The sequence below is a fragment of the Franzmannia pantelleriensis genome (assembly GCF_900102875.1).
Classification (GTDB): domain Bacteria; phylum Pseudomonadota; class Gammaproteobacteria; order Pseudomonadales; family Halomonadaceae; genus Franzmannia; species Franzmannia pantelleriensis.
In genome coordinates this window covers 1-54,411 of sequence record NZ_FNGH01000013.1, presented here as the reverse complement: position 1 = coordinate 54,411, position 54,411 = coordinate 1, and the positions used below count along the sequence as shown (strand labels likewise).

At 64.8% G+C, this 54,411-nt stretch carries 61 protein-coding genes (1 of these 61 only partly in view); 33 read left to right on the top strand and 28 right to left on the bottom strand.

Features of this window, described 5'->3' with window-relative positions; all coding sequences use genetic code 11:
- The 5 genes in view from lysA to BLT16_RS16085 are tightly spaced (at most 38 nt apart) and all read left to right on the top strand, a layout consistent with a single transcriptional unit that may run on beyond the window.
- Positions 1-1,099: the 3' portion of a diaminopimelate decarboxylase gene (gene lysA / locus BLT16_RS16105; protein WP_089659535.1), read on the top strand. 179 nt of this gene lie to the left of the window's left edge; the window shows 1,099 of its 1,278 coding nt (coding positions 180-1,278); its start codon lies beyond the left edge, outside the window; its stop codon occupies positions 1,097-1,099.
- The gene (gene dapF, locus BLT16_RS16100; RefSeq protein ID WP_089659534.1) at positions 1,099-1,932 is read left to right on the top strand and encodes a diaminopimelate epimerase; all 834 of its coding nucleotides are present in this window, start codon (positions 1,099-1,101) and stop codon (positions 1,930-1,932) included. The genes lysA and dapF overlap by 1 nt, the downstream gene beginning before the upstream one ends.
- 38 nt (positions 1,933-1,970) lie before the next feature.
- Complete coding sequence (locus BLT16_RS16095) at positions 1,971-2,687, top strand: DUF484 family protein (RefSeq protein ID WP_089659533.1); 717 nt, start codon at positions 1,971-1,973, stop codon at positions 2,685-2,687.
- Positions 2,684-3,601 carry a tyrosine recombinase XerC gene (locus BLT16_RS16090; protein ID WP_089659532.1) on the top strand — a complete coding sequence of 306 codons (918 nt, stop codon included), beginning with the start codon at positions 2,684-2,686 and terminating at the stop codon, positions 3,599-3,601. The genes BLT16_RS16095 and BLT16_RS16090 overlap by 4 nt, the downstream gene beginning before the upstream one ends.
- A 10-nt stretch (positions 3,602-3,611) precedes the next feature.
- Positions 3,612-4,349: an HAD family hydrolase gene (locus tag BLT16_RS16085; protein WP_089659531.1), complete on the top strand. Its 738-nt coding sequence runs from the start codon at positions 3,612-3,614 to the stop codon at positions 4,347-4,349.
- Here BLT16_RS16085 and yihA read toward each other — a convergent pair.
- Complete coding sequence (yihA, locus tag BLT16_RS16080; RefSeq protein ID WP_089659530.1) at positions 4,346-4,954, bottom strand: ribosome biogenesis GTP-binding protein YihA/YsxC; 609 nt, start codon at positions 4,952-4,954, stop codon at positions 4,346-4,348. The two genes, BLT16_RS16085 and yihA, sit on opposite strands and share 4 nt — an antisense overlap.
- Before the next feature lie 277 nt (positions 4,955-5,231).
- Between yihA and BLT16_RS16070 the strand changes: the two genes are divergently transcribed.
- The 5 genes from BLT16_RS16070 (at position 5,232) to BLT16_RS16050 (ending at position 9,591) form a co-directional block, all read left to right on the top strand.
- Positions 5,232-5,852: a c-type cytochrome gene (locus tag BLT16_RS16070; protein ID WP_089659528.1), complete on the top strand. Its 621-nt coding sequence runs from the start codon at positions 5,232-5,234 to the stop codon at positions 5,850-5,852.
- Between the two features lie 189 nt (positions 5,853-6,041).
- The gene (locus tag BLT16_RS16065) at positions 6,042-6,674 is read left to right on the top strand and encodes a thiol:disulfide interchange protein DsbA/DsbL (protein WP_089659527.1); all 633 of its coding nucleotides are present in this window, start codon (positions 6,042-6,044) and stop codon (positions 6,672-6,674) included.
- A 2-nt stretch (positions 6,675-6,676) separates the two neighbouring features.
- Complete coding sequence (locus BLT16_RS16060) at positions 6,677-7,492, top strand: endonuclease/exonuclease/phosphatase family protein (protein WP_089659526.1); 816 nt, start codon at positions 6,677-6,679, stop codon at positions 7,490-7,492.
- A gap of 134 nt (positions 7,493-7,626) precedes the next feature.
- Positions 7,627-8,178 (top strand): TRAP transporter small permease subunit, encoded by a 552-nt coding sequence (locus tag BLT16_RS16055; RefSeq protein WP_089659525.1) that lies wholly within the window; start codon positions 7,627-7,629, stop codon positions 8,176-8,178.
- Between the two features lie 9 nt (positions 8,179-8,187).
- Entirely contained in the window at positions 8,188-9,591 is a 1,404-nt protein-coding gene (locus tag BLT16_RS16050) for a TRAP transporter large permease (protein WP_245701726.1), read from the top strand.
- Positions 9,592-9,597: 6 nt separating this feature from the next.
- On the opposite strand, the gene BLT16_RS16045 is transcribed toward BLT16_RS16050, so the two are convergent.
- Complete coding sequence (locus BLT16_RS16045; protein WP_089659524.1) at positions 9,598-10,029, bottom strand: YqaA family protein; 432 nt, start codon at positions 10,027-10,029, stop codon at positions 9,598-9,600.
- A gap of 62 nt (positions 10,030-10,091) precedes the next feature.
- Between BLT16_RS16045 and thiD the strand changes: the two genes are divergently transcribed.
- The 4 genes from thiD (at position 10,092) to dtd (ending at position 13,000) form a co-directional block, all read left to right on the top strand.
- Positions 10,092-10,904 carry a bifunctional hydroxymethylpyrimidine kinase/phosphomethylpyrimidine kinase gene (gene thiD / locus BLT16_RS16040; protein WP_089659523.1) on the top strand — a complete coding sequence of 271 codons (813 nt, stop codon included), beginning with the start codon at positions 10,092-10,094 and terminating at the stop codon, positions 10,902-10,904.
- 101 nt (positions 10,905-11,005) lie between these two features.
- Complete coding sequence (locus tag BLT16_RS16035; RefSeq protein ID WP_089659522.1) at positions 11,006-11,851, top strand: universal stress protein; 846 nt, start codon at positions 11,006-11,008, stop codon at positions 11,849-11,851.
- A gap of 85 nt (positions 11,852-11,936) precedes the next feature.
- Entirely contained in the window at positions 11,937-12,521 is a 585-nt protein-coding gene (locus BLT16_RS16030; RefSeq protein WP_089659521.1) for a chalcone isomerase family protein, read from the top strand.
- Between the two features lie 41 nt (positions 12,522-12,562).
- Positions 12,563-13,000: a D-aminoacyl-tRNA deacylase gene (dtd, locus tag BLT16_RS16025; RefSeq protein WP_089659520.1), complete on the top strand. Its 438-nt coding sequence runs from the start codon at positions 12,563-12,565 to the stop codon at positions 12,998-13,000.
- Between the two features lie 84 nt (positions 13,001-13,084).
- Here dtd and BLT16_RS16020 read toward each other — a convergent pair whose 3' ends face one another.
- Positions 13,085-15,019, bottom strand: coding sequence for an ATP-binding cassette domain-containing protein (locus BLT16_RS16020; protein ID WP_089659519.1), 1,935 nt, complete (start codon positions 15,017-15,019; stop codon positions 13,085-13,087).
- Between the two features lie 53 nt (positions 15,020-15,072).
- On the opposite strand from BLT16_RS16020, the gene BLT16_RS16015 reads away from it, so the two are divergent.
- The 7 genes from BLT16_RS16015 (at position 15,073) to BLT16_RS15985 (ending at position 21,126) form a co-directional block, all read left to right on the top strand.
- Positions 15,073-15,618, top strand: a complete 546-nt coding sequence (locus tag BLT16_RS16015) for a TIGR02444 family protein (RefSeq protein ID WP_089659518.1) — start codon at positions 15,073-15,075, stop codon at positions 15,616-15,618.
- Positions 15,619-15,707: 89 nt separating this feature from the next.
- Positions 15,708-16,724, top strand: coding sequence for a TRAP transporter substrate-binding protein (locus BLT16_RS16010; protein ID WP_089659517.1), 1,017 nt, complete (start codon positions 15,708-15,710; stop codon positions 16,722-16,724).
- A gap of 202 nt (positions 16,725-16,926) precedes the next feature.
- Complete coding sequence (locus tag BLT16_RS16005; RefSeq protein ID WP_089659516.1) at positions 16,927-17,514, top strand: TRAP transporter small permease; 588 nt, start codon at positions 16,927-16,929, stop codon at positions 17,512-17,514.
- 15 nt (positions 17,515-17,529) lie between these two features.
- Positions 17,530-18,813 carry a TRAP transporter large permease gene (locus BLT16_RS16000; protein WP_089659515.1) on the top strand — a complete coding sequence of 428 codons (1,284 nt, stop codon included), beginning with the start codon at positions 17,530-17,532 and terminating at the stop codon, positions 18,811-18,813.
- 29 nt (positions 18,814-18,842) lie between these two features.
- Positions 18,843-19,277, top strand: a complete 435-nt coding sequence (locus BLT16_RS15995) for a universal stress protein (protein WP_089659514.1) — start codon at positions 18,843-18,845, stop codon at positions 19,275-19,277.
- 92 nt (positions 19,278-19,369) lie between these two features.
- On the top strand, positions 19,370-20,056 hold the full coding sequence (locus BLT16_RS15990) for a BamJ family beta-barrel-assembly machinery protein (RefSeq protein ID WP_089659513.1): 687 nt from the start codon (positions 19,370-19,372) through the stop codon (positions 20,054-20,056).
- A 5-nt stretch (positions 20,057-20,061) separates the two neighbouring features.
- Complete coding sequence (locus BLT16_RS15985) at positions 20,062-21,126, top strand: extracellular catalytic domain type 2 short-chain-length polyhydroxyalkanoate depolymerase (protein WP_089659512.1); 1,065 nt, start codon at positions 20,062-20,064, stop codon at positions 21,124-21,126.
- A gap of 11 nt (positions 21,127-21,137) precedes the next feature.
- Here the strand turns inward: BLT16_RS15985 and BLT16_RS15980 are convergent, their stop codons facing one another.
- Both BLT16_RS15980 and BLT16_RS15975 read right to left on the bottom strand, forming a co-directional pair.
- A complete protein-coding gene (locus BLT16_RS15980) occupies positions 21,138-21,728 on the bottom strand; it encodes an SCO family protein (RefSeq protein ID WP_089659511.1) in 591 nt (196 codons plus the stop codon).
- Positions 21,725-22,237 (bottom strand): hypothetical protein, encoded by a 513-nt coding sequence (locus BLT16_RS15975; protein WP_089659510.1) that lies wholly within the window; start codon positions 22,235-22,237, stop codon positions 21,725-21,727. The genes BLT16_RS15980 and BLT16_RS15975 overlap by 4 nt, the downstream gene beginning before the upstream one ends.
- Positions 22,238-22,352: 115 nt before the next feature.
- Here BLT16_RS15975 and BLT16_RS15970 point away from each other — a divergent pair, with 115 nt between their 5' ends.
- Positions 22,353-23,270 carry an AEC family transporter gene (locus tag BLT16_RS15970; RefSeq protein WP_089659509.1) on the top strand — a complete coding sequence of 306 codons (918 nt, stop codon included), beginning with the start codon at positions 22,353-22,355 and terminating at the stop codon, positions 23,268-23,270.
- 476 nt (positions 23,271-23,746) lie between these two features.
- Here BLT16_RS15970 and trmB read toward each other — a convergent pair whose 3' ends face one another.
- The 3 genes from trmB to thiS are packed head-to-tail and all read right to left on the bottom strand — an operon-like array spanning position 23,747 to position 25,535.
- Complete coding sequence (gene trmB, locus BLT16_RS15965; protein WP_089659508.1) at positions 23,747-24,496, bottom strand: tRNA (guanosine(46)-N7)-methyltransferase TrmB; 750 nt, start codon at positions 24,494-24,496, stop codon at positions 23,747-23,749.
- Between the two features lie 30 nt (positions 24,497-24,526).
- Positions 24,527-25,324 (bottom strand): thiazole synthase, encoded by a 798-nt coding sequence (locus BLT16_RS15960; RefSeq protein WP_089659507.1) that lies wholly within the window; start codon positions 25,322-25,324, stop codon positions 24,527-24,529.
- A 10-nt stretch (positions 25,325-25,334) separates the two neighbouring features.
- The gene (gene thiS / locus BLT16_RS15955; RefSeq protein WP_089659506.1) at positions 25,335-25,535 is read right to left on the bottom strand and encodes a sulfur carrier protein ThiS; all 201 of its coding nucleotides are present in this window, start codon (positions 25,533-25,535) and stop codon (positions 25,335-25,337) included.
- Positions 25,536-25,637: 102 nt separating this feature from the next.
- Between thiS and BLT16_RS15950 the strand changes: the two genes are divergently transcribed.
- Positions 25,638-26,030, top strand: coding sequence for a DUF423 domain-containing protein (locus tag BLT16_RS15950; protein ID WP_089659505.1), 393 nt, complete (start codon positions 25,638-25,640; stop codon positions 26,028-26,030).
- Here BLT16_RS15950 and BLT16_RS15945 read toward each other — a convergent pair.
- Together BLT16_RS15945 and BLT16_RS15940 are read right to left on the bottom strand one after the other, a co-directional pair.
- Positions 26,006-26,419 carry a PaaI family thioesterase gene (locus BLT16_RS15945; RefSeq protein WP_089659504.1) on the bottom strand — a complete coding sequence of 138 codons (414 nt, stop codon included), beginning with the start codon at positions 26,417-26,419 and terminating at the stop codon, positions 26,006-26,008. The two genes, BLT16_RS15950 and BLT16_RS15945, sit on opposite strands and share 25 nt — an antisense overlap.
- A 150-nt stretch (positions 26,420-26,569) precedes the next feature.
- The gene (locus BLT16_RS15940; RefSeq protein ID WP_089659503.1) at positions 26,570-28,744 is read right to left on the bottom strand and encodes a malate synthase G; all 2,175 of its coding nucleotides are present in this window, start codon (positions 28,742-28,744) and stop codon (positions 26,570-26,572) included.
- 217 nt (positions 28,745-28,961) lie between these two features.
- Here BLT16_RS15940 and BLT16_RS15935 point away from each other — a divergent pair, with 217 nt between their 5' ends.
- Positions 28,962-29,942, top strand: a complete 981-nt coding sequence (locus BLT16_RS15935) for an alpha/beta hydrolase (RefSeq protein ID WP_089659502.1) — start codon at positions 28,962-28,964, stop codon at positions 29,940-29,942.
- The gene (locus tag BLT16_RS15930; protein WP_089659501.1) at positions 29,939-30,430 is read left to right on the top strand and encodes a hypothetical protein; all 492 of its coding nucleotides are present in this window, start codon (positions 29,939-29,941) and stop codon (positions 30,428-30,430) included. The genes BLT16_RS15935 and BLT16_RS15930 overlap by 4 nt, the downstream gene beginning before the upstream one ends.
- A gap of 156 nt (positions 30,431-30,586) precedes the next feature.
- Here BLT16_RS15930 and BLT16_RS15925 read toward each other — a convergent pair whose 3' ends face one another.
- Positions 30,587-32,098, bottom strand: coding sequence for a YifB family Mg chelatase-like AAA ATPase (locus BLT16_RS15925; RefSeq protein ID WP_089659500.1), 1,512 nt, complete (start codon positions 32,096-32,098; stop codon positions 30,587-30,589).
- Between the two features lie 31 nt (positions 32,099-32,129).
- Positions 32,130-32,462, bottom strand: coding sequence for an accessory factor UbiK family protein (locus tag BLT16_RS15920; protein WP_089659499.1), 333 nt, complete (start codon positions 32,460-32,462; stop codon positions 32,130-32,132).
- Between the two features lie 291 nt (positions 32,463-32,753).
- Between BLT16_RS15920 and BLT16_RS15915 the strand changes: the two genes are divergently transcribed.
- The 3 genes from BLT16_RS15915 to glnK all read left to right on the top strand — a co-directional run bounded on the left by BLT16_RS15915 (position 32,754) and on the right by glnK (position 34,931).
- The gene (locus BLT16_RS15915; RefSeq protein WP_076746022.1) at positions 32,754-33,092 is read left to right on the top strand and encodes a P-II family nitrogen regulator; all 339 of its coding nucleotides are present in this window, start codon (positions 32,754-32,756) and stop codon (positions 33,090-33,092) included.
- A gap of 104 nt (positions 33,093-33,196) precedes the next feature.
- A complete protein-coding gene (locus tag BLT16_RS15910) occupies positions 33,197-34,447 on the top strand; it encodes an ammonium transporter (protein ID WP_089659498.1) in 1,251 nt (416 codons plus the stop codon).
- 145 nt (positions 34,448-34,592) lie between these two features.
- Positions 34,593-34,931, top strand: coding sequence for a P-II family nitrogen regulator (gene glnK / locus BLT16_RS15905; RefSeq protein ID WP_076746020.1), 339 nt, complete (start codon positions 34,593-34,595; stop codon positions 34,929-34,931).
- Between the two features lie 128 nt (positions 34,932-35,059).
- Here glnK and BLT16_RS15900 read toward each other — a convergent pair whose 3' ends face one another.
- Positions 35,060-35,836 carry a ferredoxin--NADP reductase gene (locus tag BLT16_RS15900; protein WP_089659497.1) on the bottom strand — a complete coding sequence of 259 codons (777 nt, stop codon included), beginning with the start codon at positions 35,834-35,836 and terminating at the stop codon, positions 35,060-35,062.
- 168 nt (positions 35,837-36,004) lie between these two features.
- On the opposite strand from BLT16_RS15900, the gene BLT16_RS15895 reads away from it, so the two are divergent.
- Positions 36,005-36,931 (top strand): LysR family transcriptional regulator, encoded by a 927-nt coding sequence (locus BLT16_RS15895; protein WP_089659496.1) that lies wholly within the window; start codon positions 36,005-36,007, stop codon positions 36,929-36,931.
- Between the two features lie 33 nt (positions 36,932-36,964).
- Here the strand turns inward: BLT16_RS15895 and BLT16_RS15890 are convergent, their stop codons facing one another.
- Together BLT16_RS15890 and BLT16_RS15885 are read right to left on the bottom strand one after the other, a co-directional pair.
- Positions 36,965-38,809 carry a methyl-accepting chemotaxis protein gene (locus BLT16_RS15890; RefSeq protein WP_089659495.1) on the bottom strand — a complete coding sequence of 615 codons (1,845 nt, stop codon included), beginning with the start codon at positions 38,807-38,809 and terminating at the stop codon, positions 36,965-36,967.
- Between the two features lie 117 nt (positions 38,810-38,926).
- Positions 38,927-39,355, bottom strand: a complete 429-nt coding sequence (locus BLT16_RS15885; protein WP_089659609.1) for a host attachment protein — start codon at positions 39,353-39,355, stop codon at positions 38,927-38,929.
- 206 nt (positions 39,356-39,561) lie between these two features.
- Here BLT16_RS15885 and BLT16_RS15880 point away from each other — a divergent pair, with 206 nt between their 5' ends.
- Positions 39,562-40,050 carry a hypothetical protein gene (locus tag BLT16_RS15880; protein ID WP_089659494.1) on the top strand — a complete coding sequence of 163 codons (489 nt, stop codon included), beginning with the start codon at positions 39,562-39,564 and terminating at the stop codon, positions 40,048-40,050.
- A gap of 2 nt (positions 40,051-40,052) precedes the next feature.
- Here the strand turns inward: BLT16_RS15880 and phnE (BLT16_RS15875) are convergent, their stop codons facing one another.
- From phnE (BLT16_RS15875) to phnD, 4 genes are all read right to left on the bottom strand, one after another.
- A complete protein-coding gene (gene phnE / locus BLT16_RS15875) occupies positions 40,053-40,862 on the bottom strand; it encodes a phosphonate ABC transporter, permease protein PhnE (RefSeq protein ID WP_089659493.1) in 810 nt (269 codons plus the stop codon).
- A complete protein-coding gene (gene phnE, locus BLT16_RS15870) occupies positions 40,856-41,671 on the bottom strand; it encodes a phosphonate ABC transporter, permease protein PhnE (protein WP_089659492.1) in 816 nt (271 codons plus the stop codon). The genes phnE (BLT16_RS15875) and phnE (BLT16_RS15870) overlap by 7 nt, the downstream gene beginning before the upstream one ends.
- Complete coding sequence (phnC, locus tag BLT16_RS15865; protein ID WP_089659491.1) at positions 41,658-42,464, bottom strand: phosphonate ABC transporter ATP-binding protein; 807 nt, start codon at positions 42,462-42,464, stop codon at positions 41,658-41,660. Before phnC ends, phnE (BLT16_RS15870) begins: the two co-directional genes overlap by 14 nt.
- A 61-nt stretch (positions 42,465-42,525) precedes the next feature.
- Positions 42,526-43,449, bottom strand: a complete 924-nt coding sequence (gene phnD / locus BLT16_RS15860) for a phosphate/phosphite/phosphonate ABC transporter substrate-binding protein (RefSeq protein WP_422717934.1) — start codon at positions 43,447-43,449, stop codon at positions 42,526-42,528.
- Between the two features lie 241 nt (positions 43,450-43,690).
- Here phnD and BLT16_RS15855 point away from each other — a divergent pair, with 241 nt between their 5' ends.
- Together BLT16_RS15855 and BLT16_RS15850 are read left to right on the top strand one after the other, a co-directional pair.
- Positions 43,691-44,281 (top strand): histidine phosphatase family protein, encoded by a 591-nt coding sequence (locus BLT16_RS15855; RefSeq protein ID WP_089659489.1) that lies wholly within the window; start codon positions 43,691-43,693, stop codon positions 44,279-44,281.
- Positions 44,282-44,332: 51 nt separating this feature from the next.
- A complete protein-coding gene (locus BLT16_RS15850; protein WP_089659488.1) occupies positions 44,333-45,820 on the top strand; it encodes a sensor domain-containing diguanylate cyclase in 1,488 nt (495 codons plus the stop codon).
- On the opposite strand, the gene BLT16_RS15845 is transcribed toward BLT16_RS15850, so the two are convergent.
- From BLT16_RS15845 to hemE, 6 genes are all read right to left on the bottom strand, one after another.
- A complete protein-coding gene (locus BLT16_RS15845) occupies positions 45,791-46,519 on the bottom strand; it encodes an amino acid ABC transporter ATP-binding protein (RefSeq protein ID WP_089659608.1) in 729 nt (242 codons plus the stop codon). The genes BLT16_RS15850 and BLT16_RS15845 overlap by 30 nt on opposite strands.
- A gap of 90 nt (positions 46,520-46,609) precedes the next feature.
- Positions 46,610-47,710: an amino acid ABC transporter permease gene (locus tag BLT16_RS15840; protein ID WP_089659487.1), complete on the bottom strand. Its 1,101-nt coding sequence runs from the start codon at positions 47,708-47,710 to the stop codon at positions 46,610-46,612.
- 9 nt (positions 47,711-47,719) lie between these two features.
- Positions 47,720-48,910: an amino acid ABC transporter permease gene (locus tag BLT16_RS15835; protein ID WP_089659486.1), complete on the bottom strand. Its 1,191-nt coding sequence runs from the start codon at positions 48,908-48,910 to the stop codon at positions 47,720-47,722.
- A gap of 118 nt (positions 48,911-49,028) precedes the next feature.
- The gene (locus tag BLT16_RS15830; RefSeq protein ID WP_089659607.1) at positions 49,029-50,054 is read right to left on the bottom strand and encodes an amino acid ABC transporter substrate-binding protein; all 1,026 of its coding nucleotides are present in this window, start codon (positions 50,052-50,054) and stop codon (positions 49,029-49,031) included.
- Positions 50,055-50,361: 307 nt separating this feature from the next.
- A complete protein-coding gene (locus tag BLT16_RS15825) occupies positions 50,362-50,739 on the bottom strand; it encodes a VanZ family protein (RefSeq protein ID WP_089659485.1) in 378 nt (125 codons plus the stop codon).
- Position 50,740: 1 nt separating this feature from the next.
- Positions 50,741-51,808 carry a uroporphyrinogen decarboxylase gene (gene hemE, locus BLT16_RS15820; protein WP_089659484.1) on the bottom strand — a complete coding sequence of 356 codons (1,068 nt, stop codon included), beginning with the start codon at positions 51,806-51,808 and terminating at the stop codon, positions 50,741-50,743.
- Between the two features lie 183 nt (positions 51,809-51,991).
- Between hemE and ribA the strand changes: the two genes are divergently transcribed.
- Positions 51,992-52,627, top strand: a complete 636-nt coding sequence (ribA, locus tag BLT16_RS15815) for a GTP cyclohydrolase II (protein WP_089659483.1) — start codon at positions 51,992-51,994, stop codon at positions 52,625-52,627.
- 3 nt (positions 52,628-52,630) lie between these two features.
- Here ribA and BLT16_RS15810 read toward each other — a convergent pair whose 3' ends face one another.
- The 3 genes from BLT16_RS15810 to BLT16_RS15800 all read right to left on the bottom strand — a co-directional run.
- On the bottom strand, positions 52,631-53,254 hold the full coding sequence (locus tag BLT16_RS15810) for a glutathione S-transferase family protein (protein ID WP_089659482.1): 624 nt from the start codon (positions 53,252-53,254) through the stop codon (positions 52,631-52,633).
- 77 nt (positions 53,255-53,331) lie between these two features.
- Complete coding sequence (djlA, locus tag BLT16_RS15805) at positions 53,332-54,090, bottom strand: co-chaperone DjlA (protein ID WP_089659481.1); 759 nt, start codon at positions 54,088-54,090, stop codon at positions 53,332-53,334.
- Between the two features lie 198 nt (positions 54,091-54,288).
- Positions 54,289-54,411: transposase (locus BLT16_RS15800; RefSeq protein ID WP_143025086.1), on the bottom strand; the 123-nt coding region annotated here is incomplete at its 5' end.

The window sequence follows — 54,411 nt, the reverse complement described above, 5'->3', positions numbered from 1 at the left end:
GGCCAACTCCAACCTGGCGGTGCTGGGCCTGCTGGCGCGCCTCGGCGCCGGCTTCGACATCGTGTCGGTAGGCGAGCTGGAGCGCGTACTGGCGGCCGGTGGCGACCCCGCCAAGGTGGTGTTCTCCGGCGTCGCCAAGCAGGAGAACGAGCTGGCCCGCGCGCTGGAAGTCGACATCAAGTGCTTCAACGTCGAGTCGCTGCCGGAGCTGGAGCGCCTCGACGCCGTGGCCGGCGGCCTGGGCAAGATCGCGCCGGTGTCGCTGCGGGTCAATCCCGATGTCGACGCCAAGACGCACCCCTATATTTCCACCGGCCTCAAGGCCAACAAGTTCGGCATTCCGGTGGACGAAGCGCTGACGGTCTACGAGCGCGCCGCGGCACTGCCCAACGTCAAGGTGGTCGGCCTCGACTGCCATATCGGCTCGCAGCTCACCGAGCTGTCCCCCTTCCTCGACGCTCTCGACCGGCTGCTGCTGCTGCTCGACACGCTCAAGACGCGTGGCATCGAGGTCGAGCACCTCGACCTGGGGGGCGGCCTCGGCGTGCCCTATCGCGATGAGCGCCCCCCGGCACCGTTCGACTATGCCGCCTCGCTGCTCGAACGGCTATCCCAGTGGCAGGGCGGCGAGCAGCTGACGCTGCTGTTCGAGCCGGGTCGCTCCATCGCCGCCAACGCCGGCGTGCTGCTGACGCGGGTCGAGTTTCTCAAGCCCGGCGAAGAGAAGAGCTTCGCCATCGTCGACGCCGGCATGAACGATCTGATTCGTCCCTCCCTTTACCAGGCATGGCAGGCGATCCTGCCGGTCGATACCCGCCAGCCCCGCGACACCGGCACTTATGACGTGGTGGGTCCAGTCTGTGAAACCGGCGATTTCCTCGGCAAGGAGCGCGAACTGGCGATCGCCGACGGCGACCTCCTGGCGGTACGCTCGGCGGGGGCCTACGGCTTCGTGATGGCCTCCAACTACAATAGCCGTCCGCGCCCCGCCGAAGTGATGGTCGACGGTGACAAGCTTCATCTGGTGCGCCGCCGCGAGCGCCTGAGTGATCTGTGGGCAGGTGAATCACTGCTGCCCGAGACCGAGGAGGGGCGCTGATGCTGCTGCACTTCACCAAGATGCACGGACTGGGCAACGACTTCATGGTCGTCGACCTGGTCACCCAACGTGCGCGGTTGCGCGACGAGCAGATTCGTCAGCTCGGCGACCGCCACCTCGGCATCGGTTTCGACCAGCTGCTGATCGTCGAGCCGCCCAACGACCCGGACATGGACTTCCGCTATCGGATCTTCAACGCCGACGGCAGCGAAGTGGAAAACTGCGGCAATGGCGCACGCTGTTTTGCGCGCTTCGTACGCGACCAGCGTCTGACCCACAAGCACGAGATCCACGTCGAGACTCAGGGCGGCCCGCTGACCCTGGTCGTGGAAAACGACGGTCGGGTCAGCGTCGACATGGGCGCCCCCCGCTTCGCGCCGGCAGCGATTCCCTTCGATGCCGCCGAGGAGCGCCTTCACTACCCGCTGGAGGTCGAGGGCGAGCAGCTGCAGATCGGCGCGGTGTCGATGGGCAACCCCCATGCAGTCGTGCGCGTCGACAGCGTCGATGCCGCCCCGGTGGCACGCCTTGGCCCAGCCATCGAGCGCCACCCGCGCTTCCCACAGCGGGTCAACGCCGGCTTCATGCAGGTCGTATCGCCGCATGAAATCCGCCTACGGGTCTTCGAGCGCGGCAGCGGCGAGACCCTGGCCTGCGGTACCGGCGCCTGCGCGGCGGTAGCCTGCGGCATCCGCCAGGGCATCCTCGAAAGCCCAGTGACCGTGCACCTGCCGGGGGGCACCCTTAGCATCGAATGGCCCGGCAACGAGGCCAGCCTGATCATGACCGGCCCCGCGACCCGGGTCTTCGACGGCCGGGTAGCGCTGACCTGAGCGCCGCGTCCATCCTGCAGCGATAGAAGGAGTCCCGTATGGCTCGAGCCCCGGCCCCCGAACCGCGCCAGACGCTGGCCCCCGAGCGCGTCGCCGAGTGGTTGGCGCGGCACCCCGACTTCTTCGTGGGTCGTGAAGGCCTGCTACAGCAGCTCAAGGTACCGCACCCCGAGGCACGGGGGGCCACCTCGCTGCTCGAACGGCTGGTGCACGACCTACGCGAGCGCGCCGAAAGCGCCGAATGGCGGCTGGAGCAGCTGCTCGAGTCGGCGCGGCACAACGAGGCCCAGTACCGACGCATCCGCGAAATGGTGCTGGCGCTGCTCGAGGCCGAGGACAACGACGCCATGGGCCAGGCGCTGGCTACCCAGTTGGCCGAGCGCTTTCGTACCCCAGCGGTGGCGCTGTGGTGCCCAGCTAGCCTCACCGATCGTGAGCCGCATCCGCCGCAGCCACCGCGTCACGTTCTCGACGACGCCGCTGGCACTCGTCTGGCGGCACTGCTCGATGGCCGCACCAGCCGCTGCACGCGACTCACGGTGACCGACTGGAAGCGGCTTCTGCCGCACCTGCCGCCCCCGGAACAGCCCGGCTCCTGCGCCATCTCGCGACTCTCACTGGGCGAACCGCTCGGCTATCTGGTGCTCGCCAGCAGCGACCCGGAGCACTTCCGCGCCAGCCTCGACACCCTGTTCACCGAGTACCTCGGTGACGTAGTCGCACGGTTGCTGGTACGTCATGGACCGGCAGCGTGAGCAATAGCGACCTGCAGGATGACGTCGCGGCCTTCCTGGCTGAACTGGCCACCCACGCCAGCCCGGCCACCGTCGACGCCTATCGTCGCGATCTGGCCGCGCTGACGGAGTTTGCCGAGGCAGAAGGCCTGGCCGGCTGGGGGGCCCTCGAGCTAGCCCTGGTACGCCGCTTCCTCGGCGCCGAGCGCAGCCGTGGCCTGGCCGCCCGCAGTCTGGCCCGGCGCCGGGCAGCGCTGTCGCGCTTTGCCGATCACCTGGTGCATCGCAGCGTGCTGGCCCACAATCCGGTGAGCCTGACCCAGGCGCCGCGCCAACCCCGTCACCTGCCGCGCCCGGTCGACGTCGACCTGCTCAGCCGCTTCCTCGACACGCCCCACGATGGCTCGCCGCTGGCACACCGCGACCAGGCCATGCTCGAGCTGCTCTACTCCAGCGGCCTGCGCCTGGCCGAACTCGCGGCGCTGGATATCGACCAGCTACAGGCCCAGCGGGTGCGGGTCGTCGGCAAGGGCGGCAAACCACGCCAGGTGCCGGTCGGCCAGCGCGCGCGCCAGGCACTCGACGCTTGGCTGGCGGTGCGCAGCCAGTTGGCCGGCGACGCTGAAGCCGCGCTGTTCGTCGGCCAGCGTGGGGCGCGACTCGGGCATCGGGCGATCCAACTGCGCCTTGCTGCCCTGGCCCGCCAGCGCGGCCTGCCGGAGCACCTGCACCCCCACCGCCTGCGTCACTCCTTCGCCAGCCACCTGCTGGAGTCGAGCCAGGACCTGCGCGCGGTACAGGAACTGCTGGGCCACGCCAACCTCTCCACCACCCAGGTCTATACGCGGCTCGACTGGCAGCACCTGGCTGCCAGCTATGACGCCGCCCACCCCCGCGCCAAGCGCCGCCATGACACGCCTGACGCCAGCTCCTGAGACACCTGCCATGCCGACCATCGATGCGCTGACCTTCGACCTCGACGATACCCTGTGGGACAACCGCAGCGTGATGCAGCGCACCGAGAGCGGGCACTACGCCTGGCTCGACGAAGCCCTGGCCGCATGGCTGACCCAGCGTAGCGAAACGCCCCGCGCCGGTTTCACCCAGCGCTTCCCGCTGGAGAGCTTCGTCGCCCGACGTCAGCAGCTGGCTCGCGCGCACCCGCTGCGGCGTGGCGACTTCACCTGGATTCGCCAGCGCGCGCTTACCGAGCTATTAATGGAGTACGGGCTGGGGCAGGAGGACGCCGGCCACTGGGCGGCACGCGCCATGGAGCGCTTCATGGCGCTGCGCCACCAGGTGGAGCCCTATGCGGAGGTCGACGCCCTGCTTACGGCCCTGAGCCAGCGCTACCGGCTGGCCAGTATCACTAACGGTAACGTGGACATCGCCCGCCTGCCGCTGGGGCACCACTTCCCGGTAGCCATTCTCGCCGGCGAAATGCTCGCGCCCAAGCCCGATGCACGCCCCTTCCTGGCGGCGCTGGCACGTCTCGGCAGTCGCCCGTCGCGGGCGCTACACGTCGGCGACTCCTGGCGCGAGGATGTTCTGCCGGCTCAGCGGCTGGGCATGCGGGTGGCGTGGATCGATGCCCGCGACGAGGGCGCCACCCGGTTACCGCCGGGGGTCCATCGCCTAGGCCACGTCAGCGAGCTGCCAGCGCTGCTGGCTCGGCTGGATTAGTCACCCAGCAGCCACTCATCGAGCCGCGCCTGGGCCTCGGCGACGCCTTCGCGCTTGAGCGACGAGAACAGCTGTACGCTGACCAGGTCTTCCCATTCGCGCAGTCGCCCGCGCACCTTTTGCAGCTCGTTCTTGGCCGCGCCGCTCTTGAGCTTGTCGGCCTTGGTCAACAGGATGTGCACCGCCATGTCCTGCTCGTCGGCCCAGCCGAGCATCATCTCGTCGAACTCACTGAGCGGATGGCGCACGTCCATCACCAGCACCAGGCCGCGCAGCGACTGGCGATTACGCAGGTAGTCGGCGAGGTGACGCTGCCACTCGAGCTTGACCTTCTCCGGCACCTTGGCGTAGCCGTAGCCGGGCAGGTCGACCAACCGCTGGGATTCGCCGCCGGCCAGCGAAAAGAAGTTGATCAGTTGGGTGCGACCGGGGGTCTTGGAGGTCCGCGCCAGCGCTTTCTGCTGGGTCATGGCATTGATGGCACTCGACTTGCCGGCGTTGGAACGGCCGGCGAAGGCGACCTCCGCACCGGCGTCGAGGGGGCACTGCGCCAGGGTCGGGGCACTGGTAAGGAAGCGGGCAGTCTGGTAATTGAGGCGCGACATGGGGCAGCGAGATCCTGTCTGGGGCCGGTATACGACGATTGATGGCGCACGCCGCAGTGCAGCCGCATTCACGTTATCGGGCGGATTCGTTATAATGCGGTGTCTTTTGTCTGCGACCTGGGGCACGCTAGTGTACCACCGTGCTCTCGTCGACAGCGACCTGCCCACTTTCGGCATGGCTGTCGTGCGACTGGCGGGCTCGGCTGCGGTCACCGCGGGCCCGGGCGGCACCCAGGGTGCGTACCGGTAAACAACGAAACGGCATAGTGGATTAGCGATGAGAAAGTTACTGGCAAGCCTGGCAATTACCATGGGCGCCGTTGGCGTGGCCCACGCAGAAGAAATCGAAGGCGATCCGGCCGCAGGCCAGGAGCTGGCCGGCACCTGTGCCGCCTGTCATGGCCAGGAGGGCATCAGCCCGTCGGCCTCCTTCCCGCATCTGGCCGGCCAGCAGGCCTCCTACCTCGCCAAGCAGATCATGGATATCCGTGACGGCAATCGTGAGGTCGCTCAGATGGTCGGCCAGGTCGACGACTACTCCGACCAGGACGCCTGGGACGTAGCGGCGTTCTACGCCGAGCAGGACGCCAATATCGGCCAAGCCGATGACGACGCCGAGCTGCTGGCCCGCGGTGAAGAGCTCTACCGCGGCGGCGACATGGCCAAGGGCATTCCCAGCTGTGCCGCCTGCCACACGCCTACCGGCGAGGGCATCGGCAGCGCCGTCTACCCGGGTCTCGCGGGCCAGTTCCCCGACTACACCGTGTCGACACTACAGGACTTCGCTGCCGGCGAGCGTGCCAACGACCCCAACAACATGATGCGTGACATCGCCGCCAAGATGAGCGATGCCGACATGGAAGCGGTCGCCAACTACCTTTACGGCCTGCACGACTGAGCCACCTGCGGCACGGTGTCACGTCTCGCCCTGGCGAGACCCTTGAAGGCGGCCTGCGGCCGCCTTCAGCGTTTTACCGCATGACGATTTGCTGCATCATGGCTCGGGAACCCTGCCCGGGCGAGTCGCTCAAAGGGTGGCGCCCAACCTGACGGGCCCTACGCGCTGTATGCCAAGGAGAAACTACGCATGTTCAAGACGTTGATGGTAGCCGTCGCCGGTCTCGGTCTGTCTGGCCTGGTCGCGGCCCAGGAACTGGTCGAAGGCCAGCATTACGAGGTGCTCGACGAAGCGGTGGACACCCGCGTTGACGAGGACATGATCGAGGTCACCGAAGTATTCTGGTACGGCTGCCCACACTGCAACCGCCTGCAGGCCAGCCTCAATGCCTGGCTCGATGAACTCGAAGACGACGTCGCAGTGATCCACATGCCGGCCACCATGGGCGGCGACTGGAACAAACATGCGGCCGTCTACTACGCTGCCGAGGAGCTGAGCATCATCGACGAGATCCATGCCGACATCTTCGATGCCATCCACGAGCAGGGCCGCGCGCTTACCGAGGATGACGACATTGCCGCCTTCTTCAGCGACTACGGCGTCAGCGAAGACGAGGCGCGCCAGGCGCTGACCTCCTTCGGCGTGCGCAGTCAGGTCAACCAGGCCCACTCACGGATGCGCGCCATGGAGCTGATGGGCGTCCCCGCGCTGGTCATCGATGGCCGCTACGTGGTGAGCCCCTCGAGCGCCGGCAGTCTGGAAAACATGCCCCAGGTCGCCGATGCATTGGTCGCGATGGTGCGCGAAGAGCGGAGCCAGTAACCGTGAGCCAGGCCGATGTCCTGCATCGTCCCCACGATGCCAGCCACCTGCGGTTGCTGACCTTCAATCTTCAGGTCGGCATCCACACCTCGGCCTATCACCACTACCTGACCCGCAGCTGGCAGCACTTCCTGCCTCACCCCAAGCGCGCCGGGCGCCTCGACCTGATGAGCGAGGTGCTCGGCAAGTTCGATATCGTTGGCCTGCAGGAAGTCGACGGCGGCAGCTTCCGCTCCGGCAACGTCAATCAGGTCGAGTATCTGGCCGGGCGCGCCGGCTTCCCGCATCACTTTCAGCAGCTCAACCGCAACCTGGGGCGCTTCGCCCAGCACAGCAACGGGCTGCTGTCACGGCTGCCGCCGGCGCGTATCGAGGAGCATCGCCTGCCCGGTCCTCTGCCCGGCCGCGGCGCTATCCACGCCAGCTATGGTGAAGGCCCCGACGCCCTGCACCTGTTCGTCGCTCACCTGGCGCTGAGCCACCGCGCTCGGGTGCGCCAGCTCGACTACCTCAGCGAGATCATCTCACCGCTGCGCCATGTGGTGGTGATGGGCGATCTCAACTGCACCCCCGAGCAGTTGCACACTCACGACCGCTTCTGCCGCTCGCTGCCGCTGCATCCGGTGCTACCGCTGCCCAGCTATCCCTCGTGGCAGCCGCGCCGAGCGCTGGACCACATCCTGCTCTCGTCGTCGCTGGCCACCACCGAGGTTCGCGTCCTCGACCAGCTGTTCTCCGACCACCTGCCGATCGCCGTCGATCTGACCCTGCCGCTGGCCTGCCAGCAGGCCCTGGGGCGTATCAAGTCAACGGGGTGAGCCGCCCCAAGCGAGGGACGCCGGGGCAGGTCGTCGAGGAGGACGGCGTCCGCGGCGATGGTAGGTGATTTTGTCGCCATAATCGGCGATCATGCGCGCCACGCTAGAACAACCGTTTACCGTTGAGAGGTCCCATGAGCCGCGCGACTCGCGAGCCGGTGCTGCTGTCCCGACTCGATGCCTTCACCGAGGTGATTGGCCGCAGCATTGCCTGGCTGGTACTGGTCATGATGCTGGTGCAATTCGCCATCGTGGTGATGCGCTACCTGTTCAACGTGCACAGCATCGTCATGCAGGAGTCGGTGATGTACATGCACGCCATGGTGTTCATGCTCGCCGCCGCCTACACCCTCAAGCACGACGGCCATGTGCGCGTCGACGTCTTCAATCGCCGCATGTCGCCCCGTGGCCGTGCCTGGATCGAATTGTTCGGCACCCTGCTACTGCTGATTCCGGTGGTGCTGTTCCTGGGCCTCGGCAGCCTGCGCTACGTGGCCAGCAGCTGGGCGATCCTCGAGCGCTCCTCCGACGGCGGCCTGCCGGCGGTGTTCCTGCTCAAGACGCTGATCCCGCTGATGTGCCTGCTGCTGCTGCTGCAGGGCATCGCCCAGGCCTGGCGCCAGATCCTGATCCTGCGCGGGCGCCTGCCCAGCGAAGAAACCCACGAGCACGAGGAGGTGCTGTAAGTGGAAGCCGTGCTCGTGTATATGCCGTTCCTGCTGTTCTTCGCCGTGTGTGGCGTGCTGATGCTGGGCTACCCGGTGGCGCTGTCGCTGGCCGGCACCGCGCTGGCCTTCGCCGGCCTCGGCTTCGCATTACAGAGCCTGGGCGTGGCGGTGCCCTTCGAGGGCCGCTTCATGTCGGCCATGCCCAACCGCCTCTATGGCATCATGACCAACCAGACCTTGCTGGCAGTGCCGCTGTTCGTGCTGATGGGGGTACTGCTGGAGAAGTCACGGGTGGCCGAGACGCTGCTCGACGCCATGGCGCTGCTGTTCGGCGCGCTTCGCGGCGGGCTGGGCATCTCGGTGGTACTGGTCGGCATGCTGCTGGCCGCCTCCACCGGCATCGTCGGGGCCACCGTGGTCACCATGGGGCTGCTGTCACTGCCGACCATGCTCAAGCGCGGCTACTCGCCGGCACTGGCCACCGGCACCATCTGCGCTACCGGCACCCTGGGCCAGATCATCCCGCCGTCGATCGCCCTAGTGCTACTCGGCGACGTGCTCTCCAACGCCTATCAGCAGGCCCAGCTGGCGATGGGCGTGTGGAGCCCCCGCACTCTCTCGGTGGGCGACCTGTTCATTGGCGCGCTGATTCCCGGCTTGATCCTGGTGGTGGCCTACATTCTCTACATCAGTGCAGTGGCCTGGCTCAAGCCCGAAACCGCGCCGCCCGCCGACCGCGAGGCATTGATGAACGAGCTCGACCACCGCGGCAGTATCTGGCCGCTGCTGCTCAAGGGACTGGTGCCGCCGGTGCTGCTGATCGTCGCGGTGCTGGGCTCGATCCTCGGCGGTTTCGCCACACCCACCGAGGCCTCGGCGGTGGGGGCCTTCGGTGCCTTGGTGCTGGCGCTGGCCAAACGTCGCCTGTCGCTGCCCGTGCTCAAGGACGTGGCACGCACCACCACCCATGTCACCAGCATGGTATTCCTGATCCTGATCGGTGCAGCGCTATTCTCACTTGTGTTCCGCGCCTACGGCGGGGAGCACCTGGTCACCGAACTGTTCGAGGCGCTGCCCGGCGGGGTCATCGGCGCCACCCTGGTGGTGATGCTGGTGATCTTCCTGCTCGGCTTCATCCTCGACTTCATCGAGATCACCTTCGTGGTGGTGCCCATCGTCGGGCCGGTGCTGCTGGCCATGGGGGTCGATCCGATCTGGCTGGGGATCATGATTGCCATCAACCTGCAGACCTCGTTCTTGACGCCGCCGTTCGGCTTTGCACTGTTCTATCTGCGCGGCGTAACCCCGGACTCGGTGCCGACCACCGCCATCTACCGCGGCGTAATCCCGTTTATCCTGCTGCAGCTGACGATGCTGGGGGCACTGGCGCTGTTCCCGGCACTGGCCACCTGGCTACCGTCGGTGCTGTAGCGGGCGTCACTGGCACAGCGGCGCCAGCCAGGCGTGGGCCAGGTAGAGCACCACCGCGTAGCGGGTGCCCTTGGCGATCGTGATCAGCAGGACCGCCCGCCACCACGGCAGCCGGAATACCCCGGCCAGCACGGTGAGCGGGTCGCCGATCAGCGGAGCCCAGGAGAGCAGCAGGCTCCACTCGCCGAAGCGGTGGTACCAGCGCTCGGCGCGGGCCAGCCCGGCGGGGCTGGCCGGAAACCAACGGCGATCTTGGAAGCGCCGCGCATAGCGGCCCATCCACACATTGATCAGGCTGCCCAGGGTGTTGCCGCTGGTGGCTACCAGCCACAGCGCCAGCGCTGGCTGGCCGAGGCACCACTGGCGCGCCAGCCATACCTCGGAGCCGCCGGGCAGCAGAGTCGCGCTGACCAGCGCCACCACGAACAGGCTCAGCATGGCGCATACCCCGCCTGCTGAAGTAGCCTAACGCTCATCGACACCACTCTGATGCCCTTGCCATGACAGCTCCCATTGCGATTCCTAATGCCTTGACGATTGCCGGCTCCGACCCCAGCGGCGGCGCCGGCATCCAGGCCGACCTCAAGACCTTCTCGGCGCTGGGCGCCTATGGTACCAGCGTGGTCACCGCGCTAACCGCTCAGAACACTCAGGGCGTGCGTGGCGTTCACCCGGTGCCCGCTGACTTTATCGCCACCCAGCTCAGCACCCTGTTCGACGATGTCGAGATCGATGCGGTGAAGATCGGCATGGTGGCAAGCAAGGAGGTCGCCGAGGTGATCCGTGAGGCGCTGACGCGCCAGCGCCCGCGCTGGGTGGTGCTCGATCCCGTGATGGTGGCCAAGAGCGGCGACGTGCTGGTCGACGACGCCGGTATCGCCGCGGTGCGCGACATCCTGGTGCCACTGGCTGACCTGATCACGCCCAATCTGCCAGAGGCCGCCGTGCTCCTGGAGCGCAGCACACCCAGCACGCCCGACGAGATGGAGGCGTTGCTGCCGGCGCTGAGCGCATTGGGCTCGCCCTACGTGCTGCTCAAAGGCGGCCACCTGCGCGGTGAGCGCTGCCCGGACCTGCTTGCCGACGCCGATGGTGCGCGCTGGCTCGATGGACCGCGCATCGCCACCGACAACCTGCACGGCACCGGCTGCTCGCTGTCGTCGGCGGTGACCGCCTGCCTGGCCCGCGGCGACGCCCTGCCCGACGCGGTCAGTGCCGCCAAGCAGTGGCTGAGCGAGGCGCTCACTGCCAGCGTGAGGCTACGGGTCGGCCGTGGCCACGGCCCGGTGCACCACTTCCACGCTTGGTGGTAATGCGCCGCCTTGCAGGCTTCGCCAACTGGCACCATGCTAAGGCGTGACGGCGCCGCGGCCACGCGCGGCGCCGCAAGCCCTGCATCGAGGGAGGGAAGCTCATGGCCCACACTCTGCTGTTTGCCTGCGACCTGTCTGCCGAGAACCGTGCCGCCTTCGCCCGCGCCTTGCGCATGGCCAACGAGAGCGGCGCGCGCCTCGATGTCATTCACGTGCTCGATCCGCACCTGCCGCACCAAGCACTGCGCGATCTCGAACCACTGGTGATCGAAGAGATGCAGCGCATCCTGACCGACCTGCGCGAGGACTACGCCCTCGACGAGCCGGCCACGCTGCTGCAGACCGTGGCCGGCGCACCCTATGCCGAAATCATCCGCGAGGCCCACGAGCGCGAGGTCGACATGATCGTGCTGGGTGCCCACCGCAAGCGCGGCCAGCTTGATCTGGTCGGCGGCACCACTCTGGCCCGGGTACTGCGCGGCGCGCCCTGTCCGGTGCTCTCGGTGAGCCACTTGGCCACCCAGGCCTGGCAGGACATCCTGGTGCCGGTCAACTTTTCGCTGACCTGTCGCCACACCCTCCGCGAAACCCTCAAGCGTTTTCCCGAGGCCAACGTCACGCTGCTCCACGCCTGGAATATTCCCGGCGAGCGTGAACTCGGTTCGGATAGCCACTATGCCCAGTGGCGAGATAACGAGGTGGCACGACTGCGCCAGCAGCTGGAGCGCGAAATCGACCAGATGATGGGGGAGTTCGACGCCGTTCCCGAAGTCCACCTGGAACTCGAACAGGGCGATCCGCTGGAGGTGCTGATGAACCGCCTGCGCCGCCAGCCGCCGGACCTGCTGGCCCTGGGGAGTCGCGGTCCGCTGGGCCGCCAGGGTCACCTCACCGAGCAGCTGCTGGCAGAGCCGCACTGCGATGTGATGGTGTGCCGGGCCTGGTAACACACCAGGCCGATAGATCCAATACAGAACCTATACAAAGAAACGAGGTCCGTAAGGGGTGATCGCTCACCTACGGAGGCCCCCCATGCGACCCGTCCACCCGTTTCGCCGTCTCACTCATGCGGCAACGCTGTGCCTGCTCGTCGGTCTGGCAAGCTTGGTCCAGGCCAACGACGCGCGGGTCGAGGTGCGCGGCGTCGAGTTCGAGACCCGCTTCGACGACAACGGCATCCGTTACGCGCTGTTGGGCAGCGGCGTGTTTCGCTATATGATCTGGAACGCCTACGCTGGCGCCTACTATCAGGATGAAACCGCCAGCGCACCGGCACCGCAATCCAATGTTCCCAAGCGCCTTGAGCTGGAGTACTTCCACGCCATCGAGGCCGATGACTTCGCCCAGGCAACCCGCGAGACGCTTCGCGACACCCTGGATGCCGAGGCGTTTGCCCGGCTCAGTGACGAGCTGGAGGCCTTCAATCGGGCCTATCGCGACGTCGTCCCCGGCGATCGCTACGCGCTGAGCTGGGACGGTGGCGAGTTGCGCCTGGCGCTCAACGCCGAGACGCTTTATCGCAGCGATGACCTGGCGCTGGCCAACGCGCTGTTCGGCATCTGGTTGGGCAGTAACCCGCTGCGTCGAGACTTCCGCGACGCCCTGCTGGGGCGCTGAGACGCTATACTGGCGGGCCGACCATAGCCAGAGGAGCCCGCATGCGAGCACTGATTCAGCGCGTACGCCGCGCCAGCGTCGAGGTCGACGGCCACACGGTCGGCGCCATCGACAGTGGCCTGCTGGCCCTGATCGGCGTCGAGAAGGGTGACGACGAGGCGCGCGCCGACAAGCTGCTGCACAAGCTACTGCACTATCGGGTGTTCGGCGACGCCGAGGGCAAGATGAATCTCAATCTGCAGCAGGCCGAAGGCGGACTGCTGCTGGTCTCGCAGTTCACCCTGGCCGCCGACACACACAAGGGGCTGCGCCCGAGCTTCTCCAGCGCCGCGCCGCCCGCCGAGGGTGAGCGACTGTTCACTTACCTGCTGACCCGCGCCCAGGCGAGCTGGCCACGGGTCGCCTGCGGCGAGTTCGGCGCCGATATGCAGGTATCACTGATCAACGACGGGCCGGTGACCTTTCTGCTGGAGAGTTGAGAGGGAAGCCAATTCTTAGCTCTAGCTTTTCATCTTCAAGGCGCGAAGCGCCGGTCTTCCCTCTTCGAGCGGCGTAGCCGCGTCTTATGTCTCCGAGCTTAGCTCGGCCTCCATGGCCTCCAGCGCCTCTTCGGCGGCCAGCCAGTCGGCTTCGAGGTCGTCGAGCTGCGATTTGAGCTCGCCCTGGCGGGCCAGCGCCGTGGTCAGCTCCTCCTTGCGCGCGGGGTCGGTGTAAAGCTCGGCGTCGCCCAGCGTCGCTTCCACCTCTGTCAGTTTCGCCTGGACCTTCTCCATCGCCTGTTCGGCGCGGTCGCGCTGCTTCTTGAGCGGACGCAATTTCTCGCGCAGCTCGGCCGCGGCGCGGCGAGCCGCCTTGCGATCCTCGCGGGGCGCCTCTTCGGCCTTGTCGGCGCGCGCTTCGCGGCGCTCGCCCTCGAGGCGCGCCTTGAGCCAGGCGCGGTAGTCCTCGAGGTCGCCGTCAAACGGCTCGACCCGGTGGTCGGCCACGCGCCAGAACTCATCGACGGTGGCCCGCAGCAGGTGGCGGTCGTGGGAGACGATGATCACCGTTCCCTCGAAGCTGGCCAGTGCCTCGGTAAGCGCCTCACGCATCTCCAGGTCGAGGTGGTTAGTGGGCTCGTCGAGCAGCAGCAGGTTGGGTTTCTGCCACGCCACCAGGGCCAGCGCCAGGCGCGCCTTCTCACCCCCGGAGAAGCTGCCGGCCACCTCGAAGGCGTCGTCGCCCTTGAAGCCGAAGCCGCCCAGGAAGTTGCGGATCTCCTGGTCGCTGGCAGTCGGCGAGAGCCTCTGTACGTGCATGAACGGGGTAGCCGCGAGATCGAGCCCCTCGAGCTGATGCTGGGCGAAATAGCCGATCGCCAGGTGCTCGCCAGGCACCCGCTTGCCGGCCAGCGGCGCCAGTTCACCGGTCAGCGACTTGATCAGCGTCGATTTGCCGGCGCCGTTGGGGCCCAGCAGGCCGATGCGGCTGCCGGGCAGCAAGGTGACCTTGACGTCGTCGAGCTGCACGCTCTCGTGGCCGGTATCATCGCGATAGCCGAGCCGTGCCTCGTCCAGTACCAGCAGTGGGTGCGAGGTCTTGTCCGCCGCAGGAATCGAGAAGTGGAACGGCGAATCGGCGTGAGCCAGGGCGATGTCACCCATGCGCTCGAGCATCTTGAGGCGACTCTGGGCCTGACGCGCCTTGGTGGCCTTGGCGCGAAAGCGCGCCACGAAGCGCTCGATCTCCTCCTTGCGTGCTTGCTGCTTGGCGGCTTCGGCCTGCTGCAGCGCCAGTTTCTCGGCGCGGGTACGCTCGAAGGTCGAGTAGTTGCCGCGATAGAGCACCAACCGGCCACGGTCGAAGTGCACGATGTGGTCGCACACCGCGTCGAGAAAGTCACGGTCGTGGGAGATCAGCAGCAGGGTGCCCGGATAGCGCGTCAGCCACTGCTCGAGCCACAGCAGGGCGTCGAGGTCGAGGTGGTTGGTGGGCTCGTCGAGCAGCAGCAGGTCGGAGGGCATGAACAGCGTACGCGCCAGATTGACGCGCATCCGCCAGCCGCCGGAGAAGTCGGAAAGCGGCCGCGTCAGGTCACGCTGCGCAAAGCCCAAGCCCACCAGCAGTTGGGCGGCACGCGCCGGGGCGCTGTAGCCATCCAGGGCCTCGATCTTGCCGTGCAGTTCGGCCTCGCGGTGGGCGTCACCGCTGGCTTGGGCTGCAGCCAGCGCAGCCTCGGTGTCACGCAGCTCGCGGTCACCGTCGAGCACATAGTCGACGATGGCGCGATCCAGTGCCGCGATCTCCTGATCCATGTGGGCGATTCGCTGGCCGCCGGACATCTCGACCTGCCCCTTGTCGGGCGCCAGTTCCCCCAGCAGCAGCTTGAACAGGCTCGACTTGCCGGCCCCGTTGGGGCCGACGATGCCCGCCTTGTGGCCGCCGTGCAGGGTCAGCTCGGCGCCTTCGATCAGCGTCTGGGTACCACGTTGCAGCGAGAGTTGGCGCAGTGCGATCATGCTGGCTCCGGTAGATCGGCAGGGTGGCTCACCACCCCGTAGGAACGAATGGCATGGATTCTACCCAATTGTTGGCGCGCTTGCGGGCCTGTCTCGGTGACGCACCGCTATGGGACTTCGCACTTGCCTTTTACGGCCGCGAGGAGATTGCGGCCACCTGCCTGCAGCTGCAGGACGAGGCCGGCGCCGATGTCTGCGAATTGCTGTGGCACTGCTGGCTGGATAGCCTCGGCCTGGTTGCACAAGGCAGTCTCGACGACGAACTCGGCCCACTGCGCCGCTGGCAGGCAGAGATAACTCAGCCGCTGCGGCAGCAGCGTCGCGCGCTTAAAAAGCAAGCGCTCACCAACCCCGAGATCACCGAGCTGCGTAACACCATCAAACAGGCCGAGCTGCTGGCCGAGCGCGAAGCGCTGCGAATGCTGCAACGCATTAGCGAGGAGGCGCTAGGCTCGGCGGACTGGATACGCCCCCTTACCGAGGCCGATGCAGCACTTGGCCAACGCCTCTACGCCCGGCTACCCGAACAGAAAAAACACCATCTCTACGCCCTGCAAACCCTGGAAAGCCGCCTTGACCCCTTTCGGGGGGCGCGCTAGCCTGAAATCACAACTGCATGTTTTTAAACCTGCACTTCAGCCAGTCGGGATGCATCAATACTGGCTCAACCTTGTGAGGGAAGACAAAAATGATGGTTCGCAACCTACTCACCGCCGCCAGTGTCGGCGCTTTGCTGTTTGGCCTTTCCACCGCTGCCAGTGCCGATAATTGGCGCTACGCCCACGAGGAATTCGAAGGCGACGTCCAGGATGTCTTCGCAGTCGCCTTCAAGGAGTATGTCGAGGAAAATTCCGACCACACCGTGCAAATCTATCGCTTCGGTGAGCTCGGCGAGTCCGACGACATCATGGAGCAGACACAGGCCGGCATCCTGCAATTCGTCAACCAGTCACCGGGCTTTACCGGTTCGCTGATTCCCGAAGCGCAGATCTTCTTCATCCCCTACCTGCTGCCCACCGATGAAGAGACAGTGATCGAGTTCTTCAACACCTCCACGGCGATCAATGAGACCTTCCCCGAGCTCTATGCCGAACAGGGCCTCGAGCTTCTCAAGATGTACCCGGAAGGCGAGATGGTCGTCACCCTGGACGAACCGTTCACCAGCCCGGAGGATCTGCGCGGCAAGAACATCCGCACCATGACCAACCCGCTGCTCTCGGAAACCTACCGCGCCTTCGGCGCAACGCCGACCCCGCTGCCATGGGGCGAGGTCTATGGTGGCCTGCAGACCAACATCATCCAGGGCCAGGAAAACCCGATCTTCTGGATCGAGTCCGGCGGCCTGTATGAGGTCTCTCCCAATCTGGTATTCACCGGCCACGGCTGGTTCACCACGGCGATGATGGCCAACCAGGACTTCTATGACGGTCTCTCGGAAGAGGACCAGCAGCTGGTGCGCGATGCCACCGAGGCCGCCTACGAGCACATCATCGAGCACATCTCCGGGCTTGCGGATGAGTCGCTGGCAGCCATCCAGGAAGCATCCGACGATGTCACCGTGACACGCCTCGACGAGGACCAGATCCAAGCGTTCCGCGAGCGTGCCCCGCAGGTCGAGGAGCGCTTCGTCGAGATGACCGGCGACCGCGGCGCCGAGCTGCTCGAGCAGTTCAAGGCCGACCTCGAGGCCGTCACCAACGAGTGATGCCGCGCCACGCACGTCTGGCGTGCGTCGCAGCTAACCGCATAGGGGGCAGCCGCAAGGCTGCCCCCTTGTCGTTGGCGCCCGGCCAATCAGCGTTGATACTCCGCCTGCAAGCGCCGGCGCGACGGCATAGGCTGGGAACGTCACCGTTTGTATGCACGCACCCATGCATCGCTATTCAGACCGCGAGGAGTCGTTCGACATGGACATGAACGAAGAAGACGTCGCCGAACAACAGTACCGCTCCACCCTGCCCGGCCCGCTGGGCGTGATCGATACCTGGATCAGCAAGGCCGAAGCCGTGATCCTGGCCATGGGGGTGATCCTGATGGCGATCAACACCGTGGCCAACGTCATCGGCCGCTTCGTGTTCGGCGAGAGCCTGCACTTTTCTGAAGAGGTCAACCGCATCCTGATCGTGATGATCACCTTTGCCGGTATCGGCTATGCCGCTCGCCACGGCCGGCATATCCGCATGTCAGCGATCTACGATGCCCTGCCCACCGGCGGGCGCCGCTGGTTGATGATCTTCATTTGCCTATTCACCGCGCTGGTCATGTTCACGCTCTGCTACTACTCGATCGGCTATATCCAGACCACCTACAGCCGCGGCCGGGTGCTGCCCTCGCTGAGCATTCCGGTATGGCTGATGTACCTCTGGGTACCGGTGGGCTTCACCATCACCGGGATCCAGTACCTGCTGACCGCCATCAAGAATATGACCTCTCGTGACGTCTATCTCTCGACCCATGTAGTCGACGGGTACAAGGACACGGAAACCGAAGTCTGACGCGGGGAACGCACAATGACGACAATCATTATCTCCATCATGATCGTGCTGCTGCTGCTCGGCTTCCCGATGATGATACCGCTGGTCACCGCCGCCTTCGTGGGTTTCTACATGACCTTCGGCGGTACCGGCCAGATGGAAACCCTGATCCAACAGTTGATGGGTGGCATACGCCCCACCGCGTTGATCGCCGTGCCGATGTTCATTCTGGCTGCCGATATCATGACCCGCGGTCAGTCCGCGAGCCGTCTGATCAACATGGTGATGAGCTTCGTCGGTCACGTGAAAGGCGGCCTGGCAGTAAGCACCGCCGCCTCCTGTACGCTATTCGGCGCCGTTTCGGGCTCGACCCAGGCCACCGTAGTGGCGGTAGGCTCGCCGCTGCGTCCGCGCATGCTCAAGGCCGGCTACAAAGACCCGTTCACCCTGGCGCTGATCATCAATTCCAGTGACATCGCCTTCCTGATCCCGCCGAGCATCGGCATGATCATCTACGGGGTCATCTCCGGCACCTCGATCGGCGAACTGTTCATCGCCGGTATCGGCCCAGGGCTGCTGATCCTGTTCATGTTCTCGATCTACTGCGTCATCTATGCAGTGGTCAGGGACGTGCCCACCGAGCCCAAGTCCAGCTGGCGCGAACGCCTCACCGCGGTGCAACGCGCGCTGTGGCCGCTGGGCTTTCCGGTACTGATCGTCGGCGGCATCTACGGTGGCATCTTCAGCCCCACCGAGGCCGCGGCCGCCTGCGTGCTGTATGCGGTGCTGCTGGAGTTCGTGGTATTCCGCTCGCTCAAGCTGCAGCATATCTACACCATCGCCAAGTCCACCGGGCTGATCACCGCCGTGGTGTTTATCCTGGTGGCGGTGGGCAACGGCTTCTCGTGGGTGATCTCGTTTGCCCAGATTCCCCAGGAGATCCTCGCCGCCGTAGGCATCAACGAGGCCGGGCCAGTGGGCGTGCTGATCGCCATCTCGGTGGCCTTCTTCGTGGCATGCATGTTCGTCGACCCGATCGTGGTGATCCTGGTGCTGACGCCGATCTTCGCCCCGGCCATCGCCGCCTCGGGACTCGATCCGGTACACGTCGGCGTACTGATCACCCTGCAGGTAGCGATCGGCTCGGCCACACCGCCGTTCGGCTGCGATATCTTTACCGCCATCGCCATCTTCAAGCGCCCCTACTGGGAGGTGATCCGCGGCACGCCACCGTTCATCTTCATGCTGGTACTGGCGGCCGCGCTGGTAATCATGTTCCCGCAGATCGCGCTGTTCCTGCGTGATCTGGCGTTCCGGTGAGCCACTCGCTCTATAAGGAGAAGGTGACGATGTTCAAGCGAATCCTGGTCCCGGTCGACGGCTCCAAGCGCGCCCTGCGGGCACTGGACAAGGCCATCGAGCTGCAGCGGCTGACCGACGCCGAGCTCTACGTGCTGTGCGTGTTCAAGCACCACAGCCTGCTGGAAGCGTCGCTGTCGATGGTGCGTCCGGAAAAGCTAGACATTCCCGACGATGCCCTCAAGGAGTACGCCACCGAAATCGCCCTCAATGCCAAGCACCGCGCCATCGAACTCGGGGTCGAAGGGGTGCGGGCCTTCGTCAAGGGCGGCCGGCCGTCGAGCACCATCGTACGCTTCGCCCGCAAGCGCGAGTGCGACCTGATCGTGCTCGGCTCCAAGGGCACCAACGGCGAATCGAGCATTCTCGGCAGTGTCTCACAGCGGGTCGCCAGTATGGCCAAGTGCCCGGTGCTGGTTGTCTGACACGACGATTGCACCGCAATGGCGCGGGTGCGGAAACTCATGGCGCCTGATAGAGTCCGAGACACGACGCCTTACTGAATCGAGGACTCTGCATGAAGACACTGGTTTCCGCTGCGGCATTCGGCACCCTGCTGGCTGCCGCACCGCTGGCCCTGGCCGCCCCCGAAACGGAGCAAGAACAGCTCAGCTACAGCCTCGGCGTGACCCTTGGCCAGAGCCTGGTTCAGGACGTCGAGGAGCTGGACCTCGACGCCTTCACCCAGGCTATCGAGGATGTCTATGCCGGCGGCGAGCTGGCCATGAGCGAGGAGCAGATGGCCGAGGCCCTGACGCGCTTCCAGGAGAGCGCCATGGCCAGCCGCGAGGCCCAGGCGTCTCAAGCCGCTGAGGCCAATCGCGAAGCCGGCGAGGCCTTCCTGGCCGAAAACGCCGAAGAAGAAGGTGTCGAAGTCACCGACTCCGGCCTGCAGTATCAGGTAGTAGAGTCTGGTGATGGCCCGTCGCCGGGCGCGTCAGACAGCGTCGAGGTGCACTATGAAGGCACCCTGATCGACGGGACCGTGTTCGATAGCTCCTACCAGCGCGGCGAGCCGGTCAGCTTTCGCGTCGATCAAGTCATCGAAGGCTGGCAGGAAGCCCTGCAGCTGATGAGCGTCGGCGATACCTGGATGATCTATCTGCCCTCCGAGCTGGCCTACGGCGAAGCCGGCACTGGCGGCCCGATCGGTCCTAACGAAACGCTGATCTTCAAGGTCGAGCTGCTCGGCATCGACGATTGATCGCCATGAGACCCGCTCTGATAGTGTGCGGTCTGGCGCTGGGCCTGACGGGCCCGGCGCTGGCCGACAGCGATGCTCTTCCCTCCCTGCCCGTACTCGACATCGCCCCCGACCGCGTCAGCGTGGTGGGCGTCTCGTCCGGCGGCTACATGGCCACCCAGCTGGCCGTGGCCTTTCCCGAGACCTATCGCGGCCTGGGCGTCTTCGCTGCCGGTCCCTGGGGGTGCGCTCAAGGCAGCCTGCGTCTGGCGTTGGGGCAGTGCATGACCCAGCGACACGGCTCACCCAGCCTGGCCGAGCTGGAGGGCCGCCTGACCGCCTACCGCGCCGACGGACGCCTCGGCGCCGCCGAGGCGCTGGCCCGACAGCGGGTCTTCGTGTGGCACGGCGAAGAGGACGAGGTGGTCGACCCAGCACTTGGTGAGCTGCTGGCGGCCCAGTACCGCCAGTGGCTGGAACACGCCGAGCAGCTCAAGTTCATCAGCGCCGATAACGTCGGCCACGGCTGGCCGGTGGGCGGTACCGGCCTCGCGCACATTACCGAGCTGGCCGACTGCCGCCTCGGCGGCAGCCCACACCTGCTGGCCTGCGACCGCGATGCGGCGGGTGAGCTCCTGAACTGGCTGTACGGTGAGCTGACCGCTCCCGACAACGGGGACCGCGGTACGCTGCTGCCGTTCGACCAGCGCGAGTTCTATCGCGGCTCAGGGCTCGCCGATCAGGGTCAACTCTACCTGCCCAAGGCCTGTGAAGAGGGGGCGCCCTGCGGCCTGGTGGTGGCACTGCACGGCTGCAACATGAGCCAGACGCAGATCGAGGACGCCTTTGTCCGGCATACCGGGCTCAACGACTGGGCCGCAGCCAATCAGCTGGCCGTGCTCTACCCGCAGGCCGATACCAGCATGGCCAACCCCCAGGGCTGCTGGGACTGGTGGGGCTTCGATGAAAGCAGTTGGGAGCCTTCTGCCGGGCACGAGACACGCGACGGCCATCAGGTGCAGGCACTGCACGCCATGGTCAAGCGGCTCAGCGGTGACGACGACGCACAGGAGGACGCGCCCGCCCGCTAAGGGCGGTGCGCTCAGCCGCCGCTGAACTCGTGCCGTACGGCCGAGATCAGCGAGTGCGGCGTCGGCGCGTAAAGCACTCGCTGGCGGATCTCGCCGTGGCGGTCGACCAGGTACATCGAAGAGCTATGGTCGACGGTGTACTCCATCGCCGAGTCCTCCATGTCCTGCTTGCGCCAGAACAGGTTGTAGCGTTCGGCGATATCGTCGAGCTGCTCTTCGCTGCCGCGGGCACCGATGAACTGCTCGCCGAAGTAGCCGACATACTCCTCGAGCCGCTCGAGGGTGTCACGGGCAGGGTCAACGGTAATGAGTACCGGCACGAGACGCTGCGCGTGCTGTTCATCGAGCTGCTGCAGGGCCTGGCGAATCACCGCCAGGGTCATCGGACAGATGTCCGGGCAGTAGGTATAACCGAAAAACAGCACCGCCAGCTCGTCATCGTCCATGCCTGCCAGCGAGAACTCGCCCTGGGTCGAGGGTAGCGCCACCTCGCCACCGCGCGGCTCGCCGTCATCGCCCTGCTGCTGCACCCACCAGATCGTGCCCAGCGCCACTACCAGCACCAGCGAGGCGAGGCCCGCCCACCGCATCTTGCGCGTCATACCGCACTCCTCTTGATATCGAAGTCGAACCAGCTGCCCTTGCGTCCCTGTGGCGTTTCAACGACTACCTGGGCGCGCCACGGCATCACCGCCTCCGTACAGACGCCGATCTGGCCGTCGCCGCGAAACACGCCGTTGCCCTGCGCCTCGAGGATAAAGCGATTGACCCCCATATGCATATTGCGCCCCACCAGCTCGACCGTCACCGCCCGCGCCTCGACGCCCTCCAGGCGCACTTCGATGGGCAGGATCTCGAGCTCGCGCAGTTCGCCATCGACATCCAACGACAGCCGCGACGCCATGCCCAGACTCGCGTGACAGGCCCCCTGGTGCAGGTCGCAGGGCGGGCTTGGCGGGTACCAGGTGACATCGTCACTGCTGCCGCGAAAATAGTAGTTGCCGAGATACCACAGCGCCACGACTACCGTCACCAGGGTGACCAGGATCAGCAGGTTGAGCAGCGGTGAACGCGGGGTTGTCTCGTCCGGGGATGGGGGCAGCGTGGTCATGGTATCACCAGGACCCTCCAATGCAGTGGCAATTGCCGGTAAGCTTATCAGCGTTTGTCTCATGGCGACCTGTGAAAGGTTGTCGCATCCCAAGGTCGATGACAAGGAGCGCCCCATGGGTGATGTGGCCGGTGCGCTGGGCCCGCTGTTTCTGTTGATCCTGCTGGGGGCCGGGTTGGGCTGGAAACGCTTACCGGCGGGGGATTTCTGGCCCCAATTGGAGAAGCTGATCTACTTCCTGCTATTCCCCGCGATGCTGGTGGCCACGCTCGCCACCGCGGATGTCAGCCAGGTACCAGTGGCGCGGGTCGCACTGGTACTGCTTGGGGTGATGACCGCGCTAGGCGCCCTGCTGTGGCGGCTGCGCCAGCAGCTGGGCCTGGATCCGGCGGCTTTTACCTCGGTCTTCCAGGGCGCGCTGCGTTTCAATACCTATGTCGGCGTGGCCGGCGCCAGCGCGCTGCACGGCAGCGCCGGGGCCACCGTCGCTGCGGTGGCCGTGGCGCTGATGGTCCCGGTGGTGAATGTGCTGTGCGTGGCGAGCTTCATCGCCGCCGGCACCCTCGGGCCAGCCAGCCTCGGCAAGAGCCTGCTGGCGCTGGTACGCAACCCGCTGATCCTTGCCTGCCTGGTGGGGATTGCCCTCAACCTGAGCGGCATCGGCCTGCCGGGCTGGAGCGCCCAGACCGTCGGCCTGCTGGGCAGCGCGGCGCTGCCGCTAGGCCTGGTGGCAGTCGGCGTGGCACTGCGTCCGCGGGCACTGGTGCGCCTCGATCGCGGCGTCTGGGCCGCCAATCTGCTCAAGCTGGTGATCATGCCAGCGCTGGTACTGGTGTTGGCCCTGCTGCTGGGCCTCGACCCGGTGAGCCGGGATGTGGCGCTGCTGTTTGCCGCCCTGCCCACCGCCACCTCGGCCTATATCCTGGCCCGCCAACTGGGCGGCGACGCCGAGCTGATGGCCGCGCTGATCACCGGCCAGACGCTGCTGGCGATGCTGACGCTGCCGCTGTGGCTGAGGCTGGTAGGCGGCTAAACGCAAATTAAATAAAAAATATTCTCGTTACGCTTGACGAAGTAAATGCGAACGATTATCTTAACAACCGTGGCGCTTGCCAGGCGCCACACGCCATAGCAGAGAATGTCAGGTTTTCTGCCATGGTTTCTCCTCATCAAGCTAGTCACGGTCTTTCGCCGCTCCTCCCGGAGCGGCTTTTTCTTTTCTATCCAGACAACGAGTTCGGCCAAGGCTTTGCGGCGAGGGACGCCGACGGCAGGTCGAAGAGGAGGTTCAACGCCATGGGTGAGGAGCACTGCTCCGAACGGACTGGCCATGGATGGCCAGCCAGCACCGGTCCTGCAAGCGGAGCAGGATGCGAGAGCGTAGCAGGGCGTTGGTAGCGCCCAGCGACGGGTTTACAGCGCCTCCTCATAGGCCTGCCGCCGGATCAGTCCCGAGCGATACTGCTACATGCATAGGCCAGAGCAAGATGATACGAGCGGCGTTCCCGCCTATGCATCGCGGGCGTAGATCAGATCCCATACACCGTGGCCGAGGCGCTCGCCGCGGGCCTCGAACTTGGTCAACGGGCGGAACGCCGGGCGTGGCACATAGGGCGCCATGTCCGCCGCTGCAGTATTGCGGTAGCCCGGCGCGGCTTCCATGACCTCGGCCATCCACTCAGCGTAGGCCGCCCAGTCGGTGGCCAGGTGGAAGGTGCCGCCCGGCTTGAGGCGGGTTCGCACCAGCTCGACGAAGGCCGGCTGTACGATGCGCCGCTTATGGTGCTTCTTCTTCGGCCAGGGGTCGGGGAAAAACAGCTGCAGGGTATCGAGGCTGGCCGGCGGCAGGCACTCCTCGAGCACCCGCAGGGCGTCCTCGCGGTAGACCCGCAGGTTGGTCAGGCCACGTTTGTCGGCTTCGTCAAGCAGCTTGCCAACCCCGGGCGCATGCACCTCGATGCCGATGAAGTCGGTATCCGGATGGCTAGCAGCCTGCTCGATCAGCGAAGTGCCCATGCCAAAGCCGATCTCCACCACCCGTGGGGCATCGCGTCCGAACAGCGCATCGAGGTCCTGGCGGCCCTCGGCAAGGGTCAGCCCCAGCCGCGGCCAGACCTCCTCGAGGCCGCGGGTCTGGGCGACGGTCATGCGACCGGCGCGCAGCACATAGCTCTTGATGCCGCGGCGATGCAGCGGCGCCTCGGGGCTCTCAGGCCCGCTGGTGGTGGCGTCGGAACGCTGGTCGGGGGTATCACTCATGCGCGGTGCGATTCTCGTCGGTGGCGGCGTTCAGCCGTTGATACGGCCGGCGAAGGGCGAGGAGGGCTCGGCGCTCTGGCGGCGCGGCATGCGCCCGGCCAGGAAGGCAGCGCGCCCGGCCTCGACGGCCTGCTTCATGGCAGCCGCCATCAACACCGGCTGGCGCGCATGCGCGATGGCTGAATTCATCAGCACCCCGTCGCAGCCCAGCTCCATGGCCATGGCAGCATCCGAGGCCGTGCCGATGCCGGCATCCACCAGCACCGGCACCTCGGCCTGCTCGATGATCAGGCGCAGGTTGTGCGGGTTCTGAATGCCGTGGCCGGAGCCGATCAGCGACCCCAGCGGCATCACCGCGCAGCAACCCAGTCGCTCGAGCTCCTTGGCCACGATGGGGTCGTCGCTGGTGTAGACCATGACGTCAAAGCCGTCCTTGATCAGCTCCTCGGCGGCCTTGAGGGTCTCTACCACATTGGGATAGAGGGTGGCATCGTCGCCGAGCACCTCGAGCTTGACCAGCGTGTGGCCGTCGAGAAGCTCGCGGGCCAGCTTGCAGGTGCGCACCGCATCCTTGGCGGTATAGCAGCCCGCGGTATTAGGCAGTAGGGTGAAGCGCTCCGGCGGCACCACGTCGAGCAGGTTGGGCGCGCCGGCCTCCTGCCCCAGGTTGGTGCGACGCACGGCGAAGGTCACCACCTCGGCGCCAGAGGCCTGGATCGCGGCGCTGGCCTCGTCGAAATCGCGGTACTTGCCAGTGCCGACCAGCAGGCGTGAAGCAAAGCGATGCCCGGCCACCTGCAGTGGCTGGTCCTGGATAGGGTCTGTCATGATGGCTCCTCTAGCCCCCGCCAATGGCGTGGACGATTTCGACGCGGTCGCCGTCGGCCAGCCCCTGCTGGGCATGCTGGCTACGCGGTACGATCTCTTCGTTGACCTCGACGGCGATGCGCCGGCCGGTCAGGTCGAGGGCGGCGATCAGGTCGCTGACCGTGGCCTCGGCCTCTAGGGTTCTGGCTTCGCCGTTGAGCAGGATCTGCATGTTGGTCCTCCAGCGAATCGCAGCGGTTCGGGGGGCACTATTGTAGCTCATACCTTACCCCGCGGGGTACGGTATGAGCGCCTTAGACAAGGAGATTTCCCCATGCGAGACACCCCCTGGTGGCTGGCGATAGCGCTTAGCGGCGGCCTAGCCGTGGCACTCGGCGCCTTCGCCGCCCACGGCCTGCAGGGCCAGCTGCCGGCGCGGCTGCTGGCGGCCTTCGAGACCGGCGTGCGCTACCAGATGTGGCATACCCTGGCGATGCTCGGGGTGCTGGCCTGGCGGGCCGGCCAACCGCTGCGCGGTCAGCGGCTGACGCTGGGCCTCTGGGCGCTGGGTATCCTGCTATTCTCGGGGTCGCTCTACGCCCTGGCGCTGAGCGGCATCGGCCGCTTGGGCATGATCACCCCGCTGGGCGGCGTCGCCTTTATCGCTGGCTGGATCGCGCTGGCGGTCAGCGCAGTGCGAGCTCAATCGGCGTCAGGCAGGACATAGGTGGCAGTGACGATTGCCACCGGCTCCTCGTCACCGGCAGAGAACAGCTGTACCTCGCCCACCGCCAGGCGGCGGCCGAGCTTGACGATGCGCGCGTTGGCGATAAGGTCGCGGTCACCGCGGGCGCGACGCAGGAAGTGGCAGTTCATGTCGCTGGTCACGGCCATCGGCTCGGGACCGATCTGCGCCAGGATCGCCACGTAGAGACATACGTCGGCCAACCCCATCATGCTCGGGCCCGAGACGCAGGCGCCGGGACGCAGGTGTTCATCCTCGATGGCCAGACTCATGGTCGCGCGCATCTCGTCGACGCCCTCGATGGTGCCCTCTCGATGCGGGAACACCTCGTCGAGAAATTCCTCGATGGCGGCTGCGGTCATAACGGTCATGGCGCCCTCCTGGCGGCTTGGCGGCGAGTCTGCTGCGCCCAAGATAGCGCAAGGCACGCGTCGCGGCGATATCTTCGCTCCCCCCCACAGCCCAAACGCGACGGGCCCCGACGCGGATACGCCGGGGCCCGTCATCTCACGCAGCCAGGGTTACTTGGCCTTGTGAACCTGACGCCACTCGTGGAGCAGCGGTTCGGTGTAACCCGCCGGCTGCACGCGACCCTTGAACACCAAGTCGCTGGCAGCCTTGAACGCAGTAGAGGCTGAGAAGTCGGCGCTCATCGCAGTGTAGCTGGGGTCACCGGCGTTCTGCTCATCGACCACCTTGGCCATGCGCTCCAGGGTCTTCTGCACGCGCTCGGCGTCGACGACCCCGTGGTGCAGCCAGTTGGCCAGGTGCTGGCTGGAGATGCGCAGCGTGGCGCGGTCTTCCATCAGGCCGACGTTGTGGATGTCCGGGACCTTGGAGCAGCCCACGCCGTGCTCGACCCAGCGCACTACGTAGCCGAGAATGCCCTGACAGTTATTGTCGAGCTCCTGCTGGATTTCCTCGTCGGACCAGTTGGCGCTCTCGGCGACCGGTACCGTCAGCAGGTCGTCGAGCAGATCGATGTCGCCCTGGCCTTCCAGCTCGCGCTGCACCGCGCCAACATCGACCTGATGATAGTGCAGGGCGTGCAGCGCGGCGGCAGTGGGCGACGGTACCCAGGCGGTGTTGGCACCGGCCTTGGGATGACCAATCTTCTGCTCGAGCATGGCCGCCATCAGGTCGGGCATGGCCCACATGCCCTTGCCGATCTGGGCGCGACCACGCAGCCCGCAGGCCAGGCCAACCAACACGTTGTTGCGCTCATAGGCGCCGATCCACTTGGCGCCCTTCATGTCGCCCTTGCGAATCATGGGACCGGCTTCCATGGCGGTGTGCATCTCGTCGCCGGTACGGTCGAGGAAACCGGTATTGATGAACACCACCCGCGAGGCGGCCGCGTTGATGCAGGCCTTGAGGTTGACGGTGGTACGCCGCTCCTCGTCCATGATGCCCATCTTGAGGGTGTCGCGAGCCATGCCCAGGATGTCTTCCACCCGGCCGAACAGTTCGTTGGCAAAGGCGACTTCCTTGGGGCCGTGCATCTTGGGCTTGACGATATACACCGAGCCGGCGCGGGAGTTGCGCGGCTGATCGTCGCCCTTGTTGAGATCGTGGAGCGCCAGCAGACCGGTCACTGCGGCATCGAGGATACCCTCCGGCAGCTCATTGCCGTCGGCGTCGAGCACCGCCGGATTGGTCATCAGATGGCCGACGTTACGCACGAACATCAGCGCGCGACCGGGCAGGGTCAGGCTACCGCCGTCGGGGGTCTGGTACTGGCGGTCAGGATTGAGGCGCCGGGTGATGGTCTTGCCACCCTTCTCCAGCTGCTCTTCCAGGTCGCCCTTCATCAAGCCCAGCCAGTTGCGATAGACCACCACCTTGTCTTCGGCGTCGACCGCCGCCACCGAGTCTTCACAGTCCATGATGCTGGTCAGTGCGGCCTCGACCAGCAGGTCCTTGACGCCGGCCGGGTCGGTCTTGCCGATCGGGTGGCTGGTATCGAACTGGATTTCCAGATGCAGGCCGTGATTGGCGAGCAGGATACCCTCGGGCTTGGCGGCATCACCCTGGAAGCCGACCAGCTTGCCGGGATCCTTGAGGCCGGTCTCGCGGCCACCGTCGAGGGTCACCACCAGGTGGCCGTCGCGCAGTGCATAGTTGACGGCGTCACGGTGCGAGCCGGTGGCCAGCGGCGCGGCGCGGTCGAGCACGCCGCGGGCGTAGGCAATGACCTTGTCGCCGCGCTTGGGGTTGTAGCTCGCGCCTTTCTCGGCGCCGTCGTCTTCGCTGATGGCATCGGTGCCGTAGAGGGCATCGTAGAGGCTGCCCCAGCGGGCATTGGCGGCGTTGAGCGCATAGCGGGCGTTGTTCACCGGCACCACCAGCTGCGGGCCGGCCTGGGTGGCGACCTCGGCATCGACGTTTGCGGTGGTCGCGGTTACCTTGGCCGGAGTATCCGCGAGGTAGCCGATGCGCTTGAGAAAGTCACGATAAGCGGGCATGTCGCTAACCGGACCGGGGTTCTCGCGGTGCCAGGCGTCGAGTTCGCCCTGCAGGCGCTCGCGCTCGGCGAGCAATTCACGGTTCTTCGGGGTCAAATCGTGAAACAGCGCATCGACACCGGACCAGAAGGTCTCTGCATCGACGCCGGTGCCAGGCAGGGCCTGATCGTTGATGAAACGGTCTAGCTCGGAGGCCACCTGAAGACGATGGCGGGTGACGCGGTCAGTCATGAGAGTCTCCTGATGCGCTGTGACCGGTACCACTGACCGGCCGTGGGTCGTTATAGGTGTTCCTAAAAGTAACATTTTTTTGTGGAAATGACTTCCATATGCTACCTGAAAATGTCACTGCGGTCTGCCAGGGCTCGACCAAATGATGAAATGCCGCTGTCGCAATATGGCTTGCCGAGCCAGCCGGCGCTAGCATGAGCGTACTAGGGAGGGTTCGATGACCGACTTTGCACCGCTGCAGGCCCTTGGGCCCATCGCGCCGGCCCGCGTGCCCGGCAATACGCCATGGACGCCACATCTCGATCACTATCTCGCTCACTACCAGCTCGCCCCGCTGCTGACCGACCACGTCGGACTGCATGTCGGCTACCTGGATGCGCGCGGTTTTCGCCTCTGGACCCAGGTCTGGTCACCCACGACACCGCGCGGCACCGCCTTCGTGGTGCATGGCTACTTCGATCACCTGGGCCTCTATCGTCACCTGCTCGACCGGCTGCTTAGCGAAGGTTGGCGAGTGGTACTCTGGGACCTGCCGGGGCACGGCCTGTCGAGCGGCGAGCGGGCCACCATCGATGACTTCGACGACTACGGCGAGTGTCTCGTTGCACTGCAGTCCCAGCTCGATGATCAAGGACTGATTCCCAAGCCGTGGGTGGGCATCGGTCAGAGCACCGGCGCGGCAATCCTCGCCACCGATGCGCTGCGCAACGGGCAGACCAGTGAGTGGCACGGACTGGCGCTGCTGGCGCCACTGGTGCGGCCCCTGGGCTGGCCGCAGTCGAGCTGGCTGCACCGGCTGGCCAGCCCCTTTATTACCACCCTGCCACGCAAGTACCGCCCCAACTCCTCGGACAGCGACTTCACCGCCTTTCTGCGTGAGGCCGACCCGCTGCAGGCCGACTACCTGACGCTGACCTGGGTCAGCGCCATGCGGCGCTGGATGCCACAGCTGATCGCGTTGCCAGAGAGCGAGCTGCCGGTGCTGATTCTACAAGGCGAGCAGGACCTGACCGTGGACTGGGCCTGGAACCTCGAGGTAATGACCCGCAAGTTTCCCTGCGCGCAGGTGCACCGTCACCCCGAGGCGCGCCACCACCTGGTCAACGAGGCCGAACCGATTCGCCAGATACTGTTCAACGAGCTGAGTCGCTTTCTCGACCAACTGGTACCCAACGACATTGAGCGGCCCGGCACATGAAACGACGTCCTACCCTTCCAGCAGTGCTGCTCGCACTACTGCTTGGCGGCTGCGCCAGCGCGCCGGACGCGCCCACCCTGCTGCGCCAGGCGCTGTTCGGCCTGGGCGAGACAGCGACCGCGTCGCTACTCAGCGAGCCAGTCTGGACCCGTAATACGCCCGATGTGGTGCTGCTGCTGGCCGCTCCCGACGTCGACGAGAGCCTGGGCATCAGCCAGCCGCGCTTCACCGAAAGCCTAAGCCGGGCACTGCTGGCCCCCAGCGACGGTCCCCAGGTCATCGATTGGACGCCCGAGATGCAGGACAGCGACTCGCGGGACAATCAGTGGCTGCTGGAGACGCGGCTCAGCGCCGACGGCCCGCGGCTGACACTCTCCGACCGCGAGCTGCTGCCCTATGCCCTGCACATGCGCCTGCGCCGCCTGGGTGACAGCGAGCCGCAGTGGGAAGAGACGCTATATGGGGCCTTCGACGCCACCGCACTCTAAAGAGAACCTGGCTCAGAGGGTGTTTACAAATGTCACGAGCGACGGCCAGGCAAGGCGAAATCAGCCGAAAAAGCGGAGTTTACTGGGTGTTAAATGAGCATTTTGAGGCTGATTTCAACGCCGCATGGCCTAGCGCAGTAGTTTGTAAACACCCTCTCAGCCGCCCTTGAGCAGCCGGTCTAGCTGACGATAGCCGATCGCTTCCATCAACTGACGGCGCTCCGGTGGGGCATCGCCGGCGAGGTCGGCGAGGGTAAGGGCTACCCGCAGCACCCGGTGATACGCCCGGGCCGAGAGATTGAGGCGTTCCAGTACCCCGGCCAGCCAAGCGCGGGTGGCCGTATCCAGCGCGCAGGCGGCCTCCAACTCGCGCCCGGGCAGATGGGCGTTGAGCGCTCCGCGCTTGGCCTGCCGCGCGCGGGCCGCCAGCACCCGCTCGCGCACTGCGGCAGAGTCCTCGCCGGGCTGCTGGGAGGTCAGCTGTTCCGGCGGCAGCGCCGGCACCTCGACCTGCAGGTCGATGCGGTCGAGCAGCGGCCCGGAAAGCCGCTGCTGGTAACGCTGGATCTGCGCCGCCGTGCAGTGGCAAGCCTGGCGGGGGTCCCCCAGGTGGCCGCAGGGGCAAGGATTCATGGCCGCCACCAGTTGAAACCGCGCCGGGTAGCGGCGCTGATGATTCGCCCGCGACAGCGAGATCGTCCCCGACTCCATGGGTTCACGCATCACCTCCAACACGCTGCGCGCGAATTCCGGCAATTCGTCGAGGAACAGCACGCCGTGATGGGCCAGCGAGATTTCGCCGGGCCGCGGCTTGGAGCCGCCGCCGACCAGGGCCACGGCGCTGGCAGTGTGGTGCGGGGTACGAAACGGCCGCCGCCCCCAGTCGTCGGTGAGCGGTAGCCCGATCACCGAGCGAATCGCCGCTACCTCCAGCGCTTCGTCCTCCTGCAGCGGCGGAAGAATCCCCGGTAGACGGCTGGCCAGCATGGTCTTGCCGGTTCCTGGTGGGCCGGCCAGCAGCAGGTTGTGTGCACCGGCCGCAGCGATCTCCAACGCCCGCCGCGCCTGCTGCTGGCCGCGAACCTCAGCCAGATCCATGCCGCTGGCCACGCTATCCAGCGGTCGCGGTTCGGCATGATGCGCCTCCAGGCGCTGCTGGCCCAGCAGATGCGCCACTACTTCCAGCAGATGCTCCGCCGGCAGTACCTCGAGCCCAGTGGCCAGGGCCGCTTCGTCGGCATTGGCACGGGGTACGATCAGCGTACGCCCGGCACGGCGCGCGGCCAGCGCCACCGGTAGCACCCCGGTGACCGGACGCAGCTTGCCGTCCAACGCCAGCTCGCCGAGGCACTCGACCGTCTCCAGCGCCTCGCCCGGCACCTGCCCCGAGGCCACCAGGATGCCCAGCGCAATCGGCAGATCGAAGCGCCCGCCTTCCTTGGGCAGGTCGGCGGGCGCCAGGTTGAGGGTGATACGGCGGGTAGTAGGAAACTCGAGGCCGGCGTTGAGCAGCGCACTGCGCACCCGCTCACGACTCTCTTTCACTGCCGCTTCGGCCAGCCCCACCAGGGTCAGGCCCGGCAGGCCGTTGGCCAGGTGCACCTCGACCAGCACCTCCGGCGCGTCGAGCCCCAGGCTGGCCCGGGTATTGATGATGGCAAGCGTCATGGCGGTCCCTCGCCGATAGAGTGGCGTCGTCTCAGCGCGTGGGCTCACCACCGCCGGCATCCTCGGCGGGCGGGGTGTCGACGGTTACCTCGCGAGCGCTTTCGTCGCTGGTCGCCGCGTCCTGGTCGAGCGCTGCTTCCAGGGTAGCGACCCGTGCTTCCAGTGCTTCGACGCGGCTGCGGGTGCGCTGCAGCACATCCATGAGAATATCGAAATCCTCGCGGGATACCAGTTCGAGGCGCTCGCAGGCGCCACGCACCACCTGTTGCACGCCCTTGTGGATCTCCTCCGGCGCCTGGGAGGCGCCCTGCAACCGCTCCCCCAGCTCGCGGGCCAGGCGGCCAAATCGGTCTTGATGGCTCACGTGATTCTCCTCGTCGTTCAGCGGATATGCCTTCGCCTAAGCATACGCAAGCTGTCAGCGGCACGCATGCCCAGCTGACGCCCCATTATGTGGCGCGCGACTTTTCTTGCGGCGCCATTTTGGTGCAAAGCCCCCTCAACGCCCCCATCGCGACTTTGCAATGTGGTGCATACCAACACTTACTCGACTGATTAAAAAGAAAAATACAAACCCTGGCACGCTTCACGCTATGTCCTAATCAGGCGCAAGCCGATTTGCACGCCTCAACCCCTTTCATTCGGGAGATTCGGGATGAAACTCATTACCGCCATTATCAAGCCATTCAAGCTGGATGATGTCCGCGAAGCGCTGGCAGACAACGGCGTTCAAGGCATCACCGTGACAGAGGTCAAGGGCTTTGGCCGCCAGAAGGGTCACACCGAGCTGTATCGCGGCGCTGAATACGTCGTCGACTTCCTGCCCAAGGTCAAGGTCGAGATCGCCGTCGACGACTCGCGCGTCGAAGGCGTTCTCGATGCCATCCGAACAGCAGCCAACAGCGGCAAGATCGGCGACGGCAAATTGTTCGTTACGCCTCTGGAAGACGTTATCCGCATTCGTACCGGTGAGCGAGGCGCCGACGCGGTGTAAACGAGGCCTAGCGCTTAGCACAAGTACGCAGGTATCAAAAAAATGACGCTCACCGCGGACACTTACGAGGCCCGCAGCACGACAAGGGCTCAGGAGAACACCCAATGACAGAATTAGCAGAGCTGACATACGCGCTCGACACCTTCTATTTCCTTATCTGTGGCGTACTGGTCATGTGGATGGCCGCCGGCTTCTCGATGCTCGAGGCCGGGATGGTACGCTCCAAGAACACTGCCGAGATTCTGACCAAGAACATCGCACTGTTCGCCATCGCCTGCACCATGTACTTGCTGGTCGGCTACTACATCATGTACTCCAGCGCCGGCGGCGGCTTCCTGCCAAGCCTGGGCTTTCTGATCGGTAGCGAGAACACTCTCGATGCCATCACTTCCGGTGATGCGGATGCGCCCTACTACTCGATGCGTTCCGACTTCTTCTTCCAGGTCGTGTTCGTGGCGACCGCGATGTCGATCGTCTCGGGCGCCGTGGCCGAGCGCATGAAGCTGTGGGCCTTCCTGGCATTTGCCGTGGTCATGACCGGTGTCATCTACCCGATCTCGGGTTACTGGACCTGGGGCGAAGGCTGGCTCGACGCGCTGGGCTACTCCGACTATGCCGGTTCCGGCATCGTGCACATGGCAGGCGCTGCCGCCGCCCTGGCCGGCGTGCTGGTACTTGGCCCGCGTAAGGGCAAGTACGGCAAGGACGGCGCGATCTACGCCATCCCCGGCGCCAATATGCCGCTGGCGACCCTGGGTACCTTCATCCTGTGGATGGGCTGGTTCGGCTTCAACGGCGGCTCCGAGCTGAAGATGTCCGATGGTATCTCGGCCAACAACGTAGCCCAGGTGTTCGTCAACACCAACGCCGCGGCCGCCGGTGGCGTACTCGCCGCCCTGGTCCTGGCCAAGCTGTGGTTCCGCAAGGCCGATCTCACCATGGCACTGAACGGTGCCCTCGCCGGCCTGGTGGCGATCACCGCCGAGCCGCTGGCCCCCTCCGCGTTTGGCGCCACGCTGATCGGTGCCGTGGGTGGTGCTATCGTGGTGGCCTCCATCGTCAGCCTCGACAAGCTCAAGCTCGACGACCCGGTGGGTGCCATCTCGGTACACGGTGTCGTGGGTATCTGGGGTGTGCTGGCGGTACCGCTATCCAATGCCGACGCGTCCTTCGGCGCCCAGATCATCGGCATCATTGGCATCTTCGCCTGGGTCTTCGCGGCTAGCCTGGCAGTATGGCTGGTGCTCAAGGCCATCATGGGCATCCGTGTCAGCGAAGAAGAAGAGTACGAAGGCGTCGATATCGCCGAATGCGGCCTCGAAGCCTATCCCGAATTCAACATCGCCAAGAAGTAACGGCGATACACCGAGTGAGCTGGCGTGCTCCCCTGGCCCCCTACGGGGGGCCTTTTTTCATATCTGGCCGGGCGGTGTATGCTTGTAGCATATAGCGCTTGAACCAGGGGGCCCGCCCCACCCACAGGATGCGAGGAGAAAGACCATGAAACTGGTGACTGCCATCATCAAGCCGTTCAAGCTCGACGACGTTCGCGAATCACTCTCCGAGATCGGCGTGCAGGGCATCACCGTGACCGAGGTCAAGGGCTTCGGCCGTCAGAAGGGCCACACCGAGCTGTATCGTGGCGCCGAGTACGTGGTCGACTTCCTGCCCAAGGTGAAGCTCGAGGTCGCCGTCGACGATGCCATGGCCGACAAGGTCATCGATGCAATCACCAGCGTGGCCAACACCGGCAAGATCGGCGACGGCAAGATCTTCGTCTCGCCGCTGGAGCAGGTCATCCGCATTCGTACCGGCGAGACCGGCAAGGACGCGGTCTGACAGCTCGAAGCCAAATAGCATCACTACCGCTGGTGTAATGGAAAACCCCCGTAGCCCAGGCCACGGGGGTTTTCTCTTCTGGCTTCCAGCCGCGCAGCGGCGCTCTTACAGCTCCCGGCGAAGCCGGGTCATTTCTCGACGAACGCGCGCTCGATCACATAGTCCCCGGGCTCGCCCATACGCGGCGAGATATTGAAGCCCAGATCGTCGAGCAGCGCACTGGTCTCATCGAGCATCGCCGGGCTGCCGCAGATCATGGCGCGATCCTGCTTGGGATCGAGGACCGGCAGGCCGGTATCCTCGAACAGCTTGCCATGGCGGATATGGTCGGTGAGACGTCCGGTGGTATGGAAGTCCTCACGGGTCACGGTCGGGTAGTAGACCAGTTTCTCGGCAATTTCCTCACCAAGGTACTCGTGGGCTGGCAGCTCCTTGGTGATGAAATCGGCGTAGGCCAGCTCGCTGACGGTACGAACGCCGTGGATCAACACGATCTTTTCGAAGCGCTCATAAGCCTCAGGATCTTGGATCAGGCTCATGAACGGCGCCAGCCCGGTACCGGTAGAGAGCAGATAGAGGTTGCGACCCGGCAGCAGGTCGTCGGTGACCAGAGTACCGGTGGGTTTGCGGCTGACCATGATCTGGTCGCCAACCTTGAGGTGCTGCAGGCGCGAGGTCAGCGGGCCATCCGGCACCTTGATGCTGAAGAATTCGAGGTGGTCCTCGTAGTTGGGGCTGGCGATGGAGTAGGCACGCATCAGCGGCTTGCCGCCCACCTCGAGGCCGATCATCACGAACTGGCCGTTCTTGAAGCGCAGGCTGCGCTCGCGAGTGGTGCGAAAACTGAACAGGGTATCGTTCCAGTGGTGAACGCTAAGCACTTCTTCCAGCGCAAACTTGCTCATGATGGGCTCCCGGGGGACGATGATTCGAATATTCCATTGGCGCATAAGGCGCCGGTGAATTTATGCCATGTAGTTTAATCGCCGGGCACATATCTGTTAAATGGGTTGTATGAATAAAGCTTATCTATAATGTAGATATGCAGCGTCGCGCCGCCCGGGAGCCCTGAGATGCGCTATACCCTACGTCAGTTGGAAGTCTTCGTTGCCGTCGCTCAGCATGAGAGCGTGTCGCGCGCGGCCAGCGCGCTGGCGCTGTCGCAGTCGGCGGCCAGCACCGCCCTTGCCGAGCTGGAACGCCAGTTCGACTGCCAGTTGCTCGACCGGATCGGCAAACGCCTCAAGCTCAATGCGCTGGGCTTTCAGATCCTGCCCAAGGCGGTCGCCCTGCTCGACCGCGCCGAGGAGATCGAGGAGCTGCTGCGCGGTCAGCGTGGCATCGGCTCGCTGGACGTCGGCGCCACCCTGACCATCGGCAACTATCTGGCCACGCTGTTGATCAGCGACTTCATGCAGCGCCATCCGGACAGCCGCGTACGCCTGCAGGTCCGCAATACCAGTGCGATCATCGAGCGCATCGTCCAGCACGAGCTGGACATTGGCCTGATCGAGGGCGACTGCCAGCACGAGGACGTTGTGATGCAGCCTTGGGTGGAGGATGAGCTGGTAGTGTTCTGCTCGCCGCGCCATCACTTGGCCGACGCCGGCAGCCTGGATATGGATCGGCTACTGCGTGAAAACTGGATCATGCGTGAGCCGGGCTCGGGCACCCGGCTGACCCTGGAACATGCCGCGCGGCATCGCCGCGGACGCTTCAACACGCTGCTCGAGCTCGAGCATACCGAAGGCATCAAGCGCGCCGTGGAGTCGGGGCTGGGGATCGGCTGCGTGTCGCGGCTGGCGCTGCGCGACGCCTTCCGCCGCGGCAGCCTGGTGCCGCTCGCCACGCCGGAGCTCGACCTCAAGCGCCAGTTCACCTTCATCTGGCACCGCCACAAGTACCTGACCACCGGCATGCGCGAATTTCTCAAGCTATGCCGGCATATGACCGCCGGCATCGCCCGCAGCGACGAGATCGAACTGCCCTATATTCCCTAGGGCAGCATTCCATCGGCCCGCATCCGGCCGCGCCTAGCGCTGCCTCTCGAGCAGCGGCGTTGCGTCGCCCTGCTCGGCGAGGGTGAAGGCGCCGACGGTGTCGTTGAGTCGCCCGGCCTGATCCTTGAGCTGCTCGGCGGCACTGGTCGACTCCTCGACCATGGCGGCGTTCTCCTGAATCATGCGGTCGAGTTCGGCCACCGCGATATTGACCTGACCGATCCCTTCGCTCTGCTCCCCCGCCGCCGAGGTGATCTCGCCCAGCACGTCGGTCACCCGGGCAATGCTGGCCACGATCTCGTCCATGGTCTCGCCGGCGGTTCGCACCAGCTGGGTACCGCTGTCGACCTTGTCCCGCGAGCGCTCGATCAGCGTCTTGATCTCCCGTGCAGCGTCGGCGCTGCGGCTGGCCAACTGGCGCACCTCGCCGGCCACCACCGCGAAGCCGCGGCCCTGCTCGCCGGCCCGTGCCGCCTCCACCGAGGCGTTCAGCGCCAACAGGTTGGTCTGAAAGGCGATACCATCCATGACAGTGACGATCTCGCCGATCTGGCGCGACGACTCGGTGATCTCGTCCATGGTGGAGACCACCTGGGTTACCACCTCGCCGCCGCGACCGGCCACGTCGGAGGCCGACTGCGACAGCTGATTGGCCTCGCGGGCCGACGCCGCAGTGTGCTCCACGGTACTGGTGATCTCCTCCATCGAGGCGGAGGTCTGCTGCAGGCTCGAGGCGGCATTCTCGGTGCGCCGCGACAGGTCCTGACCGCCGTGGGCGATCTCACTGGCGGCGCTGTTGACCGCCTCGCTGCTGCCGCGCACGTCGATCAGCACCGCCTCCATCTTGGCCACGAAGCGGTTGAAGGCGGCAGCGATCTGCGCCACCTCGTCGCGGCCCTCCTCGGGCAGTCGCTGGGTCAGGTCGCCATCCCCAGAGGCGATGTTGTTCATCGCGTCGCGGGCCACCTGCAAGCGTCGAAACATGACCTTTAGCAGAACGCCCAGCAACACGCTGGCCATCAGTGCCACCAGTGCCAGCGTGATCAGCGAGCTGGTCAACACGCCGCGTAGCCCGGCGGTGGCCTCGCGCTCGTCCAGGGCGATAACCAGCAGCCAGTCACTCCAGGACGCGACGGGCTGTGCCTGTAGCAGACGTGGGCGCGCATCTATCGTCAAAGGGCGCGGCGCATTGCGCTCGAGCAGCGCCTGCAGGTAACCGGTATTCAACTCAGCGGCCAGGTCAGTACTTGGCGCTAGAATCTTGTCCGCATCGGAATGCGCGACCAGCGTGCCATCGGTAGAGCTCAGGAAGGCGAAGCTGGAGGGAGTGGGAGCAATGGCGGCGACGCTCTCCACCACCTCGTCAATGGCGATGTTACCGCCCACCACGGACGCCAGCGAGCCGTCGCGGTAGAAGGGTTGTGCAATGGTTACCACCAGTTGGTCGGTGCCGGCATCCATGTAAGGCTCGGTAATGACCGTTTCGCCGGATGACTTGGCCTGCTGATACCAGGGGCGCTCACGCGGATCGTAGTCAGCGGGCGGCTCCCAGCCATCCGACGAGACCATATGGCCACTACGCTCATCAGCGACGTAGGTGGCGAGAAAGCCACCCGAGGCCTCTAGCTGCAGCAAGGCATCCATCGGCGCATCGCTTTGGGCCCCGGACTCGACGGCCTGAAGCATGGCAATACGCGCCGCCAGCCACTCATCGATGGCACTGGCATTACCGCTAGCCACGGCGTTCAAATTACGGGCAATCTGCTCGTCGTTATGCGACTTGAGAGTAAGATAGCTGGCCACACCGTTGACGATCAGTGCCAGGACGATCACTGCCAGGGTGGTGATCAGAATGCGGGCTCGCAGGGAAGATAGCATGGGGCGTTCTCGCTGACCGTGAGTCAAGACTCGACGGCGCATGGTCACCATGCGCCGACGTGGAGCTCACACTATCGGCAATCGCGCCCCGAACTTTATACTAACGTCGCAGCGTCATCAGCGCAGGTCGCTGACGGCCTCCTGAATATCGCCCAGCGTAGCCTTGGACAGATCCTTGGAAAGCGAATGAATTACCCGCTTGGCGGTCGGGCCATCGAGCTTGTCACGCAGCAGTCCGAGAAACTTGGGCGGCGCAACCAGAATGAGTTTCTCCAGGGTGTTGTCGACCCGCGCCTGATAGAGCCGCTCGGCCACCTGTTTGGCAAACAGCTCCGCCTGGTGCTGAGAGGCGGTATTTTCGCCCCCGGATGAGCGCGAGGTCGTCGACATCGATTCATGCACATCGGCGCCGTTGTCAGTGACCAGATCCCCCTCATGAAGGCGACCTTCGGCGTGTACTAGACTCTCCTGCTCCTGCAGCGTCAGCGCATCGCGTGTAAATAGGCGCGCCCTGGCTGCGTCTGCCACTACGATATAGGTGGTCATCGTGTCTCCTTGGCGATTGCCCTGGGTATGGCGATCGGCGGCCATCCGCCGACCTCGTATTGAGCGTGGCAAGGCCACCGGATGCGGTCAACCGCCCGTCTAAGAACTGACGCCGGCGGCTAACTGGGGTAGCATCTGAGCGCCGGCACGGAAGTCGGCGCAACCCGCGCGCATCTCTGCGCTCGCTTACCAGGAGGTTTGCCTTCATGCGTCAGTTCCTGTTTCCCCGTGCGCCGCTGGCGCGCGCTACGCTGCTGTCATGTCATCTGCTGCTGCAAATTGGCCTGGTGGCCTGCACCGCCCTGTGGTTGGCTCCACAAACACCGTGGCTGAGTGGGGCCGCCTGGGCCGAGGCGTGGCCTACCCTGGCGCTAGGCGGCGGCGCACTGCTGTTGGCGATGGTCGCACTGCGCCTGCTGGCCGAACTGTGGCTACTACCCCACCACCTCGGCCAGTCACGCGGCGGATTTGCCCCCAGTGCGGTGATGACTCGCTCCTTCGAGCGCCGCCCGGCCGTCCACGACACCCAGGAGGCCTGGACCAGCCAGGCCCGCGAGGTGCAGGTCGAGGAGGGGGTTGTCGGTACGGCCCGGGTCACCCGGGCACGCCGCCGTGGCGTCGACGAGCCAACCCTCGATCTTGCCACCTCCGGCGCAGCACCGGAAGCGACGACGCGGCAGGAGCCGCGGCTATAGCGCTACAGCACCTTGCCGCGCAGCAGGCTGGTAATGGCCTCGCCGATCAGTACCAACACCACGATGGCGATCAGGATGGTCGCCACCGTGGGCCAGGCGAAGGTGTCGATGGAGCCCTGCAGGATCACCCCGATACCGCCAGCCCCCACCAGTCCCAGCACCGTCGACTCGCGAATATTGATGTCCCAGCGCAGGATCACAATGGCGAAGAACGCCGGCATCACCTGAGGCACGATGGCGTAGGCGATCACCTTGGCCTTGGAGGCACCGGTTGCCTCCATCGCCTCCACCGGCCGGCGGTCGATCTCCTCGATCGCCTCGCCCATCAGCTTGCCGATGAAGCCGATCGAGCGAAACATGATCGCCAGAATGCCCGCTAGCACTCCGGGGCCGAAGATGGCCACGAACAGCAGCGCCCAGATGATGGTATTGACCGAGCGGCTGGAGACCAGGATGAAGCGACCCAGCCACAGGCAGAAGCGGTTGGGGGTGGTGTTCTGCGCGGCGATATAGGACACCGGCAGCGCCACGAAGATGGTCAGCAGGGTCGCCAGCGTCGCGATATGCACCGTCTCGACCATCGCGTTGAGGATCGCCGCCAGGCCACTGGGATCCGGTGGCCACATGCGCGCCCCGAGACTCGATATCTGATTGGGCGCATCCCATACCCAGGGCCAGAAGATATCAATATCGCGCACCGCCCAGTACACCACCATCAGGGTGACGAGTAGCACGGCGTAGCGAATCAGACGCTCGCGGCGGTCGTAGCGCTGCCAGACCCGATCGGCCAGCTCACCGGCGTGATCTACCATATCTTCTTCCTTACCCAGCCGCTGATGCCCTCGCTGACCAGGATCACCGCGATGATGGTCAGCAGGATGGCGAACGCGAAGTCGTAGTCGTAGCGCCCAAAGGCATTCATCAGGGTGCCACCGATCCCCCCCGCACCGACGATGCCAACCACCGCCGAGGCGCGCAGGTTGCTGTCAAGTTGATACATCGAGAGCCCCACCTGGCGCGGCAGGATCTGCGGAAAGACGGCATAGAACAGCGTTGCCATGTAGCCCGCGCCGGTGGCACGCATCGCCTCCACCTGCCCCCAGTCGATCTCCTCGATCTCTTCGGCGAGCAGCTTGCCGACGAAGCCGATGGAGTAGAGCGTCAGTGTCAGAATCCCGGCCAACGGGCCGAAGCCCACCGCGGCGACGAACAGAATCGCCACGATCACCGGATGGAAGCTGCGCGACACGATGATCACCGCGCGACCGAACAGATAGACCGGCAGCGGCGCGACGTTGCGCGCTGCCATCACCGCGAAGGGAATCGACAGCGCAACCCCTAGCAGGGTTGCCAGGATGGCGATCTGGAAGCTCTCCTTGAACCCGGTCAGCAACAGCCCGCCGCGCTCGAAGCTCGGCGGAAAGCCGCCACCGAAGATCCGCGCGGCCCGTGGCAGGCCCTCGCTGATCCGCTCCCAGTTGAATGGCAAGGTACCCAGCGCCCAGATCAGGTACACCACCACTACCAGCCAGAGACCGTAGCGCAACCAGGGGTTGGCAATGAACGGCGGCTTACGCCAGGTCCTGGACGGCGTTACGGCGCCGGCATCAGGCCTGGTCATGGCTCACCCCCTCGCCCACCCGGGTCGGTGCCTCGGTAATCTCATCGTCGGGTGCTTCAATACCGCCATAGATGGCATCCAACGCCTCCTTGTTGAAGTCGGCGGGCGCGCCATCGAAGATCATCTTGCCGTGACGCAGCCCGACGATACGCTCAGTGTAGGTCTTGGCCTGGGCGACGTTGTGAATGTTGATCAGCACCGGCAGTTCGAGCTCGCTGGCCAGGCTCTGCAGCAGGATCATGATCTGCTCAGAGGTGCGCGGGTCCAGCGAGGCGGTAGGTTCATCGGCAAGCAGCACTTCCGGCTCCTGCATCAGCGCCCGGACCACCCCGACCCGCTGACGCTCGCCGCCGGAGAGCTCATCGGCACGCTTGTTGGCATAGTGGGCGATGCCGACGCGCTCCATCAGATGGAAAGCGCGCTCGATATCGGCCTGCGGGTAGCGCCGTGAGATGGCCTGATAGAGACTGACGTAACCCAGTCGGCCGGCCAGCACGTTCTCCATCACCGTTAGCCGATCGATCAGGTTGAAGCCTTGGAAGACCATGCCGATCTTGCGCCGCGCGCGCCGCAGGGCAGCACCGCGCAGCTTGACCAGTTCATTGCCGTTGAGCTTGATCGAGCCCGAGGTGGGCTCTACCAGGCGATTGATACAGCGCAGCATGGTGCTCTTGCCGGCCCCGGAGGCGCCCACGATGGCCACCACGCTGTTGCCCTCGACCGTGAGGTCGAGGCCCTTGAGTACCGCTTCATCGTGGCCATAGCGCTTGACCAGATTGGAGATTTCCAGCATCCGTCACCTCGTCTAGACGATCGCCGTGCCCCGGCCAGCAGGTCGGGGCACGCGCCTTGCGCTACTCCAGGTCTTCGCGGGTATAGCGTACGTCGTTGGCAGCCTGGATGGTGCGGATCATCTCCCAGTTGTCCTGGTAGTTGATGGGCACGAACTTGTCGACGCCCTCGAACTCCTCACCCAGTGCGGTGCCGGCGAAGTCGAAGCTGAAGAACGCTTCTTCGATCTTCTCGACCAGGTCGGGATGCAGGTTGTGAGCATAGTTGTAGGAGGTGGTGGGGAAGGAGTCGGTTTCGAAGATGATCTTGACGTCATCCTCATCGTAGAGGCCGCGGGCCGCCATGCGCTCGACGACTTCGGAGGCCACTGGAGCAGCGTCATAGTCCCGCGCCACCACGCCCAGCATCGACTGGTCGTGGCTGCCGGAATAGATCACCTCGTAGTCCTCGTCAGGCACCACGCCGAGGTCCGGGAATAGCGCTCGCGGCGCCTGGTTGCCGGAGTTGGAGGTCGGCGACGTATGCGCAACGCGTTTGCCCTTGAGGTCCTCCATTTCATTGATGCCGGAGTCGACGTGAGTGTATACCTGCAGGGTATAGCCGAACTGGCCATCGTCGGAGCCCATCAACGCGAAGGGCACGGCACCGGCAAGATTGACCGCAAACGGCGTCGGCCCGGTGGAGAAGCCGGCAATATGCAAGCGCCCGCTGCGCATCGCCTCGACCTGCGCCGAGTTGGATTGCACGGCGAAGAAGCGTACGTCGCGCTCGGTGACCTCTTCGAGGTGGTCGATGAATGGCTGCCAGATATCGGAGTAGATGGCTGGATCTTCCACCGGGGTATAGGCGAAGATCAGGGTATCGGGATCGGCCCATTCGGACTCGTCTGCGGGGCGGTCGGCGACCATATCACCATCTTCATCGCAGTAGATGCTGTCCAAATCGCCGCGGGGGCAGTCTGCCTGAGCGCTGGCCGAGGCCAGCATGGCCAACGGCAGTAGCGATACCAGCGCCAACGAGGCCAGAGGACGTGTCTTGAAAGGTGCCGCCTGGGCGGCGGATACATCCGTCACAACTGTGGTATTTTTCATGGCGTGCCTCATGGTGTTGTTTTTTTATAGGTATGTCTGGGTATAACCGCGTGCATCTTTTCGAAATTCGACATTAGCCGTATAAAATGATTGTTTTCGAAAACACAACCTTCAATCTAGGTTTTATGACAATCGCATGTCAAACACTTTACCCCCCTCCGCGCCGAGCTGGCGAAACCGATACCTGCTGATGCGCCACGGCCACAGTCAGGCCAACCAGCAGGGGCTGATCATCAGCCACCCCGACAACGGCCTGGAGGCCTACGGACTGTCGCCGCTCGGCCAAGCTCAGCTCGAGCAGGTGGTCAGCGAGTGGCACTGGCCGACGCCGACCCGCATCCTACACTCCGATTTCCTGCGCACCACCGAGACCGCCGCCCGGGTCGCCCGTCACTTCGGCCTCGCCATGATGCCGGATGTGCGCCTGCGCGAGCGCCATTTCGGCATCCTGGAGCGCCAGTCCGACCAGCGCTATCCCACGGTCTGGGCGCTGGACGCCAAGGATCCGACACATAGCGAGCATGGTGTCGAGAGCGTCATCAGCGTCGCCCAACGGCTGCAAACGGTGGTCGCGGAGCTCGAGGTAGCACACCGCGACGAGACCATCCTGCTGGTCAGCCACGGCGACCCGCTGCAGATCCTGCTCACCGCCTTGGCCAAACGGCCGCTCAGCGCACACCGCGATCGCCAAGCGTTGACACCCGCCAGCATCACGCCGCTCGGCTGAGTCCTGGCTCTGCTATGATCGCGCTATCACCCGACTCACGAGCCGCCAGCCATGACGGTACCCGCTGCCCCGGATGACAAGCTTCTCCTCGATGCGCTGGCGCGCGGCAGCCGGGCACTGATCGATGCCCATTTCTGGTCCGACGGCGTCGACCAACTCCTCGAGGCACTGGGCCAGGCCTCCGGCGCCAGCCGGGTGTGGATCTTCCAGCTTCTGGAGATCAACGACCAGGGCGTTGTCCAGGACTACGTCTTCGAATGGGCCGCGGCCCCGCGCTACCGTCAGCTAACCCACAAGTGTTTCCGCTTCTTTACGTCGACCTTCGACGATCCCGTCTATTGCCAGCTGGTCAGTGAGCGTCAGCAGGGCGAGGCCCAACGATTTGTGATTGCCGAGATGCCCAACGGCTCCCTGCGTGACAACCTGGAGAGCCAAGGCATCGACTCGATGGTGACCGTGCCGATCATGGTCGACGGGCGGTGGTGGGGCACGCTGGGGATCGACGACTGCGAGCGCGCACTGCGCTGGGAAGGGGCTGGACTGAATGCCCTGCGCGTCGCCGCCGAGCTGATCGCCTCGGCCATCTACCGCCACCAGTTGACCAGTCGGCAGCGCCAGATCGAGCTGCTCCAACGCGTCACCGACTGCGGCATCTGGGAAATCGACCTACAGCGCGGCTCGACCTGGTGCTCACGCAGCCTGCTGCGCACCCTCTGCTACCCAGCGCGCTATGCGCGACTGCCTCTGCGCCGACTGCTGCGCGCCATTGCCGCCGAGGACCGGCAGCGACTTTGGCACATCTTGCGCACGGGCAAGCGTGACAGACAGCACAACTGGCGGCTGGATGTGCGCTTGAATACCGCCAACAGCGTGCTTTGCTGGCATGAGATGGTAATCGAAGCGATCCCCGACGACAGCGGCGGCTGGCGTGGGTTGGCCGGACTGGCCATCGATATCAGCCAGCGCAAGTGGGGAGAGCAGCAGGCGCTGAGTGCCGCCGAGTATGACGATCTGACCGGCGTGCTGAATCGCCGCGGGTTGGGGCGCCATCTCGAAGCGGCGCTGGCTCGTCAGACGAGCCATCATCTGCTGCTGGTCGACATCGACCACTTCAAGCGGGTCAATGATCGCTGCGGTCACCCTGCCGGCGACGCCCTGCTGCGCCTGTTGACGCATCGCATGGCCCGCGAACTACGCCCCGAAGATGGGCTGGCACGACTGGGCGGCGAGGAGTTTGCGCTGGTGGTAAGCGGCATGAGTGACGACGATGTGTGCCGACTGGCCGAGCGCCTACGCCAGCGTATCGACGCCTCCCCCTTTGAGCTCGAGAGCGCGGTCGGCCAGCATGGTCAGGTGTCGATGACGGTGAGCCTGGGCATTGCCAGGCTCACTCGCCACTCGACCCCACACCATTCCCAGGCGTTGGCGACCGCCCAGGCAGACCAGGCGCTTTATGCCGCCAAGCATGCCGGCCGCAATCGCGTGGCGTGCTACTGGTTGATGCCGGACTCAGTGCCCCAGAATCTGACTGAGGAATAGCTGGGTGCGCTCGGACTGCGGGTCGTTGAAGAACGGCTCCGGGGCGTTCTCCTCGATGATCTGGCCCTGATCCATGAAGATCACCCGATCGGCCACGGTCTTGGCGAAGCCCATCTCGTGGGTGACGCAGAGCATGGTCATGCCTTCGTTGGCCAACTCGACCATGACGTCGAGCACCTCCTTGATCATCTCCGGATCGAGCGCCGAGGTCGGCTCGTCGAACAGCATCACCTCCGGATGCATGCACAGCGAGCGGGCGATCGCCACGCGCTGCTGCTGACCGCCGGATAGTTGACCGGGGTACTTGCGCGCCTGCTCGGCGATCTGCACCCGCTCGAGGTACTGCATGGCCCGTGCCTCGGCTTCACGCCGCGGTTTCTTCTGCACCCACATCGGGGCCAGGCAGCAATTCTCCAGCACCGTCAGGTGCGGGAAGAGATTGAAGTGCTGGAACACCATGCCGACGCTGCGGCGAATCTGCTCGATGCGCTTGATGTCCTGGGTCAGCGGCATGCCGCCGACCACGATCTCGCCCTGCTGATGCTCTTCGAGATGGTTGATACAGCGAATCAGCGTCGACTTGCCTGAACCCGACGGTCCGCAGATAACGATCCGCTCACCGCGCCGCACCTCCAGGTCGATATCGCGTAGTACGTGGAAGTCGCCGTACCACTTGTTGACGCCGCGCATCTCGACCATCAGGTCGCCGGCGCCGGACGGGGATTGCATAGCTTGTTCACTCATGATGCCTATCCTGTATGCGGTTCTTGCTGTTGTGGTGGGCGCCGGTCAGCGTTTATGGCCGGTATGCAGCTTGCGTTCGAGATACTGGCTGTAGCGCGACATGCTGAAACAGAAGATCCAGAACATGAACGCCGCGAAGATATAGCCTTCCAGGGCGAAGCCGAGCCAGCGTGAGTCCGACAGCGCCGCCTGGACAATCCCCAGCAGGTCGAACAGGCCGATGATCATCACCAGGGTGGTATCCTTGAACAGCGAGATGAAGGTGTTGACGATGCCGGGAATCATCATCTTCAAGGCCTGGGGCAGCACGATCAGCCCCATGCGTTTCCAGTAGCCCATGCCCAGCGCCGCGGCCGCCTCCTCCTGCCCACGCGGAATGGCCTGCAGGCCTCCGCGCACTACCTCGGCCATGTAGGCACTCTGGAACAGGGTGATACCGATAAAGGCACGGATCAGTCGGTCGACGCTGACCCCGGTGGGCATGAATAGCGGCAGCATCACCGACGCCATGAACAGCACCGTGATCAGCGGCACGCCGCGCCAGAACTCGATGAACACCACGCAGAAGCTCTTGACGATGGGCATCTGCGAACGCCGTCCCAGCGCCAGCAGAATACCGATCGGCAAGGCACCGACCATACCCACCACCGCCAGGACCAGGGTCAGCATCAGGCCGCCCCAGCGATGGGTCTGTACCACCGGCAGGCCGAAGTGGCCGCCGTAAAGCAGGAAGTAGGCGAACACCGGAAAACCGACCAAGGTGACCAGCGCTACCCAGCGCTTGAACGGCAGCCGCGGGATCATCAGCCAGCCGATCAGCCCGGCAAAGGTGGCAAAGGTCAGGTCGACCCGCCACAGCTCGCTACGCGGATAGAGGCCGTAGATGAACTGTGTGAAACGGGCATTGATAAATACCCAGCAGGCGCCCTCGCGTGAGCAGTCGTCGCGGCTGGTGCCTACCCAGTCGGCATTGATCAGGCCCCACTGGATGGTAGGCACCAGCAGCAGATAGAGCAGGTACAACCCGAGCAGCGAGAAGAGGCTGTTGATCGGCCCGCTGAACAAGTTGGCGCGCAGCCAGGCCAGGGGGCCGATGGTGTTGGAGGGCGCCGGTCGCGCCTCAATCATCTTATGGTTGTGAATCATGGCCCGCCCCTATCGTTCGACCAACGCCATGCGGGCGTTGTACCAGTTCATGAACAGCGATACCGACAGGCTGATGGTCAGGTACACCGCCATGGTCATGGCAATGACCTCAATGGCCTGGCCGGTCTGGTTCAGCGTGGTACCGGCAAATACCGAGACCAGGTCCGGGTAGCCGATGGCAGTGGCCAGCGAGGAGTTCTTGACCAGGTTGAGGTACTGGCTGGTGAGCGGCGGAATGATGACCCGCATCGCCTGGGGAATGATCACCAGGCGCAGCACCAGCCCCTGGGGCAGGCTCAGTGCCTGGGCCGCCTCGGTCTGGCCGTGGGAGATGGCCTGGATACCGGAGCGTACGATCTCGGCGATATAGGACGCCGTATAGATCGACAGCGCCAGCCACAGCGCCAAAAACTCGGGGATCACCGTGATACCGCCGCGGAAGTTGAAGCCGCGCAGCTCGGGCACGTCCCAGGTGACCGGCACTCCGGTCGCCACCAGTACCAGCAGTGGCACGCCGAGGATCAGCGCCAGCGAGATCCAGCCGGCCGGAATCCGCTTGCCGGTGGCCTCGTGGCGGCGCTTGTTCCAGACCAGCAGCGCGATACTGGCGGCGATGGCCACGATGAACGCCAGCGGAATCAGCCCGAAACCCGACTCGAATAGGGGCTCCGGCAGGTAGAGCCCGCGCACGTTGAGGAAGATCACCTCACCGAACGCCAGACTATCGCGCGCGCCGGGCATGGCGCGTAGTACCGCGAAATACCAGAAGAAGATCTGCAGCAGCAGCGGGATATTGCGGAAGATTTCGATATAGGCGTTGGCCAGCCGCGCGATCAGCCAGTTGGGCGACAGCCGCGCAATGCCAACGATGAAGCCGATGATGGTCGCCGCCAACACCCCCAGACCACCCACTAGCAGGGTGTTGAGCAGCCCCACCAGGAAGGTGCGGCCGTAGGTACTCTGGGAGGAGTAGTCAACCAGACTCTGGACAATGCCAAAACCGGCGGTGTTATTGAGGAAGCCGAAGCCGGTGGTGATACCGCGTGCGGCCAGGTTGTCCTGGGTGTTGCCGATGATGTACAGCAGCGAGGCGATGACCGCCGCCACCAGCAACGCCTGAAAAATCAGCGACCGCTTGGCGGGGTCGCGCCAGAACGGGGGCTTCGGGCCTACTTGAGAGGCCTTGGGTCGAGCAGACATGAGAATCGTCTCCGCCTGGAGGGGCTGGATGATACGAGCCAGCGTCTGGCGGGCAGTGACACCGCCCGCCAGACGTGGCGTCAACGCGCCGGCCCTGCCGGCGCATCAGGCGGATCGCTTAGCGGATCGGCGGCGCGTACTGGATGCCGCCGTCGGTCCACAGGGCGTTGATGCCACGCTCGATCTGCAGCGGCGAGTCCATCCCGACGTTGCGCTCGAAGCTCTCGGCGTAGTTACCGACCTGGCTGATGATGTGATAGGCCCAATCGGCATCGAGACCCATACCTTCGCCATAGTTGCCGTCTTCACCCAGCAGACGGGCGATGTCCGGATCTTCCGAGCCCAACATTTCATCGACATTGTCGCTGGTGACCCCAAACTCCTCGGCGTTGAGCATGGCGAACAGCGACCATTTGACGATGTTGAACCACTGGTCGTCACCCTGGCGCACGGCCGGACCGAGCGGCTCCTTGGAGATGATCTCCGGCAGCACCATGGCACCATCCGGGTCGTTGAGCTGGATGCGCAGGGCCGCCAGCTGTGAGGTATCCGAGGTCAGTACGTCGCAGCGCCCAGCCTCGAAGCCGCCCACGGTCTGCTCAGAGGTATCGAAAACGATCGGGTCGAACTCCATATCATTGGCGCGGAAGTAGTCGGCCAGGTTGAGTTCGGTGGTAGTGCCGGACTGCACGCAGACCGCCGCGCCGTCGAGCTCCATGGCACTCGAGATCCCCAGATCCGACGACACCAGGAAGCCCTGGCCGTCATAGAAGTTGGTTCCCGTGAAGTTGATACCCAGGGTGGTGTCGCGGGTAGTGGTCCAGGTGGTATTGCGCGACAGCACGTCCACCTCACCCGACTGCAGGGCAGTGAAACGCTCGACGGCGTTGAGCGGCACGTAGCGAACCGCTTCGGCGTCGCCGAATACCGCAGCGGCGACCGCGCGGCAGACATCGACGTCCAGGCCCTGCCACTCACCGGCGTCATCCGGAGACGAGAAGCCCGGCAGGCCATCGCTCACGCCGCACTGCACGGCGCCGCGGTTGACGGTATCTTCCAGCGTCGTGGCCGACGCCATCGCGCTTGCACCGACCGCCAGTACCGTGGCCGAGGTCAGCAGTACCAGCTTGTTGTTCTTGTACATCATGGAGGATCCCCTCACGTAATGGTAAATATATTGGGACATGCGTGCCGCAAGCATGTGCCAAGACCATAGCAAAGAGTGTTCCAACACACGCAGTAACCGGAAATAACATTTATTCAACGCAGAAAAACCAGGCAAAACGCCGGTTCATCCGCACAAGTGCCCTCTCACACGGATAATCGCCTCTTTTTTCATGCACCTGCGTAGTGCATTACTCAACGCTTATCCGCCCTGCCGCACCAAAACGCAATCGCCCCCGACAGCAGCGCTACCGGGGGCGATTTTGAACGAGAGCATCAGACCAGGATCACGACGGCTCAAGCAGCCATCGGCGTAGCCAGGCCAGCACCAGCAAAGCGCTGCCAGCCCCCAGGGTATTGGCCAGGATATCCCAGCCGTCGCCGCCGCTACGGCCAGGCACCGGGATCTGACCATATTCGACGGCGATGCCATAGGCCACCACCAGCGCAAAGGCCCGCAGTTCACGCACCCCAGCCAGCGACACCAGCGCGGCCAGGCCAGCGTAGCCAACGAAGTGGTTGAACTTGTCCCACGGCAGCCGCTGGGGCATCGCGCTGCCCGGCGTCAGGCTACCCACGGCAATCACAAGCGCCGCCAGCAGCGCCAAGCACAACCACAGCCAGCGGCGCTCATGCCAGCGTCGCAGCGCAGCTTTCACGCTCATCTCAGCTGTCCTGGTGGTACGCCGGGCTCAGTTCATGCAAGGCATCCATGAAGGCGGTGACATGATCCGGGTCGGTAAACTGGCTGATGCCATGGCCAAGATTGAAGATATGGCCCTCGCCTGGGCCAAAGCTGTCCAGCACCCGCGCCACCTCGGCACGGATCGCCGGCGGCTTGGCAAACAGCACATTGGGGTCGAGGTTGCCCTGCAGGGCGACGCGATGGCCGACCCGGGCCCGCGCATCGGAGAGCTCGGTGGTCCAGTCCAGGCCCACCGCATCGCTGCCGGCGCTGGCGATCTGCTCCAGCCACTGGCCGCCGTTCTTGGTGAACAGGATCACCGGCACTCGACGCCCGTCATGTTCGCGGATCAGCCCGGCGACGATCTGCTCCATGTAGCGCAGCGAGAACTCGAGATAGGCCGGCGTCGACAGCACGCCACCCCAGGTATCGAAGATCTGCACCGCCTGGGCGCCGGCGCGAATCTGCGCATTGAGGTAGTCGGTGACTGCCGTGGCCAAGGTGTCGAGCAGCTGGTGCATGGTATCCGGGTTGCCGTAGAGCATCGACTTCACATGACGGAAATCCTTGCTCGAGGCGCCCTCTACCATATAGGTGGCCAGGGTCCAGGGGCTGCCGGAAAAGCCAATCAGCGGCACTCGGCCGTTGAGCTCGCGGCGAATGGTGCGTACGGCATTCATCACGTAGTCGAGATCGCGCTCGGCATCCGGTGCCTTGAGCCCAGCCACCGCCTCGGGGGTGCGCACCGGACTGCGAAACTTCGGCCCCTCGCCGGTCTCGAAATAGAGCCCCAGGCCCATGGCATCCGGGATGGTGAGGATATCCGAGAACAGGATGGCAGCATCCAGCGGATAACGCTCCAGTGGCTGCATGGTGACCTCACACGCCAACTCCTGGTTGCGGCACAGGTCCATGAAGCTGCCGGCATCGGCGCGCGACGCGCGGTACTCGGGGAGATAGCGGCCAGCCTGACGCATCATCCATACCGGGGTGCGATCCACCGGCTGTCGGGCCAGGGCACGCAGAAAGCGATCGTTTTGCAGTTCCATGTGGGGCTCTATGCTGACGAATTTGCCCGCATTGTACCCAATGCCACCGCTCGCGGCTTGATTCCTGGCCGCTCCTCCCCCACCTATAGGCATTATTCATCACGCCGTGAGCGATTTGGCCGAAGCTGCTAGAATATTCGCCCACTCGCCGGCCAGGCCGCCGTCACTGCATCGAGGTTCTCCGTGTCGATTCGCTTCATCGCCGCCTCTCAGCTGCCCACCCCCTGGGCCACCTTCACCATGCATGGCTTCGAAGACGATGCCACGGGCAAGGATCATATCGCCTTGACGCTGGGTGAGATCGACGACGGCGCGCCGGTGCTGGGCCGCGTACACTCGGAATGCCTGACCGGCGACGCGCTGTTCTCGATGCGCTGCGACTGCGGCTATCAGCTCCAGGAGGCGCTAAAGCGCATCGCCACCGAGGGCCGCGGCGTGCTGCTCTATCTGCGTCAGGAGGGCCGCGGCATTGGGCTGCTCAACAAGATCCGCGCTTACCACCTGCAGGATCAGGGCGCCGACACCGTCGAAGCCAACGAGCGCCTCGGTTTCGGCGCCGACATGCGCCGCTACGACCTCTGTGTGCCAATGCTCGAGCACCTCGGCGTGGCATCGCTCAAGCTGATGACCAACAACCCACGCAAGGTCGAGGCGCTGACCCGCGACGGCGTCACCATCAGCGAACGCCTGCCGCTGACCACCGGCCTCAACCCCCATAACGAACAGTACCTGGCCACCAAGGCCGGCAAGCTCGGCCATATGATGGCGCTGGGCGATTTCACTAACGCCAGCGATGTGGATATCGAACGCAAGCAGTGACGGCTAGTCGTTGGCAACCTTTTCACGCTCTGCTGCCCGTGCCAGCGCCGGGCGCGACATGCAGCGCTCACGATACGCCTCGAGCTCCAGCGGCAGGCGATTCTTGAAGCGCACGGCCCAGCTCAGGGTATGGCCCATGAACACGTCGGCCAGGGTGAAGCGCCCACCCACCAGCCAGTCATCGCCGTTGAACCGCCTCTGCAGCGCCGCCAGCGCCCGCTGAAACTCCCAGGCTGCCGTCGGCAACACGGCCGGCACGCGTCGCTCGCCGGGCAGCGCAAACTTGTGTTTGCCCTGGGTCCATAGCGGCTGTTCCAGCTCACTGATAACAAAGCTTGTCCACTGATCGACCTTGGCTCGTTCCACCAGCGAGTCGGGCAGCAGACCGCTCGCCTCGCCGTAGCGCTCGGCCAGATAGCGGCAGATCGCCAGCGACTCGAACAGCACCAGTTCGCCATCTTCCAGTACCGGCACCTTGCCATCGGGGTGACGTGCCAGGTGCGCCTCGCCCTGCCCCTCGCCGGCCATCATATCGATGGAGCGGTACTCATACTCGAGCCCCAGCTCCTCCAGGGTCCAGGCAGCCCGCAGTGATCGGGATGAGGGGAAACCGTATAGCGTGATCATCATTGCTCCTTGTTGGCGCTGCCATTGGCAGATGAATACCGCCGAGGCGCATGTTGGCGGCGAATGCCTAGACGCAATCAGCCGCGGGCCGCACGAATCCGCTCATGAGCGTTGCTGATTTCGCTAGTTCGCGCCTGCGCCACTTCTCGCATGCTCTCAGGCAGCCCTTTGCCCGCCAGCTTGTCCGGGTGATTCTGGCTCATCAAACGCCGGTAGGCCTTTTTAATCTCGGCATCGCTGGCATCCTCCGATACGCCAAGCACCCGGTAAGCATCTTTAAGGGCTTCTTCGCTGGCGCCTTGCGAGTTGGCGGCAGCCCCGTGCAGCATGGCTTCGATTTGCTGTACTTCGGCCTCGCTACAGCCCACGCTTCGCGCCACGCGCAAAATCATCTCGTGTTCGGCGGGATGTAGCACGCCATCAGCGGCGATCGCCGACAGCTGGACCTGCAAGAATACCTGGCGCATCACGGACTGATGGCGGGTGAGACGATTCACACTGGCAAGCTCAGCGTCTAAATCGAAGTCGTCGGCTCGGCCGCGCTCAAACGCAGCACGCGCCCTGGTTCGCTGTTCGCCCTTCAGGTGCATCTGGTCGAAGAGCTTTTCGGCAACGCCCAGCTCGCCGTCGGTCACCTTGCCATCCGCCTGGCACAGGCAGCCCATCACCGAAAAAATCGATTCCAGAAAGCGTTCCTGGATACGCATTCGCGCGACATTCAAGCGGCGTTTGAGCTGCCGCCCCAGCCACCAGCCCAAGCCACCACCTACAAGCAGGCCAACGGGGCCGCCAACGGCGAGGCCAATCAGGCCAAATACAATGATCAGAAATAACATGGCGCCATCTAACGAGGCTGTAGAAAAACTCGATTCTGAGTCCTCCCCACCGCCTGTTTTCTGATTTTGTGTACCGCCCACCAAATAGACAAATTTTTTGGGTCAAGGGGCCTAGCTGACCATCTCGGTACCTGGATGATGTCAAAGTCACTCATCACAAGCATTTGGCGGCCACATTTAGGCCTTGTAGCCCCTTTATCACGTGCCTAACCGACCATAATTGGCGAGCTTCTCAATGTTGTGTATTAAGCAGTATAACTGCCACTGACCCTGTACCTTCTTCTTGCCACGAAGCCCGAATCGGTTCAAACGTTTCGTGGT

Bases quoted from the DNA above. Each gene is read 5' to 3' on its own strand.
- BLT16_RS15830 (WP_089659607.1), bottom strand. From the start codon at position 50,054: ATGTACAAGAACAACAAGCTGGTACTGCTGACCTCGGCCACGGTACTG.
- BLT16_RS15970 (WP_089659509.1), top strand. From the start codon at position 22,353: ATGGGTGATGTGGCCGGTGCGCTGGGCCCGCTGTTTCTGTTGATCCTG.
- BLT16_RS15850 (WP_089659488.1), top strand. From the start codon at position 44,333: ATGACGGTACCCGCTGCCCCGGATGACAAGCTTCTCCTCGATGCGCTG.
- BLT16_RS15975 (WP_089659510.1), bottom strand. From the start codon at position 22,237: ATGACCACGCTGCCCCCATCCCCGGACGAGACAACCCCGCGTTCACCG.
- BLT16_RS15835 (WP_089659486.1), bottom strand. From the start codon at position 48,910: ATGTCTGCTCGACCCAAGGCCTCTCAAGTAGGCCCGAAGCCCCCGTTC.
- BLT16_RS16005 (WP_089659516.1), top strand. From the start codon at position 16,927: ATGGACATGAACGAAGAAGACGTCGCCGAACAACAGTACCGCTCCACC.
- BLT16_RS15895 (WP_089659496.1), top strand. From the start codon at position 36,005: ATGCGCTATACCCTACGTCAGTTGGAAGTCTTCGTTGCCGTCGCTCAG.
- BLT16_RS15930 (WP_089659501.1), top strand. From the start codon at position 29,939: ATGAAACGACGTCCTACCCTTCCAGCAGTGCTGCTCGCACTACTGCTT.
- phnD (WP_422717934.1), bottom strand. From the start codon at position 43,449: ATGCTGGCCTCGGCCAGCGCTCAGGCAGACTGCCCCCGCGGCGATTTG.
- BLT16_RS15935 (WP_089659502.1), top strand. From the start codon at position 28,962: ATGACCGACTTTGCACCGCTGCAGGCCCTTGGGCCCATCGCGCCGGCC.
- BLT16_RS16085 (WP_089659531.1), top strand. From the start codon at position 3,612: ATGCCGACCATCGATGCGCTGACCTTCGACCTCGACGATACCCTGTGG.
- BLT16_RS15825 (WP_089659485.1), bottom strand. From the start codon at position 50,739: ATGAGCGTGAAAGCTGCGCTGCGACGCTGGCATGAGCGCCGCTGGCTG.
- BLT16_RS15925 (WP_089659500.1), bottom strand. From the start codon at position 32,098: ATGACGCTTGCCATCATCAATACCCGGGCCAGCCTGGGGCTCGACGCG.
- dtd (WP_089659520.1), top strand. From the start codon at position 12,563: ATGCGAGCACTGATTCAGCGCGTACGCCGCGCCAGCGTCGAGGTCGAC.
- BLT16_RS16045 (WP_089659524.1), bottom strand. From the start codon at position 10,029: ATGCTGAGCCTGTTCGTGGTGGCGCTGGTCAGCGCGACTCTGCTGCCC.
- BLT16_RS15840 (WP_089659487.1), bottom strand. From the start codon at position 47,710: ATGATTCACAACCATAAGATGATTGAGGCGCGACCGGCGCCCTCCAAC.
- BLT16_RS15880 (WP_089659494.1), top strand. From the start codon at position 39,562: ATGCGTCAGTTCCTGTTTCCCCGTGCGCCGCTGGCGCGCGCTACGCTG.
- BLT16_RS16095 (WP_089659533.1), top strand. From the start codon at position 1,971: ATGGCTCGAGCCCCGGCCCCCGAACCGCGCCAGACGCTGGCCCCCGAG.
- thiS (WP_089659506.1), bottom strand. From the start codon at position 25,535: ATGCAGATCCTGCTCAACGGCGAAGCCAGAACCCTAGAGGCCGAGGCC.
- phnE (WP_089659493.1), bottom strand. From the start codon at position 40,862: ATGGTAGATCACGCCGGTGAGCTGGCCGATCGGGTCTGGCAGCGCTAC.
- glnK (WP_076746020.1), top strand. From the start codon at position 34,593: ATGAAACTGGTGACTGCCATCATCAAGCCGTTCAAGCTCGACGACGTT.
- BLT16_RS15885 (WP_089659609.1), bottom strand. From the start codon at position 39,355: ATGACCACCTATATCGTAGTGGCAGACGCAGCCAGGGCGCGCCTATTT.
- trmB (WP_089659508.1), bottom strand. From the start codon at position 24,496: ATGAGTGATACCCCCGACCAGCGTTCCGACGCCACCACCAGCGGGCCT.
- BLT16_RS16035 (WP_089659522.1), top strand. From the start codon at position 11,006: ATGGCCCACACTCTGCTGTTTGCCTGCGACCTGTCTGCCGAGAACCGT.
- BLT16_RS15890 (WP_089659495.1), bottom strand. From the start codon at position 38,809: ATGCTATCTTCCCTGCGAGCCCGCATTCTGATCACCACCCTGGCAGTG.
- djlA (WP_089659481.1), bottom strand. From the start codon at position 54,090: ATGTTATTTCTGATCATTGTATTTGGCCTGATTGGCCTCGCCGTTGGC.
- phnE (WP_089659492.1), bottom strand. From the start codon at position 41,671: ATGACCAGGCCTGATGCCGGCGCCGTAACGCCGTCCAGGACCTGGCGT.
- BLT16_RS16020 (WP_089659519.1), bottom strand. From the start codon at position 15,019: ATGATCGCACTGCGCCAACTCTCGCTGCAACGTGGTACCCAGACGCTG.
- BLT16_RS16030 (WP_089659521.1), top strand. From the start codon at position 11,937: ATGCGACCCGTCCACCCGTTTCGCCGTCTCACTCATGCGGCAACGCTG.
- BLT16_RS15845 (WP_089659608.1), bottom strand. From the start codon at position 46,519: ATGGTCGAGATGCGCGGCGTCAACAAGTGGTACGGCGACTTCCACGTA.
- BLT16_RS15810 (WP_089659482.1), bottom strand. From the start codon at position 53,254: ATGATCACGCTATACGGTTTCCCCTCATCCCGATCACTGCGGGCTGCC.
- BLT16_RS16055 (WP_089659525.1), top strand. From the start codon at position 7,627: ATGAGCCGCGCGACTCGCGAGCCGGTGCTGCTGTCCCGACTCGATGCC.
- thiD (WP_089659523.1), top strand. From the start codon at position 10,092: ATGACAGCTCCCATTGCGATTCCTAATGCCTTGACGATTGCCGGCTCC.
- BLT16_RS15995 (WP_089659514.1), top strand. From the start codon at position 18,843: ATGTTCAAGCGAATCCTGGTCCCGGTCGACGGCTCCAAGCGCGCCCTG.
- BLT16_RS15900 (WP_089659497.1), bottom strand. From the start codon at position 35,836: ATGAGCAAGTTTGCGCTGGAAGAAGTGCTTAGCGTTCACCACTGGAAC.
- BLT16_RS16000 (WP_089659515.1), top strand. From the start codon at position 17,530: ATGACGACAATCATTATCTCCATCATGATCGTGCTGCTGCTGCTCGGC.
- BLT16_RS15950 (WP_089659505.1), top strand. From the start codon at position 25,638: ATGCGAGACACCCCCTGGTGGCTGGCGATAGCGCTTAGCGGCGGCCTA.
- BLT16_RS16065 (WP_089659527.1), top strand. From the start codon at position 6,042: ATGTTCAAGACGTTGATGGTAGCCGTCGCCGGTCTCGGTCTGTCTGGC.
- BLT16_RS15980 (WP_089659511.1), bottom strand. From the start codon at position 21,728: ATGACGCGCAAGATGCGGTGGGCGGGCCTCGCCTCGCTGGTGCTGGTA.
- BLT16_RS15855 (WP_089659489.1), top strand. From the start codon at position 43,691: ATGTCAAACACTTTACCCCCCTCCGCGCCGAGCTGGCGAAACCGATAC.
- hemE (WP_089659484.1), bottom strand. From the start codon at position 51,808: ATGGAACTGCAAAACGATCGCTTTCTGCGTGCCCTGGCCCGACAGCCG.
- BLT16_RS15985 (WP_089659512.1), top strand. From the start codon at position 20,062: ATGAGACCCGCTCTGATAGTGTGCGGTCTGGCGCTGGGCCTGACGGGC.
- BLT16_RS15940 (WP_089659503.1), bottom strand. From the start codon at position 28,744: ATGACTGACCGCGTCACCCGCCATCGTCTTCAGGTGGCCTCCGAGCTA.
- BLT16_RS16010 (WP_089659517.1), top strand. From the start codon at position 15,708: ATGATGGTTCGCAACCTACTCACCGCCGCCAGTGTCGGCGCTTTGCTG.
- BLT16_RS16070 (WP_089659528.1), top strand. From the start codon at position 5,232: ATGAGAAAGTTACTGGCAAGCCTGGCAATTACCATGGGCGCCGTTGGC.
- yihA (WP_089659530.1), bottom strand. From the start codon at position 4,954: ATGTCGCGCCTCAATTACCAGACTGCCCGCTTCCTTACCAGTGCCCCG.
- dapF (WP_089659534.1), top strand. From the start codon at position 1,099: ATGCTGCTGCACTTCACCAAGATGCACGGACTGGGCAACGACTTCATG.
- BLT16_RS15960 (WP_089659507.1), bottom strand. From the start codon at position 25,324: ATGACAGACCCTATCCAGGACCAGCCACTGCAGGTGGCCGGGCATCGC.
- BLT16_RS15945 (WP_089659504.1), bottom strand. From the start codon at position 26,419: ATGACCGTTATGACCGCAGCCGCCATCGAGGAATTTCTCGACGAGGTG.
- BLT16_RS15915 (WP_076746022.1), top strand. From the start codon at position 32,754: ATGAAACTCATTACCGCCATTATCAAGCCATTCAAGCTGGATGATGTC.
- BLT16_RS16015 (WP_089659518.1), top strand. From the start codon at position 15,073: ATGGATTCTACCCAATTGTTGGCGCGCTTGCGGGCCTGTCTCGGTGAC.
- BLT16_RS15990 (WP_089659513.1), top strand. From the start codon at position 19,370: ATGAAGACACTGGTTTCCGCTGCGGCATTCGGCACCCTGCTGGCTGCC.
- phnC (WP_089659491.1), bottom strand. From the start codon at position 42,464: ATGCTGGAAATCTCCAATCTGGTCAAGCGCTATGGCCACGATGAAGCG.
- BLT16_RS15910 (WP_089659498.1), top strand. From the start codon at position 33,197: ATGACAGAATTAGCAGAGCTGACATACGCGCTCGACACCTTCTATTTC.